This window comes from uncultured Gimesia sp., from assembly GCF_963972345.1.
GTDB lineage: Bacteria > Planctomycetota > Planctomycetia > Planctomycetales > Planctomycetaceae > Gimesia.
Genome location: NZ_CAXAVM010000004.1, coordinates 1 through 57,671, shown reverse-complemented (window position 1 = coordinate 57,671; position 57,671 = coordinate 1). Strand labels below are relative to the sequence as shown.

General features: G+C 50.7%; 44 protein-coding genes (1 of these 44 running past the window's edge). 13 read left to right on the top strand and 31 right to left on the bottom strand.

Annotated elements, in window-relative coordinates; all coding sequences use genetic code 11:
* The 8 genes from AACZ40_RS01160 to AACZ40_RS01125 form a co-directional block, all read right to left on the bottom strand.
* A protein-coding gene (locus tag AACZ40_RS01160) for a DUF1501 domain-containing protein (RefSeq protein ID WP_291175509.1) crosses the window boundary here: on the bottom strand, positions 1-63 show its start. It extends 1,344 nt beyond the left edge of the window; only the first 63 of its 1,407 coding nucleotides appear in the window; it begins with the start codon at positions 61-63; the stop codon falls past the left edge of the window.
* A gap of 17 nt (positions 64-80) precedes the next feature.
* A complete protein-coding gene (locus tag AACZ40_RS01155) occupies positions 81-3,419 on the bottom strand; it encodes a PSD1 and planctomycete cytochrome C domain-containing protein (RefSeq protein WP_291175506.1) in 3,339 nt (1,112 codons plus the stop codon).
* A gap of 41 nt (positions 3,420-3,460) precedes the next feature.
* The gene (locus AACZ40_RS01150; RefSeq protein WP_291175503.1) at positions 3,461-4,081 is read right to left on the bottom strand and encodes a GntR family transcriptional regulator; all 621 of its coding nucleotides are present in this window, start codon (positions 4,079-4,081) and stop codon (positions 3,461-3,463) included.
* A 612-nt stretch (positions 4,082-4,693) separates the two neighbouring features.
* Positions 4,694-6,154, bottom strand: a complete 1,461-nt coding sequence (locus tag AACZ40_RS01145) for a glycosyltransferase family 2 protein (RefSeq protein WP_291175500.1) — start codon at positions 6,152-6,154, stop codon at positions 4,694-4,696.
* A 195-nt stretch (positions 6,155-6,349) separates the two neighbouring features.
* Positions 6,350-8,335, bottom strand: a complete 1,986-nt coding sequence (locus AACZ40_RS01140; protein WP_291175496.1) for a protein kinase — start codon at positions 8,333-8,335, stop codon at positions 6,350-6,352.
* 162 nt (positions 8,336-8,497) lie between these two features.
* Entirely contained in the window at positions 8,498-9,112 is a 615-nt protein-coding gene (locus AACZ40_RS01135; protein ID WP_291175492.1) for a sigma-70 family RNA polymerase sigma factor, read from the bottom strand.
* 569 nt (positions 9,113-9,681) lie between these two features.
* Entirely contained in the window at positions 9,682-10,161 is a 480-nt protein-coding gene (locus tag AACZ40_RS01130) for a MarR family transcriptional regulator (RefSeq protein WP_291175489.1), read from the bottom strand.
* A 234-nt stretch (positions 10,162-10,395) separates the two neighbouring features.
* Positions 10,396-10,725: a helix-turn-helix domain-containing protein gene (locus AACZ40_RS01125; RefSeq protein WP_291175487.1), complete on the bottom strand. Its 330-nt coding sequence runs from the start codon at positions 10,723-10,725 to the stop codon at positions 10,396-10,398.
* Positions 10,726-10,924: 199 nt separating this feature from the next.
* Here AACZ40_RS01125 and AACZ40_RS01120 point away from each other — a divergent pair, with 199 nt between their 5' ends.
* Positions 10,925-16,360 carry a neutral/alkaline non-lysosomal ceramidase N-terminal domain-containing protein gene (locus AACZ40_RS01120; RefSeq protein WP_291175484.1) on the top strand — a complete coding sequence of 1,812 codons (5,436 nt, stop codon included), beginning with the start codon at positions 10,925-10,927 and terminating at the stop codon, positions 16,358-16,360.
* Between the two features lie 4 nt (positions 16,361-16,364).
* On the opposite strand, the gene AACZ40_RS01115 is transcribed toward AACZ40_RS01120, so the two are convergent.
* Both AACZ40_RS01115 and AACZ40_RS01110 read right to left on the bottom strand, forming a co-directional pair.
* Entirely contained in the window at positions 16,365-16,901 is a 537-nt protein-coding gene (locus tag AACZ40_RS01115; RefSeq protein WP_291175482.1) for a type 1 glutamine amidotransferase domain-containing protein, read from the bottom strand.
* A 42-nt stretch (positions 16,902-16,943) separates the two neighbouring features.
* Positions 16,944-17,486, bottom strand: a complete 543-nt coding sequence (locus AACZ40_RS01110; RefSeq protein WP_291175479.1) for a hypothetical protein — start codon at positions 17,484-17,486, stop codon at positions 16,944-16,946.
* Positions 17,487-17,639: 153 nt separating this feature from the next.
* Between AACZ40_RS01110 and AACZ40_RS01105 the strand changes: the two genes are divergently transcribed.
* On the top strand, positions 17,640-18,008 hold the full coding sequence (locus tag AACZ40_RS01105) for a cupin domain-containing protein (protein WP_291175476.1): 369 nt from the start codon (positions 17,640-17,642) through the stop codon (positions 18,006-18,008).
* A gap of 44 nt (positions 18,009-18,052) precedes the next feature.
* Positions 18,053-18,442, top strand: a complete 390-nt coding sequence (locus AACZ40_RS01100) for a VOC family protein (protein ID WP_291175473.1) — start codon at positions 18,053-18,055, stop codon at positions 18,440-18,442.
* 25 nt (positions 18,443-18,467) lie between these two features.
* Here the strand turns inward: AACZ40_RS01100 and AACZ40_RS01095 are convergent, their stop codons facing one another.
* From AACZ40_RS01095 to AACZ40_RS01085, 3 genes are read right to left on the bottom strand one after another with little or no spacing between them, the layout of a single operon-like run.
* Complete coding sequence (locus AACZ40_RS01095; RefSeq protein WP_291175470.1) at positions 18,468-20,228, bottom strand: sugar phosphorylase; 1,761 nt, start codon at positions 20,226-20,228, stop codon at positions 18,468-18,470.
* A 4-nt stretch (positions 20,229-20,232) separates the two neighbouring features.
* Positions 20,233-21,453 carry a glycosyl transferase gene (locus tag AACZ40_RS01090; RefSeq protein ID WP_291175467.1) on the bottom strand — a complete coding sequence of 407 codons (1,221 nt, stop codon included), beginning with the start codon at positions 21,451-21,453 and terminating at the stop codon, positions 20,233-20,235.
* 44 nt (positions 21,454-21,497) lie between these two features.
* Positions 21,498-22,352 (bottom strand): HAD-IIB family hydrolase, encoded by an 855-nt coding sequence (locus tag AACZ40_RS01085; protein WP_291175465.1) that lies wholly within the window; start codon positions 22,350-22,352, stop codon positions 21,498-21,500.
* 286 nt (positions 22,353-22,638) lie between these two features.
* Between AACZ40_RS01085 and AACZ40_RS01080 the strand changes: the two genes are divergently transcribed.
* From AACZ40_RS01080 to AACZ40_RS01070, 3 genes are all read left to right on the top strand, one after another.
* Positions 22,639-25,974 carry a LamG-like jellyroll fold domain-containing protein gene (locus AACZ40_RS01080; RefSeq protein WP_339672813.1) on the top strand — a complete coding sequence of 1,112 codons (3,336 nt, stop codon included), beginning with the start codon at positions 22,639-22,641 and terminating at the stop codon, positions 25,972-25,974.
* 555 nt (positions 25,975-26,529) lie between these two features.
* Complete coding sequence (locus tag AACZ40_RS01075) at positions 26,530-27,564, top strand: hypothetical protein (RefSeq protein ID WP_291175461.1); 1,035 nt, start codon at positions 26,530-26,532, stop codon at positions 27,562-27,564.
* The gene (locus AACZ40_RS01070; protein ID WP_291175459.1) at positions 27,561-28,865 is read left to right on the top strand and encodes a tetratricopeptide repeat protein; all 1,305 of its coding nucleotides are present in this window, start codon (positions 27,561-27,563) and stop codon (positions 28,863-28,865) included. Before AACZ40_RS01075 ends, AACZ40_RS01070 begins: the two co-directional genes overlap by 4 nt.
* A 1,259-nt stretch (positions 28,866-30,124) precedes the next feature.
* Here AACZ40_RS01070 and AACZ40_RS01065 read toward each other — a convergent pair.
* Positions 30,125-31,825 carry a hypothetical protein gene (locus AACZ40_RS01065; protein WP_291175457.1) on the bottom strand — a complete coding sequence of 567 codons (1,701 nt, stop codon included), beginning with the start codon at positions 31,823-31,825 and terminating at the stop codon, positions 30,125-30,127.
* A gap of 53 nt (positions 31,826-31,878) precedes the next feature.
* Positions 31,879-33,285 (bottom strand): magnesium chelatase, encoded by a 1,407-nt coding sequence (locus AACZ40_RS01060; RefSeq protein ID WP_291175455.1) that lies wholly within the window; start codon positions 33,283-33,285, stop codon positions 31,879-31,881.
* Between the two features lie 547 nt (positions 33,286-33,832).
* Between AACZ40_RS01060 and AACZ40_RS01055 the strand changes: the two genes are divergently transcribed.
* Complete coding sequence (locus tag AACZ40_RS01055) at positions 33,833-35,032, top strand: aminotransferase class V-fold PLP-dependent enzyme (RefSeq protein WP_291175453.1); 1,200 nt, start codon at positions 33,833-33,835, stop codon at positions 35,030-35,032.
* 15 nt (positions 35,033-35,047) lie between these two features.
* Here the strand turns inward: AACZ40_RS01055 and AACZ40_RS01050 are convergent, their stop codons facing one another.
* Entirely contained in the window at positions 35,048-35,224 is a 177-nt protein-coding gene (locus AACZ40_RS01050; RefSeq protein ID WP_291175450.1) for a hypothetical protein, read from the bottom strand.
* Between the two features lie 254 nt (positions 35,225-35,478).
* Here AACZ40_RS01050 and AACZ40_RS01045 point away from each other — a divergent pair, with 254 nt between their 5' ends.
* The 4 genes from AACZ40_RS01045 (at position 35,479) to AACZ40_RS01030 (ending at position 40,253) form a co-directional block, all read left to right on the top strand.
* Positions 35,479-35,901 carry a GntR family transcriptional regulator gene (locus AACZ40_RS01045; RefSeq protein ID WP_291175447.1) on the top strand — a complete coding sequence of 141 codons (423 nt, stop codon included), beginning with the start codon at positions 35,479-35,481 and terminating at the stop codon, positions 35,899-35,901.
* 45 nt (positions 35,902-35,946) lie between these two features.
* Positions 35,947-36,861 carry an ABC transporter ATP-binding protein gene (locus tag AACZ40_RS01040; protein WP_291175445.1) on the top strand — a complete coding sequence of 305 codons (915 nt, stop codon included), beginning with the start codon at positions 35,947-35,949 and terminating at the stop codon, positions 36,859-36,861.
* Between the two features lie 43 nt (positions 36,862-36,904).
* Entirely contained in the window at positions 36,905-38,560 is a 1,656-nt protein-coding gene (locus AACZ40_RS01035; RefSeq protein WP_291175443.1) for a hypothetical protein, read from the top strand.
* 79 nt (positions 38,561-38,639) lie between these two features.
* Entirely contained in the window at positions 38,640-40,253 is a 1,614-nt protein-coding gene (locus AACZ40_RS01030; protein ID WP_339672800.1) for a YdiU family protein, read from the top strand.
* Between the two features lie 2 nt (positions 40,254-40,255).
* Here the strand turns inward: AACZ40_RS01030 and AACZ40_RS01025 are convergent, their stop codons facing one another.
* Both AACZ40_RS01025 and AACZ40_RS01020 read right to left on the bottom strand, forming a co-directional pair.
* Positions 40,256-40,675, bottom strand: a complete 420-nt coding sequence (locus AACZ40_RS01025) for a methionine-R-sulfoxide reductase (RefSeq protein WP_291175439.1) — start codon at positions 40,673-40,675, stop codon at positions 40,256-40,258.
* Positions 40,676-40,699: 24 nt separating this feature from the next.
* Positions 40,700-41,785, bottom strand: coding sequence for a cyclopropane-fatty-acyl-phospholipid synthase (locus AACZ40_RS01020; protein WP_291175437.1), 1,086 nt, complete (start codon positions 41,783-41,785; stop codon positions 40,700-40,702).
* Between the two features lie 525 nt (positions 41,786-42,310).
* Here AACZ40_RS01020 and AACZ40_RS01015 point away from each other — a divergent pair.
* Positions 42,311-42,772 carry a hypothetical protein gene (locus AACZ40_RS01015; protein ID WP_291175435.1) on the top strand — a complete coding sequence of 154 codons (462 nt, stop codon included), beginning with the start codon at positions 42,311-42,313 and terminating at the stop codon, positions 42,770-42,772.
* Positions 42,773-42,795: 23 nt separating this feature from the next.
* Here AACZ40_RS01015 and AACZ40_RS01010 read toward each other — a convergent pair whose 3' ends face one another.
* The 12 genes from AACZ40_RS01010 to AACZ40_RS00955 all read right to left on the bottom strand — a co-directional run bounded on the left by AACZ40_RS01010 (position 42,796) and on the right by AACZ40_RS00955 (position 55,558).
* Positions 42,796-43,275, bottom strand: a complete 480-nt coding sequence (locus AACZ40_RS01010; protein ID WP_291175433.1) for a macro domain-containing protein — start codon at positions 43,273-43,275, stop codon at positions 42,796-42,798.
* Entirely contained in the window at positions 43,272-44,132 is an 861-nt protein-coding gene (locus AACZ40_RS01005) for a transporter substrate-binding domain-containing protein (protein WP_339672794.1), read from the bottom strand. The genes AACZ40_RS01010 and AACZ40_RS01005 overlap by 4 nt, the downstream gene beginning before the upstream one ends.
* Before the next feature lie 106 nt (positions 44,133-44,238).
* Complete coding sequence (locus AACZ40_RS01000; RefSeq protein ID WP_291175421.1) at positions 44,239-44,709, bottom strand: hypothetical protein; 471 nt, start codon at positions 44,707-44,709, stop codon at positions 44,239-44,241.
* On the bottom strand, positions 44,709-45,926 hold the full coding sequence (locus tag AACZ40_RS00995; RefSeq protein WP_291175416.1) for a DNA polymerase IV: 1,218 nt from the start codon (positions 45,924-45,926) through the stop codon (positions 44,709-44,711). The genes AACZ40_RS01000 and AACZ40_RS00995 overlap by 1 nt, the downstream gene beginning before the upstream one ends.
* Positions 45,927-46,095: 169 nt before the next feature.
* Positions 46,096-47,688: an FMN-binding glutamate synthase family protein gene (locus tag AACZ40_RS00990; RefSeq protein ID WP_291175413.1), complete on the bottom strand. Its 1,593-nt coding sequence runs from the start codon at positions 47,686-47,688 to the stop codon at positions 46,096-46,098.
* A gap of 70 nt (positions 47,689-47,758) precedes the next feature.
* Positions 47,759-49,195: a cytochrome b N-terminal domain-containing protein gene (locus tag AACZ40_RS00985; RefSeq protein ID WP_291175409.1), complete on the bottom strand. Its 1,437-nt coding sequence runs from the start codon at positions 49,193-49,195 to the stop codon at positions 47,759-47,761.
* Positions 49,196-49,230: 35 nt separating this feature from the next.
* Positions 49,231-49,764: a Rieske (2Fe-2S) protein gene (locus tag AACZ40_RS00980; RefSeq protein ID WP_291175406.1), complete on the bottom strand. Its 534-nt coding sequence runs from the start codon at positions 49,762-49,764 to the stop codon at positions 49,231-49,233.
* A complete protein-coding gene (locus AACZ40_RS00975) occupies positions 49,761-49,979 on the bottom strand; it encodes a hypothetical protein (RefSeq protein ID WP_291175403.1) in 219 nt (72 codons plus the stop codon). The genes AACZ40_RS00980 and AACZ40_RS00975 overlap by 4 nt, the downstream gene beginning before the upstream one ends.
* Entirely contained in the window at positions 49,976-50,815 is an 840-nt protein-coding gene (locus AACZ40_RS00970) for a cytochrome c oxidase assembly protein (protein ID WP_291175396.1), read from the bottom strand. The genes AACZ40_RS00975 and AACZ40_RS00970 overlap by 4 nt, the downstream gene beginning before the upstream one ends.
* On the bottom strand, positions 50,812-53,076 hold the full coding sequence (ctaD, locus tag AACZ40_RS00965) for a cytochrome c oxidase subunit I (protein WP_291175394.1): 2,265 nt from the start codon (positions 53,074-53,076) through the stop codon (positions 50,812-50,814). Before ctaD ends, AACZ40_RS00970 begins: the two co-directional genes overlap by 4 nt.
* Entirely contained in the window at positions 53,073-54,038 is a 966-nt protein-coding gene (gene coxB / locus AACZ40_RS00960; protein WP_291175392.1) for a cytochrome c oxidase subunit II, read from the bottom strand. The genes ctaD and coxB overlap by 4 nt, the downstream gene beginning before the upstream one ends.
* Positions 54,039-54,430: 392 nt before the next feature.
* Positions 54,431-55,558, bottom strand: a complete 1,128-nt coding sequence (locus tag AACZ40_RS00955) for a serine hydrolase domain-containing protein (protein ID WP_291175387.1) — start codon at positions 55,556-55,558, stop codon at positions 54,431-54,433.
* Between the two features lie 145 nt (positions 55,559-55,703).
* Here AACZ40_RS00955 and AACZ40_RS00950 point away from each other — a divergent pair, with 145 nt between their 5' ends.
* On the top strand, positions 55,704-56,771 hold the full coding sequence (locus AACZ40_RS00950) for a DUF2920 family protein (protein WP_291175386.1): 1,068 nt from the start codon (positions 55,704-55,706) through the stop codon (positions 56,769-56,771).
* 31 nt (positions 56,772-56,802) lie between these two features.
* Here AACZ40_RS00950 and AACZ40_RS00945 read toward each other — a convergent pair.
* Positions 56,803-57,671 (bottom strand): HAD-IC family P-type ATPase (locus AACZ40_RS00945; protein ID WP_339672777.1); only part of this gene is annotated, 869 nt, incomplete at its 5' end.

Sequence of the window (57,671 nt, the reverse complement as noted above, 5' to 3'; positions counted from 1 at the left end):
GCGGGTCAGCAATTCACGCCGGGAATACTGCGGTGACAGAGGTGTCGTCTGATGGAGTGACATGATACGTTCCTGCCGATTTAATCTATAAACTGAAATTCGTTCGATAGCAACAGAACTTGAGCCAGACTCTGCCACGGTGTGACAGGCAGTGGTTCTGGTTTGCGAAAATCTTTGGAATAATTCCACTGATGGACCGGATGTTGTTGTGGTTCCTTTAATGTGATTTCCGGCGACCAGACAAATGAATCGAAGCCGAGATGTCCTGCAATGTCGACGACGAAATCAATCGTCTGGTTTTTCTCCAGTGTGATTGTTTCGATATCGGTTTTTTCCGTACTTTGATGCAGAGTCCAGGGGCCGAGTGCCAGCTGGTTGTTGATCAGGACCCGACCGCGAATTCCATTTCCCTGTGGCAGTTCGTGTTTGAGGGTTCCTGTCAGGGAGACGGTCATTTTTTCTGGAGCGCGCCAGCGAATCACGGCGACATGATCCAGATCATTTCCCGGATGCCCGCCGGTCTGATCTAAAAAGACCCAGCCGATTTGGGGATCCGGCAGTTGATTCCCACCCTGATACTGTTTGCCATTCCAGTGGGGCAGTGGCTGGAAACCGCTGAGAGTTTTTGTTTTCAGATCATAGGCTGCGTAGCCATATTCCCATTCAGAACGAGTGGGCTCCGGCTTGAATTGGATCTGATCTGCCTTGAGAAACTCAAGCATGTCACGGATTTCAGTTTGAGTCGGATTCCGCTGCAGTATGTTCCGATAGAGAAGTTGAATTCCCGCAGTTTGAGTTTCAGCCTGTTCCGATTTCTGCCCCAGAACGAGTGCCGCTTTGAGTACCAGCGGGTGATTCATCAGAAACAGTGATTGACCGGGTACTGATGTCGAATTACGGACACCCGTGCTGACATCGGGAGAAGGAAAGTCGAAGATGCGGAGCAGACCGGGAACCTCCTGGCGATCAATGATGGTGTAGAGCGTCCGTCGCTGGTTCGCTTCAGATGCAATTCCCGAGATTGATTTGCCGCCGACTGTTTGATCGAGTTGATGGCTTACCTGGAGCAGGGTATCCCGCATGGATTCGAAGTCCTGTCGCCTGCGATTCATTCTCCATAGCAGTTTGTTGGCGGGATCAATTTTCTCACCTGCCTCGTGTGAAGTACTTGACTGCTGGTAGGTAGCTGACTGCATGATGTAGCCATGGAGTTTTTTGATAGACCAGCCATTTCGCATGAACCAGCTGGCAAGATGTTCCAGCAGTTCCGGGTGGCTAGGGCGGGCTCCCTGGATTCCGAAATCGCTGGGAGTGGAGACGATTCCCTGCCCGAAATGATGTTGCCAGACCCTGTTCACGATCACCCTGGCTGTGAGTGGATTTCGGGGTGAAGTGATGGCGTTGGCCAGTTCCAGCCTGCCGCTTCCCTGTTGAAATGGTTCATCTGAAATCTGATCGAAATAACTCAAAAACTTTCTGGGGACTGGTTGACCCGGTGATCCGGAATTTCCCCGCTTGAAGACGCGCGGTTCGATAATCTGCTCAGCATCACGCAGAGTCATCATTTGCGCCAGTTCCACGGGAGCCTGTGCTCGTGCCTGGTCAAGGGCAGCATTCAGGGCTTTTACCTTTTCCTGGAGCTTCCTGTCTGGAAATAGTTTTAATACCGTATAACCATGCAAAGGAATGACCAGGGGGGAATAAGGGCTGTAAAAGGAATTCAGGAATTGTTGTCTGGCAATCGGAAACGGCTGCTGGTTTTGCTCCTGCTCTGGTTTCCTGGCAGCGACGATTCTGTTATTCCATTCGAGGTCGATCTCGTGGAAGAGGGTAGCATAACCGTGAATAATGTCATTAAATTGCTGTGGTTTCTTTTTCAGCAGATGGGAGGCGAGCAGGGATTCGACTGAGTCAGGATCAGAGTCATCCACGGTGCGTTTTAGTTCGTCTGCTGCCTGAGGAGCAAAATTGATATTGGGAATGTCTTCCAGCTTCTTCCAGATGGAAAACGCCGGGTCCGCGGATTTTTCAGCAATATCGAGAAATTCCTGCCAGAGCAGTAAGACCTCAGGGTTGAGATCATCCCCATCTACGATCACGTCGAATTTGACGGTATCAGGCCCCTGTCGGCGTGAATGAGCGACTGTCAGGTATTCTGCCAGGCGTTCTGAAGTATCCCGTAGTACGTTTTCGTGTTGACCTTGATAGAGGTGTTTCAACTCTCTGGCTGCATTTTGAATTTGTCTTGCTTGATCCTGTAGTGCTGCAGGGATTTGATTCTGTGTGCGAAATGGCAGATCGAGGGGTTCCAGTGAATTGCGAAAGACGCCATATAATGAGTAATAATCTTCGATGGAAACCGGGTCAAATTTGTGATCGTGACAACGGGCACAGCCGACAGTGAGACCCAGGAAGCCACGCGTAACGACGTCGATGCGATCCGAAATGATATCGTGAATATCATTTTTGAATCGCGGACCCAGAGTGATAAAACCGAGGGCAGCCAGTGATTCATGAGGCATGTTTTCTGTCAGGTAATCGGCGGCCAGCTGTTCACGAATAAACTGATCAAAGGCTTTGTCCTGATTGAAACTGTTGATGACATAATCACGGTACGTGTAAGCGAAGTGAAAGGCGGGTTTCTCGAAAAATACATAACCTTTGGTATCAGCATAACGTGCGACGTCCAGCCAGTGTCTGCCCCACCGCTCACCATAATGCGGAGAAGCGAGTTGGTCTGTGACTGCTGAATTGACCATGGATCTCTGTGCGTGGCTCGTGAAGTATTGCACCTGTTCCCGTGTGGGCAGCAATCCTGTCAGGTCCCAGAAAATACGACGCAGGAGCACGGCAGATTCCGCGGCAGGCGCTGGTTGTAATCCTGCCTGTTCCAGTCGATTGAGAATAAAAAAATCGATGTCGTTGTGGGGCCAGTCCTGATTATTGACAGTAGGCAGGATGGGATCCTGAATGGGTTGGAAAGACCAGTGTTTTGAATAATCAATGACAGCAGAGGGTTTAACATTAGCAGACTGAGGCCAGACCACTCCCTGTCTGATCCAGGTTGACAGGGTCTCTATTTCGGCTGGTGTCAGAGTGTTATCGGGGGGCATTTCCAGGGATTCGCGACGGACGGCACTCATCAGCAGGCTGTTTTCGGGATGATTCACTTTAACCGCCGGGCCATTTTCCCCTCCTTTCAGCAGCGCAGCACGGGAATCGAGTCTTAATTCGGCAAATTGCTTTTTCGCACTGTGACATTCCTGACAGTGTTTGACCAACAAGGGGCGCACGTGCTGTTCGAAAAACAGCTCTTTTTCTCTGTGGGTGGGCTGAGAAGTTTCTGCCGAAGCAAGTTCTGCGGGTGAGATCCCGATCAGGCTGATGATCCCGATCAGGCTTTGAAGGAAAATTTTCATCGCATGGTTTTCCGGAGGTTTCCAATCAGAATTCAGCTGACTTATTCAATATGATCCTCGATGATCTGTAGTGCATCTGAGAGGCTGCCTTCACGAAGTGCCTCGATGATCGGCAGATGTTCTTCATAGATCTGGACAGGGTTTTGGTATCGCAGATGCGATTCGCGAAAATGTCTTCGAATGCGTGAAACCATCGCCGACCAGATTGCCAGCAAATCGGGAGAATTGGCCCGTTTGACAAGCGATCGGTGAAAAGCAATATCATGTTCGGAGATCAGGGCGAAATCTTTGCTTTCGCACGCCTGTTTCATCTTACTGAGTATCGTTTCCCACGTGAGGAAATCTTCTTCTGTCAGCTGATCAAAAAACAGTCGAATCGCATATTTCTCAATTGTGCAACGCAGCGGAATGATTAACTCGGATATTTCATTGGGAGCTGAGGTGGAGACCAATGCGCCTTTATTCCGATCGGTTTCGACAACACCTTCCCATGCCAGTTGCTGAAGGGCTTCCCGAATCGGCCCACGACTGACAGAGAATCGTTTTGCCAGATCCACCTCACGCAGTCGTTCCCCTTCGGCAATTCTGCCAGAGAGAATATCCTCGCGAAGTCGTTCTACGATCTGCTCGCCCAGTCCCCGGACCAGCTGTGGTTCATTCATTTCAATTCCTCGAACAGATGAATTTTTCCTTACGTCGACTATTAAATGTTAATTGTTAACAATAATGGTTCAAATAAAAAGAGCGAGCAGGTGGATTAAGTGCAAATATATCCTATTTTCAAAATAAGATACAAACGAATATATGTAATGAGGCTAAGAAAACAATCTCAAAGATTTCTGATCGTGAAGACCAGGTCGGAAGACAGAAATCTTTCTTTTCAGTTGAAACTTTAGTCAGGTTATTGGTGTAAGACTATATATAAAGGGACTTGTGGGCATTCCAGCTGGCAGGATCAGGACTTGTTGTGAATGCGGCAACTGATTAAAATATTATTCTGTAAAAATATACATAAGTGTTCATGGGATTTGTTTTTGGCTGTTTTTTCCAAAAGAGATCAAAAAACTGAAATAATATGGGAAGAAATGCGGTTAATGTCACTATATGCCTATAGAGGGTGTTATTCATTTTTGTGATAAGCATGAATGAACTCATCATGGAAATGCACGAGCTCACACGCTTTAATGAGCACACAACGTTAGGGGACTAGTGCCTGCTTCCTATCATTGTGAAAGTGAGCTCGTGCTTTCTTTTTTCTCCCTGCATCGCATGTCTTAATAGATAATTTCGCTGGGAGACTTCGCGTGCCCGCAATGGACGCTGGGCAACATCCTGATGACGCCGTTAGCTGACTTTAGTCGAGAGCACCATTCCCAGTCATGCGCGGGCGCATTCTTATAGTGGCTGTTCCAGTAACGTGGCGTTCTGTCTTTCCAGTACATCAGGCAGCCCGTTCCGCAATAATCGACGGAGCAGATTTTATCCCCCATATCAGTAAATGCTTTCACAATGTGGTAGTCATCAAAATGGCCGCCGACTAATTGTGATTCATTATGACGATTACGGTAGCAACCGGAGACCGCGTTTGGTGGAATCCGGTCGGCCGTTAATTCGGTCATTAAATTCACTCCTGCTTCCAGCGGAACCAGTATGTCATCTTCAATCAGCCAGTGTATGTCTCCGCGCATTTCATTTCGCAGTCGATTGCAGGCAAGAGCCATAAAACGTGCGGTTTTGTCTCTGCGTTCTTTTTCATTTTTATAGGAAAACGTATCCGGATGTGACACGATTCGTATGGTTTCAAAGGTATTGATGTAGCGACTGGTTTCAGCCCTGATCTTACAAAGAGTATCTACATTGTTCGAGTTGTCAAACAGAACCAGTTCCACGGGTTCCTCACTGTTGATAAGATTTACTGATTGAGAGACTGCAGACAGCCATTGGGGAAAAAAATCTGGCAACCTGCCGCTGATAATGGAACCTATACTGAGACGCGAACAGATCCGACGCATCTGAGGTAATAATATTTCCTGACGTTTCTGGTACTTGGTCTGGATGTTAGCTGACCAGGAATTGGCATGTTGACGGTACTTTAATACTGCAGTACTGCGGACAGGAGTACCAAGGCGTGACCCGCGTAAAGCCAGATCCCAGTCCCACATCGTATTAATCTTATTCCGCCACCGACCTGCAGTTTCAAACGCCTGGCGATTCCAGAGTGCGGACGTATTCACGAAGTTTCGCAGCCAGAGTTGTCCCTCCGTCCATTCAGGTGCGTTCCAGAGCGTGGAATAATCTCCAAATGCTTCAGCAGCACCATACGCGAACGGCGTGTTACAGGTCATTTTATCAAGATGTTGCTGGACATAATCCGGAGGCAGAATATCATCACCATCCAGAAAAAGGAGGTAATCACCTCTCGCTATTTCAGCACCGCGGTTTCGCGTTTCGCAGACGCCTGTATGCCAGGAGGACTCTGTAATAATCAATCCCTGTTTTTTGTACTTTTGTGCGACGCTGACTGAGTTGTCAAAACTGCAGTCATCTGCATAAATCACCTCACAGGAAATGCTCTGATTGAAAGCTGACTCAATGGTCTCAGCCAGATACACAGCGTTATTTCGAGCTGCAATGACAATACTGATTTGTGGAGAACGAGCGGCAGGAGTGCGGGAGTGAGGTCTTTGTGGGATATCTGGCTGAGTGTCGTTTGGCCAGACAGCGTTTCCAACCATGAGTTTAGCCCTTTGTTCATGGATATTGTGGAGAAAGAAATTTAACTTTATGTAGTATTTAGAAGGGCTCGAACGGGTCAAGATGAGAAATCAGGTTTCGCCTGTTTCAGATCATGATTTAAAGGTGACAATGAGCACGAAGAGATTTTATGAAGCAACGATCTGTCAATTTAGAAGGTATGGGATCTTGAGCACTCAATATTTGACAGGATCTCTGCCCGTATAAGCATTTCTGATTTGCTGAATTCCCTGATCTGAAATTTTGGAACCTTCAAGATACAGGTTCTTCATACGGTTCAGTTTTGTCAGGAGTGGAATGGATTTATCACTGATCTGCGTGTCTTTGATGTTCAACCAGTCCAGACGTGGATTGTGTTTGATAAATGTGATGCCTTGATCAGAAATATTCAGCCGATCCAGATTCACCGAACTCAGTTTTTTCAAGGTTGCCAGAGCCTGTAAACCCTCGTCAGTGATCTGGCGATTTTTCTGAAGCGAAAGGTGAGTCAGGTTCAGCAGGCTGCTGACGTGAGAGAGGCCTGCATCTGTCAAACCTGTTTCATGCAGATCCAGATTTTTCAGAGTAAGCTTCCCGTTGAGAGGAGCCAGCGCATCATCCATGACGTGACAGTCTTCCAGGTGCAGAACTTCCAGTTTCGCCAGTCCCTTCAGGGGAGTCATGATTTCATGTGTCACAGTCTGGGGATGAAACTTAATCTCTCTGATATAAAAATCAGTTTCTGGTAAGTCCTGTACCTGGGTTACCGGTTCGTAGCGCCCGTCAATCACGATTTCGCATTCATGGTTCAGAAGCCATTCTGCTGTCTCCCGCTCAATATGAGCCTGTTGTTCTGATGGTTCTTTCACTGGCAGTATCTCCGGTAAAGGCGTCGGTTCCTTACCTGTGAGCGGGGGCTCCGCAGTCGGGTACATCCACGCGCCCCAAGTTCCGAGACTAAACAGCAGAATGAATGTTAAAAACAGAATCCCCCGTTTTTTTCTCACGAAATGGTTTGATTGTTGAATCTGTGTACTGGCGTCGCTGGCGATGACCTCGATCGGCGGGGTCAGAATGGTGTTTCGGCAGAGCTCGATCAGTTCCTGGCTTTCACTCAGATGGGTTTCTGCAGATTCAGTCAGAGGGGTTTCATTCTGCTGGCTCAGAAATCGGTCCAGTATTTCCACAACTTCCGCCATGGACTGGATTCTGTCAGCGGGATTTTTTTTCATCATCGACTGAAACAGATCTTCCAACGTGTCCGGAATCTTCGGAATCACATCTGACAGTCGGGGAGGCGTTTCTTCGCGATGCGCGAGAATCGTGGCAATCTGGGTCTGCTGTTTGAAGGGAACCTGTCCTGTCAACAGTTTATAAAATGTGCAACCCAGGCTGTAAATGTCTGCTCGATGGTCGATTTTTTTTACACTGTAGGCCTGCTCGGGAGCCATATACTGCACACTGCCCATAATACACTGACTGTCTGTCAGATCGCTTAAGTGCGTATTCGTCTCGCTGAGACCAGCCAGGCCGAGATCTAAAATTTTTACTTCCCCTTCCGCAGTGAGAAACAGATTGGAGGGTTTGATATCCCGGTGAATCAGATTATGGTTATGGATATATTGTAACCCGTTGGCGACCTGCCTGACGATATAGCAGGCGGACTTGATGGAGATTTTTTTTTCTGATTTGAGAATCGTTTTTAAATCATGACCGGATAAATATTCCATTACCAGAAAACAGGTTTCATTGGCTTCACCGGCATCGGTAGCTTTGACAATATTGGGATGGTCTAACTGCCCGACCAGTTCCATTTCCCGATAGAATCGTTGCGTCTGAGTGGCATTGTCCCATTGATTATTCAACAGTAATTTGAGGACAACCTGTTTTTTCAGACGAGCGTGGATCGCCTTGTAAACGACTCCCATGCCTCCCTGGCCTATTTTCTCGATGAGGTGATAAATTCCAATGACCTGAATTGTAATCCGGTTCAATTCTTCATCGACAGGGATGTGATTAGAAGAGCCAGCGTGCGGGGTGGGTGAATAAGCCGTTGATGATGGCTGATTAATCGAGGATATTGTGGAGTTGTAGATACGTTCCAGTTGTTGTTCCGAAAAAGGTTGCTGATTGGAAGCCCCGATATCATCTTGCCGTGGCTGGTATTTCTGCCAACTCTTCAACTCTGAATCTTCTGAGAAGAACTCAGTTCGCTTCTGACAACTTGCGCATTGACACAGATGTTCCTTGACGTGCTGATTTTCAGGTTCAACCAGCTCGTTGCGCAGATAATGAATAATCTGGCTGTCGGAAAGACACTTTTGCATAAATGGCCCAAAAAAACTTCACTTTTGAAATATGATACTGTCAAATGAGAGTCGCTGGATCTCCTCTTTCAGTTTTTTCTGTACAACAAATTTTGCCTTATATACCCAGGATATTTCCCTCTTCAGTTTTTCTGCAGCCAGCTGAGCTCCTACATCATCGATCCAGGTCAGTTCAAATGCTTTCCAGGTCTGATCATCAAACAGCGGTTGAATATTATTTAAGGCTGTTGTGAAAATATGACTGCAGAATTCATCAGACCAGACGGCGTCGGATTCGCCTGCCTGCTCATAGATCTCATCCTGAATACCTGGTGTTCCCATCTGATTCTGAAATTTTTTGTTTTTCTTGAAAAAACGACAGATTTCGTGGTAGGTCACCGTTCCCAGCCAGGAGCGAAACCGTCCCAGCTTCCGATTGTATTCAAATGAGGGTAAGGACGTGCTGATCTGTCGAAATACTTCCTGGCATACATCTTCAGCATCGCAGTCTTTGAGATGGAGCTTTCGACAATAATTGTAGATGAGAGGCCCATAGATGCGAACGAATTCTCTCCATGCTTCGGAATCGGTCTGGAATCGGACTCGATTCAGAAGAGTGACATGAGTCGAAGGCCAATCGGGGCTGTACTTCATAAATCACTTCCTCAGGGAGGCTTCTGAGTGGTTGCTTGTCAGTTGTTTAGTGGACTTATGGATCTTGTCTGGTGGCTTATAGACCTTCATAACTAGTTACGGGTCATTTTATGTTTCTAAATTAGAGAACCGTCTAAAATCAATTTACTCAACCTCGTACTCGAATGAAATAAAAATATTCACTAAGTCTGACAAGAGTATCTAATAATCAATTGAAAAACATTACAGTTGGGAAACCAGTTCCAGGCTCTCAAGAGAGATTCTTTGCTGGAAAGGGCTGAAATCAGGATGCGAGCTGTCTCAAGGTAGTGATTAAGTAGATCGCCATCGCCAGACTCTACCCAGTTTTACTGTAGCGTCTCCATGGCCATTTGGACCGAGAATAATAGATTGAGAGACGCTATGGTTAAATGTGACGCGATCCAGATTTCTGTTTTCATTACTTAAATAGATTATGAAAACAAAAGCAGGTTCGCATCAGGGAACCGATATCGTGCTGATTCCCGGGAGAAGATTTCTATCACTTCGAGAATTGATAAAGTTCAGAAAGTTGGTTGATTGAGCAGAGATCAGGGGCTGCTAATCAATGAAGTTCTGGCTTTTTCCAACAAGCGGGACAGTTCTTTGAGTTCAGACGCACTGAGGTGACCAATCAGTTTACGATGCAGATCCAGATCGGGTTTATCAATCTCTTTTAATAACTTCAGGGCTTTGGGGGTGATTTCGATATAAACGACTCGTCGATCTTCAGTACAGCGATTACGTTTTATCAAATCCTGTGCCTGAAGCCGATCGAGTAACCCTGTGATCGCAGGGACCACCTGAACCATACGGTTTGCTATTTCGAGTGAAGGCATCGGTTTGCCTTCTCCCCGCAAGATGCGCAATACGTTGTATTGTGAGGGGGTTAAGCTGTATTCCCTGAAGAGTCTGCCAAACTGATTGTGGAAGACATCGCTGGTCCTCAGAATATTCAGAATGGCCGCCTGCTCCAATGAGTCAAAAGGTTGCTTTTTTTTAATCTCATGCTGCAGATTGCTGTGTGACATTTTGACCCCTGAATAATGGAACAGAATCCGACCATTTTATGTGTAAACAATCAAAGCGTCAATAGGCTGAATGACATCAATTCGAGCCAGGTCATCCTGATTGGAGTAGATTCTCTGTAAAGCGGATTGAGTGGAGCGGGTATTTCCTGTGAAAGCGACAGGGGTGCTGAATGCGGGTCGACTGGTTTAAACGACAAAAATCACGATGGTAAAGTATGTTTCCAGACAGGCACGTTATGGTTTCTGCCGAAACTCGGTAGGGGTACAGTTTTCATGTTCCTTGATCACGACGCTCAAATAAGCAGCACTGGAATAACCCGCCATCTGCGCAATCTGCCCAAGTGTAAAATCGGTATCGATCAGCAATAGCCGGGCAATCACACCGTCTCCCTGCCAGCTGTTGATCTTCTCTGGCAAAACCGTCTGCGGTCCCCATTCGTCAATGTAAATCAACCAGGGGCCAAGAGTACGCGCGCAGGTGGAAATTCTCTGTAGAATTTCACGCCCGAATGTTTTCGACGATTCGATAAAAATCGCGACCTGTGGAGTTGGGGCAGGGTTCATTGCTCAGTCTTCTGTTGTCGTAAAATTGAAATAGATTGTCGCATCACTGGATTGATAAGGCCTGAAGATGACTGGTACACTGAAAATCTGCATGATACTAAAGAAGTCTAATTATTTTGAAAGCGATGCTTGACCCGGCGGATGGCTGGAAGTTTATGCCCTGCTCACAAAATAGTGAATCGGATGAAGAAAGAAGTTAATGCATCATCTTACCCATTTGTTACTGTCGCTCATCGTTCTGTTTTTTTCTTTTTCCAACTGCCATGCTGAATTTGATAAATCGTGTCAGGTTGGTGTGGCAAAAATCAATATTACTCCTGATTATCCCGTGCTCCTGAATGGATATGCATCTAGGGGCACGGATTTAATCAATCAGGTCGAGCAGCCTCTCTGGGCACGAGCGATCGCTGTCCTGGATCATCAGAGACAACCGTACGTCCTGATCTCGGTTGAAAATTGTGGTGTGCCAGCATCTTTGACGAAAGCCGTTGTCGCTCATCTGAAAGAACAACACGAGATCACACCCGCCAACGTGGTTGTCTGTTCGACACACACGCACGCGGCGCCCATGCTCACGGGAGTGCTTCCTAATATTTACACAAAGGATCTTTCCCACTCAGAACAGGCAGTCGTGGATCGGTATACCGGCGACCTGATTCAAAAATTAACAATCGTTGCTCAACAGGCGATCCAAGATGCACAGCCGGCATTACTTGAATGGGGGATCGGAACAGCCACTTTTGCGAAAAACCGTAGAAACATCACCGGCCCCACCGACTATGACCTGCCGATTTTACGCGTGAAAAGTCCGGAAGGTAAATCACGGGCGATTCTGGTTGGATATGCCTGTCATTGTACTACGTTGGGAGGTGTGCCTTTCATGTCCGGCGACTGGGCCGGCTGTGCGGTCGAGGAAATCGAAGCAGATCTACCCGGCTGTATGGCAATGGTCGTGATCGGTTGTGGGGCGGATCAGAATCCCAAGTTTCGAGGTGATGATCAGGGGGCTGCGCGGGTGAACGGACAGGCTGTTGCTGCAGGCGTACAACAACGTCTGAAAACCGGTCTCACAGCCATTTCCGGAAATCTCACAGCGAAAAGCAAAGAAATCAATCTGCCCCTGGCGGATCTACCCAATGAGGAAGAGTGGAAGCAACGTGCCAGCAAATCGGGGATCACCGGATACCATGCAAAAAAAAATCTGGACCGATTGAAACGGGGCGAAGCGTTAACAGATGAGGTTGTGTATCCGATCAAGACCTGGTCCTTTGGTGATGATCTGGCAATGGTCTTTCTCGGCGGTGAAGTGGTCGTCGATTACTCACTGGCAATCAAACAAAAACATGGTGCGAAAGTCTGGGTAACTTCCTATGCGAATGATGTTCCCTGTTACATCCCGTCAGAACGGGTTTTACAGCAAGGCGGCTATGAAGGGAAAAACGCCATGGTGTGGTACGATCTGCCTGGCCCCTTCGCCCCTGGACTGGAGAAAAAAATACGGGATGTTGTTTCCCGGCAGATCCCTGATTCTTTCCAGGCAACTGAGGATATCAGTCGTACCGGAGGCAAACGGCCTTTGACTCCCGCGGAATCCATTTCCCGTATGAATCTGGCAGACGATCTGAAAGTAGAAGTCGTCGCGTCAGAACCTTTGGTAATAGATCCGGTGGCGGTGGAATTTGGTCCGGATGGTAAACTATGGGTTGTGGAAATGCGAGATTATCCAGCGGGCATGGATGGAAATTACAAGCCGGGTGGAGTGGTGAAGTATCTGGAAGATCTGGATCAGGATGGCCGGTATGACAAGGCCACTGTGTTTCTGGAAGGGTTGGCTTTTCCGACAGGATTGATGGTCTGGAAACAGGGCATTCTCGTCTGTACGGCGCCGGATGTGATCTATGCAGAAGATACCACCGGTGATGGGAAAGCCGATCTTCAAAAGACGATTCTGACGGGTTTCGCAACGCATAATTATCAGGCGCGGGTCAATAGTCTGGTGCCCGGACTCGATAACTGGGTCTATGCATCGGGTGGGTTGTTTGGCGGTGTCATTCAATCCTTCAACGGGCAGACTGTTAACGTGACCAACCGGGATTTTCGATTTCAACCTGAGACCGGCGTCCTGGAACCGGTGAGCGGCCGCACTCAACAAGGGCGTGTGCGTGATGACTGGGGCAACTGGTTTGGCTGCCGGAATGGGACATTGTGTGTGCACTACCCGGTCCAGGAATCCTATTTCCAGAAAAATCCTTTTGTGAGTTCGCCGCCCCCGGAAGTTTCGATTCCTCAAGGGGAAAATGCAAACCAGTTGTTTCCGGTGGGAGAACTGGTGCAATTTCACTTGAGTGGACAGCGGGGCCGTCCGACGTCTGCCTGCGGTCTGGGACTGTATCGGGATCATCAACTGGGAAGAACATTTTATGGAAATGCGTTTGTCTGTGAACCCGTCAATCAGCTGGTGCATCGCCTGGTCGTGAAACCAGAAGGAGTCACATTTTCGGGTTTGCGGGCAGATGAAGAACAGGAACGGGATTTTTTGACATCCACAGACAACTGGTTTCGACCCGTCCAGGCGAGAACGGCCCCGGATGGTTCACTGCTGATTGTGGACATGTACCGATATCTGATTGAGCACCCCAAGTTTCTGTCTCCAGAAGCAGTGCAGAAATTAAACGTGCGTGCCGGCGAGACGCGTGGCAGAATTTATCGGATTACTGCGAAAGATCAACCGTATCGGCGCCTTCCCAATTTAAAACAGATGCCTGCGCCAGAGCTGGCTCAATTGCTCAACAGTGAGAATGGAACGCTGCGTGATATGATTCAGCAGGAACTGGTCTTGCGGGCTGATCTCAAAGTCACGCCCTTCCTGGCAGAGATTGCCAGTGAAGGGAAGTCAGCTCAATCCCGGTTACAGGCATTGTGCACCCTGGACGGACTGCAGGCGTTGACTCCTGACATACTGCTGCCTCGAATTGACGATCCACATCCGGGTGTGCGTAGAGAAGCACTACGATTAGCCGAACCCTTTCTCGAGCAATCAAAACCGCTGGCGAAGGCAGTACTCAGACAAGCTGGCCAGGAGCAGGAACTTCCGGTGCAGCTTCAGCTGGCTTACACACTGGGGTATCTGAAAGGCGATGCCACAACCAACGCTCTGCTGCAACTGCTGGAGCGAAATTCGGAGAATGTCTATATCAGGTCAGCCGTATTGACCAGTTTTGATCCAGCGCGTTTGGGGCCGGCCCTGGTCAGTCTGCTTCCCCGAATATCAGAGAAACCGCAATTGTTACCGATGTTTCATTCATTGCTGACAATGGCGGTTGCGACCCGGGATCCTGGATTATTGAAACAGGTTTCCAGCGCTTTTTCAGTGCATGTTATTCAAGATCAAAAAACGGAAGCCTGGGAGTGGTTGGCATTAACAGAACTGGCCGAAGCAATGCAGAGTCGTGACAGTTCGCAGGTTGAGAAACTGGGGGCGCAATTGAAACAACTCGTCAGTCTCGCAGGCGCACAGGTTTCTGATCCGGAACAACCAGAGCCTGTACGGATTGCAGCATTACAGTTTGTGTTGACGGTGGATCAAAGCCAGCACAGCCTTGAGCTGGTTTCCGAGTTGTTAACACCTCAAACAGCCTTAAACATCCAGATGGCTGCCTTGAAAAGTCTGATCAAGTCGCAGAGTCCAGCCGCGACAGAGCTGGTATTCAATAACTGGAAACAATTTACGCCTGTATTACAGGCTGAGGTCATCAGTCAGTTACTGGGGCGTGAATCATTGACTCTGGAGCTGTTAAACAAGATTGAGCAGAAGGTCATTCAACCTGCCCAGATCGATTTAACAAACCGTCAGACTCTGATCGATCATAATAATGAAAAGATTAAACAGCGTGCGCGAAAATTGTTTTCCGTCGCCACCAGTGCCAGTCGAGAAGCGGTCCTGAAGCAGTACACATCGATCGATTTAAAGCAGGGAAATGTCGAGCGAGGCAGCCGGGTATTTGAAAAACAATGTGCCAGCTGCCATCGTCTGAATGGAAAGGGGCATGTCGTCGGACCTGACCTGGCTGCGTTGACCGATCAGTCGAAGTCATTTCTGCTGACTTCCATTCTTGACCCGAACAAAGCAGTCGATGGTCGTTACGCATCGTATCTGGCAGTGACCGACGATGGTCGCATCAATACCGGAATTCTGGTGTCAGAACAGAGTAACAGCATTACCTTGAAAGCGCAGCAGGGTAAGGTGCAGACCATTCTCAGAGCGCAACTGGATGAATTGATTAACAGTGGGAAGTCTCTGATGCCTGAAGGTCTCGAACGAGAAGTTTCACCGGCAGCGATGGCGGATCTGCTGGTATTTCTGCAGGAACACAGCGCACCTTTGAAATACGCTTACACAGGAGCCGTCAAACCGGATGCAAATTACCCGGATGATTCCCAGAAATTAAAACTGGTGAATCATTCTACGGGGTCGACGCGATTTAATGATGGTCAGTGGGTCGGGTTTCGCTTTGCGGGAACAGAGCCTCAGCCGCGCCTCGTGATTGATCTGCAGCGAAAAATGCCTGTCAACGCTTTGAGAGTTGTCTATGGTGTCAATCATGAGCCGGGGGCAATTCACGCCCCTTCCTCAATTCAGTTAGCTTTCAGCAATAACAATCAAGAGTATGGGAATCCTCATCAATTTTCCGCTTTCGATGACAGTGCCGATGGCCTCGGGCTGTATGAAATCGATCGACGGACAATCGTCATCAACATACCGGAACAGCGGGCGCAGTTTGTTCGCCTCGACTTTAAGGGGAAGCAGGGCTGGATCTTTCTTTCAGAAATCTCATTGACCAGTGCCGCTACGGAAAATCAAAATATAGCGGTGCCGGTCCTGCCGGGTGAGAAAACTGCCAAAACAGAAGAGACAGATCCCGTCGTAAAGATCAAAACCCTGGTCGCTGATGTCAAAGTGGGAACGCCGGATGAATATCGCAATATTCCCGAGATCTGGCGTACTGCGATCGCCGTCGGAAAACGAAATCAGTCAGACGAACTGTTGCGTCTGCTGGCTGCGTCTCTGCCGGAGCAGGGTGAACCGCTGCAATGCTGGCAGGCGGTGGTTATCGGCGGTGGAGTGATCAATGGAATTACGATCGCCAGCGACTGGCCTCGCAGCAAACTCGATTCGCTACTCAAAGACAAGCCGGAATTGACGGTCCGATGGGAGCAGGCACTCCAGCGGGCCGTCAAGATGGCCGATGATCCCGATGTGAAAGGGGGAACCCGTTATGATGCGCTGCGGATGATTGCCATGCTGGATTATGCCGCCTGTCAGAAACAGTTAAAGCGGTATCTGCATGATGCCAGTCATCCAGAACTGCAGATGGGAGCCGTCAGTGGGATCGGTGATGTCGATGTGTCAGCAGCAACTGATGATCTGATCGAATCACTGCCTGCATTGACCGCCCGTAATCTGAAGATTGCGTTGCAGGCATTGATCAGAACGGATTCCCGCGCGATGGCCTTGTTGAAGGCCATTCAACAACAGCCGCGCACAGGAAAACTGATCGATGCCGAACTGCAGCAGCAACTGAAGACCCATCCCTCAGCAGAAGTGCAGCAGCTTGCCAGGCAGCTTTTTGAATAACCTGTTAATTTGCCTGCAGAACATCCAGAATAGCCCGGCAGAAATCAGGCAGATCAGAGGGGCGTCGGCTGCAGACAAAATGGCGATCGACGATCACGCTGGCATCTTCCCAGATGGCACCTGCATTCACCAGGTCGTCTTTGATTCCCGGTGAACCCGTCACTTTGACGCCGGAATAGATTCCGGCTGAAATGGGCATCCAGCCTCCATGACAAATGGCGGCAATCAGTTTCCCGCTTTCATGGAATTCCTGGAGAAGTGAGAGGACCTTTGCGGAGCGTCTGAGCTTATCGGGCATCCAACCGCCGGCACAGATGACTCCCTGGTAGTCAGCTGAGTTGATACTATCAATGCTGACTTCCGAGACAGAAGGATATCCATGCTTTCCCAGGTAGGTTTTTTCCGCTTCCAGACCTGCCAGTGTGGTTGTGGCACCTGCTTCTTCCAGGCGAAGTTTGGGATACCAGAGTTCCAGGTCTTCATAGTCTTCACCTGTAAAGAGAAGAAACCTTTGACCTGACAGCGGTAGTGAGACAGTCATTGATATACCTCAGTTTTTAAATTGAAAACAGGAATAGAAAAATTAAGCAGCGGGCCACATCAGACCAAAAATGGTACCAACGATGGCAGCATAAGCGATGGATTCTATGATATGGACTGTGATCCGATTATGAAACCAGATCGCGTGTTGAATCGTAGCCGCTAAAAAGGTCAACAGTCCGGCAGTAGACATAAAGCGGAAAACCGTCATGAATTCTGCGCCGGGCGGAATCGCCAGCGTGGCCAGATAAGCGAGTGAAAAACTGATGACCAGAAAGAATACGAACGTCAGACCCAGGTTTTTGCCCATATTGACTTTGGGATACACTGTCATCACACCGCAGGGGCCTGTGTTCCATTTCTCCTGGTACTCTTTGCTTTTCATCTCATCAGACGATTGGCATCCCGGAAACATGTAGCTGCCAACGGGCACATTGAGATCCTGCATTGCTTTGAGGAACTCATCTTCCTGCTCCATTTTTTTCCAGTCATCCTTATGAAGCTGCACGACCATCCAGGATAGAAAACTGGCGAAAAACAGGGCAATGGCTGACAACAGGACGGGAAGCAGTAAACTGGTCAACATGTTCAGGCTCCGGGAAAAAATGGATTCAGCAGGTCCGAATGGAACAGAGTGACAGGATTGTTTATTAATAGCTTGATTCTCAGATTGTGCTATTATGATAAGCATTCACATATTGCATTCCTAGTGGAGTGTCATTTTTTAAAAGGAGCCAGCATGCCTCGTTATATTGAACTTCCCACCATTGTAAAAGCAGCCGGTAACAAACCCAAACAGATTGAAGAATTTGTGGGCCGCGTGAATACAGGAGATGAAACGATCAGCGTGGCTCGTATGGTTTCTCCTGGTGGCTGGGTTGAGCCTGCGCAATCTCCCGAGTTCCAGGAGATGTCAGTTGTATTGAAAGGCGTACTGCACGTGGAAACAAAGCAGGGGATTTATGAAGTCAAAACGGGCCAGGCGATTATTCTGGATGCCGGTGAATGGGTTCGCTACAGCACGCCGGGTGAAGCAGGAGCGGAGTATATCGCCATCTGTCTGCCCGCATTTTCGCCTGAAACCGTGCATCGTGAAACCGATGATTAAGAGGCCCTGTGGGCAATCCTTTCCCGAAATCATAAGGTGCAGTCATGTCGCTGGAAAATAATACGATCCAGGAACTGGTGCCTCTCCTGTTTGTTGAGGACATTGACGTTTCCGTTGCCTTTTATACTGACAAACTGGGGTTTGAAATCAGTATGAAATGGGAACCTGAAGGAAAAATCATGTGGTGCCGACTGGAACGGGGGGCCGCGGCGCTGATGCTGCAATCGGCCTGTCCCGATGAGGATGGAGTCAGAGCAGAACGTATTAAAGGTGTGGGTTTCTTTTTTCTCTGTCCTGACGCGCAGCTGATGTTTGAGGAATTCTCAGCAAAGGGATTGAACCTGGAGCCTCCCCAGGTGGCCTTTTACGGGATGAATCAACTGTTTCTCAAAGATCCCGATGGATATGAACTCTGTTTTCAGAATCAGGTCTGATCATTCCTGAAATGTCAGCCTGGGATTAATCGTGCGACCACCGATTGGTCAGCCAGATCACCTGGTACGGTTTCAGGACCAGTTCTGCGCGCAGATCGGAGTATAATTCGCCGCTGATCAGATCGGTCCAGTTATCCGTTCCGATCAGGTTGATTTCTGATAAGGGGACGATCTGTTCCTGGTGGGAAACATTATTGAGGGCGAAAATGCTCTGCTGGCGATCCATGCTCTGGCGCCAGAAGGCAAAGACAGAGTCTCCCAGATGCAAGGTGAACTGCGTGGCATTCGGGTGAAACGCCGGTTGCTGACGTCGTACTTTCAGCAGATGGCACATTCCCTGGAAGACCTGCGCATGAAGGGAAGTTTCATCGGCGAGGGCCAGTGCCAGTTTGTGATAATCCCAGCGATGGCGGTTAATCGAACGATTCTGTCCGGTCTCTGCGACGCCCGCATGATCATTGGGTGTTCCCAGGAAACTGTGGATATAGACTGCGGGAATCCCTTCCAATGCAAACATGATGGCGTGCGCACAGAGGAAGCGTTCGACCTGCCATTCATCTTCCCCCTCCAGAGTGCCTTTCATCGCGTCGATCAGCGAGATATTAATTTCATAGGGACGCATGACTCCTCCCGCGAGAGATCGCATCGAGATGCGTGCACCAAACCGTTCCATCATGGCGACCATGTTTCCGATTTCTTCTTCGCTCATCAGACCTTCAGCCGGCCTGAGTCCGATTCCGTCATGTGAGGCAATGAAATTCAAGTACGTTGTGCCATGCAGGGCAGGGGGCATGCTCATCATCCAGGTCTTCAAATGCTGACAGCTGCCACACAGCATGGCGTTCACCAGCAGCGGAGGGAGTGAGAAGTTATAGATCGCATGCGCTTCATTTGAGTTTCCGAAGTAAGCCAGGTTTTCCCTGTTGGGAATGTTGGTCTCAGTAATGATCATCGCAGTTGGTGCCACGAACTGGATCAATGTCCGGATGAGTCGCACGACTTCATGTGTTTCCGGCAGACTCAGACAACTCGTTCCTGCCACCTTCCAGATAAAGGCGATCGCATCGAGCCGAAAAATATTGACCCCCTGGTCCAGGTAAAGCTTGACAATTTTGACGATTTCCCGCAGCAGCCCGGGGTGAGAAAAATTCAAGTCAACCTGATCATGACTGAATGTGCACCAGACATATCGTGGGCCATCGGGAGTTTCAATCAGGCTTAACAGTTCACTGATGCGCGGGCGGACTACTTCAGATAAATCGTCTTCAGGAGAGGCACAGAAAAAATAATCTTTACCCGGCGATTCTCCACGTCGGAACTGCTGGAACCATTCACTCTGGCGGGAGCAGTGATTGATCACCAGATCTGACATCAGCTGATACTTTTCTGCGATGGCATTGATGTGAGTCCAGTCACCCAGTCGCGGATTTACCTGGTGGTAATCAATGATGGAAAAGCCATCGTCTGAGCTAAAAGGGAAAAACGGGAGGATATGGATGCCGCTGATGGTTTCTTTGAGGAATTCTTCCGAGAACTGCAGTAGCGTTTCCAGTGGCTGCTGCTCCTCCGTGAGCAGACTGTCACCATAGGTGATCATCACCACGTTTTTCTGATCCCAGTGGTTCTGGTGCGTCTGAGGCGTCTGGCATTTTCCATCGGGACACATGATCTGTATCAGTTCCCAGGCAAAGGCACTCTGATCGATTCCGGGATAAATGGTCTTTAAATGGTTCTCTACCAGGAACTGATACTCACTGACAGCGGAATGCTCAACTGGATCACTCATGGTTTCAGGCAAACTCCCGATAGTCATCGTCCACTGCAGCACACAGGCTCGCAAAAATATCCGGAACGGCGCTTTGCACACGATTCCAGCTCGGGATAAACGGTGTTTCCATCGGATTATCCAGAAAATGCAGACCCGCTTTTAACACATTTTCTGCGAACAGCTCAACCGCTTTCTCTTCGTTATGGATATCCAGCACCAGCCCATTAATGGTGGCATCGTTTCGATAGGTCTCGATAAAATCGAGAGCAATACGGTAATAAGTGGCTTTAATCGAACGAAAGGTTTCGGTAGAAAAGACGACGCCGTTTGTAGCCAGCTTGCGGAAGATGCCTTTCGAAATATCAATCGACATTTTTGACAACCCCGCCTGGGCATCGTCTACAGACAGGTTCTGATGTTTGTGATCATAGCAGTCAGCGATGTCGACCTGACACAGACGGTTGGTCGAGAAATTCCGCTTCACCTCGGAGAGTACGCCAATCTCCAGCCCCCAGTCGCTGGGGATCCGGATATCGTTGATGACATCAACGCGAAAAGAAAACTCGCCTGCCAGAGGGTAGCGGTAGCTGTCGAGATATTCAAGATAATCCAGTGAGCCGAGTATTTTTTTCAATGCCCTTAACAGCGGTGTGACCAGCAGTCGGGTTACCCGACCATTCATTTTACTGTCAGCCACTCGGGCATAATATCCTTTGCAGAACTGATAGTTGAAACTGGGATTGGCTACGGGATAAATCAATCGTGCCAGGAGATTGCGATCATAAGTGAGAATGTCACAATCGTGCAAAGCGACAGAGGCAGAAGTGCCCTGCGCCAGAATATAACCCAGGCAGTACCAGACATTGCAGCCTTTCCCCAGTTCATTGGGAGCCAGACCCTGGTTTTGCAGGACATTATTGACTTCCTGCAGCCGGGGTCCATCGTTCCAGAGAATCCGATGTTTCTGGGGCAGGCGGCTGAAGAACTGAATGGCGTGTTTGTATTGTGTTTCATCTGCCCGATCCAGGCCAATTACAATTTCGTTCAGATACTGGACTTTCGCCAGCTCTGTGACGATTTTATCGAGAGCGGGTCCTTCCAGTTCGCTGTACAGACAGGGCAGCACCAGGCTCATCGGGCGGATTTGAGAAAACTGAAGCAGTTCTGCTTCCATTTCATCAATGGGTCGTGACGAAAGATTGTGTAACGTCGTAATGATACCGTTTTGGTAAAAGTCTCCCATACCAGATCTCCATGATCGATGTTTGAGCGCCAAAACCGGAATGATCAGGTCAGTGTTTCATCCAGTATCTGGGTTAACGCATCAGCCCATCCCTGTGGGCCTGTCTCTTCAGTAATGATGACCGAAGATTGCTTCTCAAGATCGGGAGGTTCGTGATGGGAAGAGCGCACAATGACCGCGATGTCTGCCGCGTTCAGCATGGCGACATCATTCTGACTGTCACCAAGTGCCACGAATCGAGGAATGGGATTACCGGAACGGCGATAACACTCCCTGAACCACTGCAGACATTTTCCTTTGTCACACGCGCCAATCACATGCACAAACCGGCCACCTCGCAGCAGCCGCAGACCATGATTGGCAATCAGTGCTTCAAACTTACGCAATTGATGTGCCGAGTCTTGCCAAATTAAAGGCTCTGAAAATTCCCGGGTCATCGCCTGCTCTGCTTCGGATTCCGATAATCCCGTATATGCAATGACTTCAGAGACTTTCATGTCAGAGAATCCGGTAAACAGGAAATTTTCCTGGCGTCGTTGATTTTGAATGATCGCCAGAATTTCCGTTCTGCGTGCGCCTAAAACATGCACGTCATTTCCTGATAATTGTGCAGGGGAGCACATTGTTGTCATCGAGGATGAATCCCGCAAATAGATGGCAGAACCATTTTCTACCACGTAGGGATCGGTATTATTCAGTGCTTCTCGCAGCGAAGCCAGTTCAGCAGCTGTTTTGCTGGTATTCAGAATCAGAGGAATTCCCGCTGTATGTAATCGTGTCATGACGGGGACTGCGGGCGCATACGAATACGAATCATGATCCAGCAATGTGCCGTCCAGATCGCTCATTACGATTAAAGGGGGAATTCTTTCTGGAGCCTGTTGAGTTTCAGTGGACATAACCTGTCAGTGCAGCGAAAGGAGAGACTGTAAATGAGCGGCTTGCGAGAAACGCTGACTGCATCCTAACAGGTATCATTCCAGCGAACAAATCCGTCTCGGGATTCGATAAGAATCATCGTGCCAATCATTGTAGACAAATGTCAGAAGCGAGACAGTTTTCTTCGGTGCCGCTGATTGTTAAACTGTGTTAAATAATTGCTGCCTGCACCATTGTTAAACTGTGTTAAATAATTGCTGCCTGCACCACAGACTCCTACAACATGGAATTCGAAAGTTTGCGTTCATGCGAAAATTGATTCAATCTGCTGCTCTGTTATTAGTATCACTCGGCGCTGTTGCCAGCCTTCCTGCTGCTGATACCGGTTCAATCGCGTTACAGGAACCTTGGCAGTCACAATATACAAAAGAAAATGCCACGGGTCCGCATGTTTTGGGGTTATGGACGTTTGACGGAGCCAATCCTGGTGCTGATCTTTCCGGGAATGGTCATCAGGCAACATTTCATGGCACTGAAATTGAAGTCCAGGGAAAATTTGGCGCAGCGATGCGTTCTTTCCCTGGTTTTCCCGTGGAAGACAAACGTCATGGTGCATCCGTCAAAAATTCTGCGAAACTCTCACCACGTGGTGCATTCACTCTGGAAACGTGGATCAAGCCTGAAGCAGACATTGAGAAAGCAAACACAGCTTATCTGCTCGATAAGAAATACGTGAGCCATACTGATTATCAACTCCTGTTTAATCCGGCAGGACGGACCGGTACCCGAACGCTGAGGGCCGTTCTTGGCTTTGGTGATTTTTCAGAAACCTGGTATTCCGATCCGCTGCAACTGGAACCAGAAACCTGGTATCACATCGTCTTTATGTATGATGGGGCCGGTCGTGGCCGTTTCCTGGTCAATGGATTACCACATGGCGAAAAGACCGTTGCCGGCGTGGGAGCGATCACAGCCGGGACGAGACCGTTAACGATCGGGGATCGTAACGGAAGTAACTACGGTGGCTTTCCGGGGTTGGTCGATCAGGTCCGCATCAGCAGTGGTGAACTGGAATTTCGTCCGGTTCGCTTTGATCGACTTACACAGCGATCCTGTTATATTCGCATGGAGCAGAATCCGTCACTCGCCTTTCAGGTCACGATCCTGCAAGCCGACGTTCTTCCAGAAGCGACGGTCACCTGGTTACTGAATGGCGATGTCCAGGGAACTTCCACTCTGAAAAATCTGAATTCGGGAAAACCACAACAGGTTCTGTTTCCATTAAATACCGCCCTACGCCCGGATCAATATCAATTGACGGCTCGGTTGAAAACCGCGGGGCCTGCCGGGACAACTGCGGAGGCGGCATTTCCGATTCAGATTGTGAGCCGAAAATTACCGGACCAGTTTCCTGTCATCATGTGGGGAGCCGGGATTGGCGAAATTGATCGCTTGAAGAAAATCGGGTTTACCCATGCCGTGGGAACCAGGGCCAATTATTCGAAAATTCTGGAAGCAGGAAAACCCACCCTGGCCGATAGTGAAGAGAATGTGGCTGAAATGCGTGCGGGTCTGGATCGGGGACTGGCCAACGGTATTTCTTTTTATGCATCTCTGTCCCCCGGTTCCTATCTGAGATCGCGTGAATCACTACAACGTGTGAATCGGGATGGAACCACGCATTCCTCACGCGAAGATATCTGTCCGCTGATACCGGAAATCAAAGAGTTTACCTATAACGTGGGTGCTTCCCTGGCACAGACGTATCAGGATTATCCCGCGCTGGATGCAGCTCTATTGCATACTGAAGTCCGGGGGCATTCACGTCCCTGTTTTCATGAGCATGACCGGGAAGCATTTAAAAAATTCGCCGGAATTGACATCCCAGCAGAAGCGGGACCACCGCGGGGAGTGGACTATAAGAAGTTGAAAGATTTTCCTGCTGACCGCGTCGTCCCGGATGACGATCCACTGTATGTCTACTACAAGTGGCATTGGAAAACAGGGGATGGCTGGAATGAATTAAACAGTGATCTGGAACGCGGTCTGAATTCGACTGCGAAGAAATTCTGGACCTGGTATGACCCGGCGATGCGGGTAGCCAGTGTATTTGGCTCCGGTGGCAATGTGGATGTGCTTTCACACTGGACTTACAGTTATCCGGATCCCATCCGTATTAATGTTGTCGGGGACGAACTCTTTGCCATGGCGAAAGGTTCCGGGAAGCATCAGGACGTGATGAATATGACACAGATCATCTGGTATCGATCGCAGACCGCGCCGATTTCAAAGAAACCAGGCGATGGACCGGAGACGCTGGCGCACTGGGAAGAGGAGCAACCCGATGCCGCCTTCATTACGATCTCTCCCATCCATTTACGCGAAGCGTTCTGGGCTAAAATCTCCCGTCCCATCAAAGGGATCATGTATCATGGCTGGCAGTCGCTGGTACCAACTGACGGGTCCGGCGGTTATCGCTATACCAATTCACAGACCCAGAATGAACTGGAGCGTCTGATTCACGACGTCATTCAGCCTCTGGGACCCGCGTTGAAAACGATGCCTGCTGCAAAAAATGACATTGCCTTTTATGAAAGCTTTGCTTCTCAGGTTTTCGCCAGACGGGGAACTTATGGCTGGAACGGTTACTGGCTGGGAGATGCCCACCAGGTACTGCAGTGGGCCGGCTTACAGACAGACGTCGTATTCGATGAGTCGATCAAGCAGTCAGGCCTGGATCAGTACAAAGTACTGGTGATGATGGACTGTGATGTCATTACCGAATCGATCCTGCAGGCGATCAAAGACTTCCAGCAGCGGGGTGGAATTGTAATTGCTGACGAACGGGTTTCACCGGCAGTCAAGCCAGATATACGCATTTCCTCCTATAACCGGACTGGCAAAGCGGATCTTGATAAACATGAGTTGCAAAAGAAGGCGGAAGAACTGCGGCAGGCACTTACCGGTAAATATACACGCGCTATCGATTCTTCCAATCCGAATGTAATTCCTTATATCCGATCATCCTCTCACGCGGATTATATTTTTGTGGTGAATGACAATCGTGAATTCGGGGATTATGTGGGGCATCATGGCCGCGTCATGGAAAACGGTCTGCCTGCGGAAACCACATTGTCTGTGAATCGCAAGGCTGGTCATTTTTATGATCTGGTTCAGCATCAGCAGATCCATACCACATCCTCTCATCAACAGCAGACAGCTAATGTGAAGCTGGGACCGGGGGCAGGCAGGATTTATCTGCGTACTGATCAACCCATTGATCAGGTAGGCGTTCAAGTTCCGGACTCCTTGAAGAGAGGGGAAACGGGAACGGTTTCGATTAAGGTGACTGATGAGCAGGGACAGCCGGTTGCCGCTGTGATTCCCGTGGATGTATCGATTGAGGATGCGGAAGGGCGTGTGGCAGAGATGTCCGGATACCGTGCGCTCCAGGATGGCGAACTGAGTTTTCAACTGCAGATTGCCCCCAACGATAAAGCAGGGGTCTGGACTGTACGGGTGAAAGAACTGGCTTCAGGAAAGAGCAGCACCGCTTTTATTCGCATTGCGGATGACAACTCGCTCATCAAACCGCATGGCCAGAAAATTCAAGGATTCAATCCCGAACAGCCAGCCGGCTAACGAGTGCTTTGTCAAGCTGGAAATTGAGGGTTGTGGATGTTGTTGACGTGCTCCGCTGTCGCACTCTCGTGATTTCTATCAACCCAAAATTTAAAAATGACACTCCACAAGTTTGGTAATCTCTGGCGTCGGCAGTCGTATTTCAGTATCTCTGATCGGCCAGAAATTCCCTGCTGCGCGACATCTGGAAGAATCTCCCTGTCCACTCCTTCTACTCAATTACTGAGTAAAGAAACTGATTTTGACAGGATATTTCGTCCTGAAATTGCGCTTCGCGAAAAATAAATCAGGAAACATTCCGTTCGAATCAGGCCGTCACAGGACGATTTCACTCGTCAGTCCCTGCGCTCCATTCAAATTCTTCATTTGCACACAGATTCTTAATAATTCACGCTTAAGATGTGTGACACACGAGATGGCAGATTCTGAAATCTCGGTGCGATTTCTCGATCGATGACTCAACTGGTATGTCTGGTCCGAGAGGGGTGAGTCGGACTAAATACGGGCTCAAATGGCTCTGGAGACGCTGGAGTAAAACGGGACACAGTCTAAAGTATGTCGCAAATCACTCAAACCACACTTCTGCCTCAGGTGGTGGCAACACAGCCAGAATCCTCTGTAGCCAGCTTTCGCCAGTCCCTACAGTCAGGCTGGCTGGTGGATCCCCGCTACGATCTGTTCTTCTTTGCGAACCTGGGGTGGCCTGTACTCGTCTTCCTCCAGTGGTGGGGAGGACTGGAGATCCAGAGCGGCATCAGTTTCTGGCAGGTTTATTTTATCACGACCCCTCATCGCTGGATTACGCCGGCGTTACTGTTTTTAGAACGGGATCGCCTGCAGGCCAACAAGACAAAATACATTCTGATTACGGTCTGTCTGTTGACCATTCCAGTGGCGGTCAAGATTTCCACCGGCGCACTTACGTGTCTGCTTACGATTGATTATATCTGGAATGCCTGGCATTTTGCCGCCCAGCACCATGGCATCTACAGTATCTACGGCCGTAAAGCAGGGGGGCTTTCCCCCGGGCGGTTGCGGATTGATAAATGGCTGATGCGGGGCTTTCTGTTGTATGTGACGTTCCGAATCGCTAGCTGGGCATCTGCTGGAACCACTGCAAGTCAGGGGTGGGGAATACTGGACTATGCCTTTGCTGTGATTCCCGTCTCGATGATTCTGAGGGAACTCTGGCAACTCAAAGCACAAACAGTCGGCCGCTGTCTGTATTTTACCAGTGTGATGACTTTGTACCTGGCGATGCTGGGAGCCGTGGTTGCTCAAAACCCGATGATGCTGCTGGTTCTGACGACGGTTTCTGCGTTGTTTCATTCCATTGAATACCTGGCGATCGTGAACTGGTCCGTTGATCGAACCCGGAAGTCTGGCCAATCCACCACCCCGCTGTTTCGTCGTCTGATGCCTCGCTGGGGACTGATTCTGGCGGTGTTTGTGGTGATTCTGGGGATGGGTGCCTGGTTGATGGAATCCCAGCTGCTCGAACTCTGGCTCACGGCCAATCTGATTATGGCGTTTCTGCATTATGCCTATGATGGCTTACTCTGGAAGTCGAGGAGGCCCGCGCGCGCATGAAACGACAGAAACTGCAAGGGCACTCTACGGATCCTTCTATGACCGAAGTCGATCGTGAGTGCGAAACAACAAAGGCGTCTCCGGGTCGCAGCCTGATAATTATACTGGCGATCATTGTTTCCTGTCTGATGGGCGGATGGGTATCAACGGTCCGTAATACGGGAAGTCTCAGCCTGCCTTATCTGCGAGTTGATATCGCCATTGTCTGTTTTATCTGCATGTTGCCTCTGGCAATTCTGATCTCTGACTGGTTGTATCGTATATTCAGCCATCAGAGTCCTCCCCTGTTTAAACTGGTTCAGATCATTTTCTATATCGGGGCGGCAGTGATTCTGATTCTGGCGTTGAGCAGCAGTCCTCCCAGTGGCACCTTAAGCAGCTACGATGCCTGGGAGTCTATTATTTTACGACCAGTCCTGGCCTTCTGGCTGATGCTGACTTTATGTCTGCTCGAAGGACAGGTCTCGGGAAGAGGGACATGCACTGATTTGTCCTGGAAACAGGGGCCTCTGATCTGGGGGCTGGCCTTGATCACAGCGGTCGTGGTGCCAGCGATCTATATTCAATCGCGGGTGGATGAGATCGTAACAACCATTGATGAATCGCTGAGCAGTGGTCGTCTGGGAGAGGCGCGGCGTTTGACGCGCGAAGTCTGTGTACTGGCTCCCTGGCAGAAAATCGGCGGACTGCCCGCTGGGGATCTGGCCCGTGACCTGGATCGCAGCTGTTATGAAATCGAACGTAACCTCGCTTATATGCAATTGGAGCCTGCAGATAGTGAAGAATCGGCCTACCAGCGGGCCAGGCTCCTGACCATCCTGGGAAAAGGCGAAGCAGCGATCCGCGTGCTGGCTCCCTGGAAAGATCAACAGACCGTCAGTCCCCTCAGCTGTCAGTTGCTGGGAAATATCTATCAACAGCAGGAGCAATGGGGAGAAAGTGAAGACTGGTACCAAAAGTCCCTGAATGCCTGGAAACGATTGCCGCATTCAGAACAGCAACAGGCGGGGATCGTCTCTGCCTGGAAAGGGATTGCATTTGCTGAAAGGAAACGAGGGAACTATGAAGAAGCAGAAAGTGCGTATTTATCGGCGTTGTCACTGGCACCTCAAGCCGACCAGCATTTCTTACTCGCCCAGTTTTATGAAGATACTCAACAGACGGCCAAGGCACGGAAACACGCCACACAGGCGATGGCATTGAATGCTGACCGCTATGGCAAGTCCGGTCAGCAGCTGATCACTTCACTGCAACAGCAGCACTTCGGCTGTCTGACTGTCTGGCGTCAGGGGAGTCCCTGATTCTGGGAAGTATTGCTGATTCCTGACCACAAAACGTGAGCTATTTTCCGGCTCGTTCGGCCGTGAAAACAGAGCAGGGGAAGCTTGGTTCTGGAACGAACGTCGGAGCTGCGACCACCTGCTCGCTGCGCTCGGCCCGGATTACATCCAGGCTCACCCGTTGTTTCTTTCGTGCCGTTTTGTGTTGTTCGTGGTGTCTCATCTGTTCCCATGGGTCGCAATGCCGGGTTGATAGATTAAAAAGGTGTCAGGAACCTTAAATATAAGGTTCCTGACACCTTTTTAATCCTATGGTGAATATCGATGACACCTTTTTGAACCTTCTTTTGATTGATCAGTGGTTCGGGATTTTCATCTGCACGGGTTGGGGGAACTTCTTTTATAATGCTTTATGAAACAGGTAAGGGACGTTCGCACCAGCACTGTTGGGCAAGCCGACAGATGGCACACGCACATTTGATCTGGCAGGGAAGATTACAATTACTTAAGAGGTTTCTGGGTGCCATGGCCGGCTTGTCCGGCCGTGCCGAATGGGTGCGGAAAGTCTGGTGCTGGATGGTACGTGGGAGCTGCGACCTCCTGCTCGCTGCGCTCGGCCCGAATTTTATTCGGGCTCACCCTGTTTTATTAGATGGCGGGCTGGTTGTTCGCATACGGTCGGGCAAGCCGACAGTGGCACGCGCTCGGGGGAGGGGACATTGAAAACTTGTTGTCTTTGTGGGTTCATTCTGGTGTTCGATCTGTTTTTTGTGGTCTGTGGTTTCGTTGCATGTGGGGTTATTCATGGTGGATTATTTTGTGGAAAGACTTGGGGAGGTCAAGGGGGATGAACAATAAAATGTGGCGATACGGGTTGACAGGGAACCGAGCTGCTGCGACGTCGGGGCGGTTTCGGGGCGAAGCTTTGCGATGTGTGTCGACCCGCAGGGTTACATCACGAACGGGTGTTAAAATGCGAACTGCAAATCTGGAAAAAACCGGCTCATTTGTAGTGAAGAGTCAGAACAGGTGGCCCGTGTTTCGGTGCACTGTAAACTGGTCACGCGCGCGACTCAGTTAGGTGCTTATCGCTGGTGGCGCGCAGCGGTCAAGTTCAGTTTATGCAGCGGGAGTGTGGAAATGTGTCGCAGCAGATGTGGGATGTTCAGTCCTGCAGGCGAATGGTGCCGCTGACGGGGTGGGTGGTGAGGTGCGTCCTTACCTGGAATAAAGGAATCTGGCTTCAGATTTGTTGATTCGATCACCCGGGCCTGATTTCGTTACCCGATGATATCCCGGCGATGGGAGACGTAATCCCAGACGACGTAGCGGTCGAGATCGCGGCCGGCGGTGAAGAAGACGCGGCCCTGGGTCGCTTCGGCCAGGCGGTGCGCGAACTGGATGTCTTCGCTGGACTGTGACCAGCTGGGGATCAGGAAGATGTTAATGGTGATGCCTTCGCGTTTGCATAGATGGGCTTCCCGCATTGTGGCGGCTTCGGTCTGGGGATCCGGAGGGTAGAGCAGGTAAAGTTGCTCGCCTTCGAAGTGCGCGGTGGGCAGTCCGTCAGTGATCAGAATAATCTGGCGGTTGGGTGTGTCCTGCAGCGCGAGGAAATGTCGTGAGAGCTGCAGGGCATCTTGAATGTTCGTGAAGTGTGGTGGAACGATCTGTTCGCTGATTTTTGCGTCACTCATATCGACCTTCAGACGCACAACAGGATCAAAAATGGTGACCGGCTTGGGCATCAGCTCGACAATTTCTGCTGCTGTTCGCGGCTTGGCGAAGGTATACATCTCGATGAATTGCAGGTAGTCGCCGGGATATTCGCCGCGAATTAATGCTTCCAGTGCCAGGCCCATCTGCTTGACGTTGACGTATTGACCTTCGTAGCGCATGGAACCGCTCATGTCCATTAGTACGGTCGTAGCACACTTGGGAGTGTTGCGAGTTTTGTGAATGACCAGGTCATCTGATTTCAGACGAATGGGTAAGCCGGGACCATCGCGGAGAATCGCATTCGTGAAGGACTGCGTGATGTCCATATTCGAAACGGAGTCGCCGAACTCGTAGGGTTTGGTGGTAGGCAGTTCCACGGCTCCTTCGCCGACCACGGGACCTGTGTGGCGTCCGGTGCGTGATGCCTGCAGGTCGCTGAAGATCTTTTCCAGAATGCGACTCTGGAACAGACGGTAGGCTTTGGGGGTCAGCCGAAACTGGCCTTTGGAAAACTCGAGTCCCTGCTGATCGGCCATCTCCCGCATCAGGTCGCGGACCTGTTTCTGCAGGGCATTCAGCGTTTCCATGTCGCCCGGTTGTGTGAATTCGGACAGGGCTTCCATATCGATGATGGCGATCTGTGCGGTCTCGCGGGCTTCTTCCAGCTGCTTGAGCAGTTCGTCGATTTTCTCAAGCTCGGCTTTGATTTCGAGGGCCTGCGGAATCGTCATCGACGTTTGTCCGGTGAAGTAATACTTGGATGCCAGCTCATCGATTTCGTATTTGTCACCCAGACGATCCACCAGTTGAACCAGCCCGCGGGCAAAGGGACTGCTGTCATCTTCTGTTTTATACCAGATTCGTTCCAGGTCGTAGATCTGCTCTTCGCGGACCGCCTGTTTAAAGTAATCTTTCAGGCGACGGGGGGGCTGCATCTGTCTGGCGAAATCACGATAAGTGCGGCGGGCTTTTTTGCGGACGCTGTCCGTTTCGTACGTTTCCAGAATCTTACGTTTCCGTTCTTCCAGCATGGCGACGAGTGCATCCAGGCTGGGCCCCAGTCCGGCGATCTGGCTGGGATCCAGTTTAATCGCCCGTGCCAGTTCTTCCTCCGTCAGTTCCCGCATGGAACCATAATACATCATGTGATTCAAAGCGGGGGAGACCAGGTCGGGAGGGGGTTGCATCGGATCGGGGATACGTTTCGGGTCGTACTTCTGGTACGTATGAATAATCCCGCCGGTCAGTCGTTTATCAGACATAGTCGTATCTCAATCTCTCTTGGGAGAGTTGTCGTAGAAGTTGTGTGTGACGTTCATATTTCATAGACAATGCGGCCATGATCCTGAGAACGCGAAATCTTGCTGTTGGCATACAGACCCGCTAACACAAATTCGATGCAGGATGCCCGGATGGCTTCATCGCCCGATGCATTGACTTCAAAGGCTTTGTCCCAGACAGGGGGGACCCGTTTCAGTCGTTCGGCATATTCAGAGGAAGGCAGCATGTCACCGACTTCGATTTTGATACCCTGCGCAAAGATTTCGCCAATTTCTGCCAGACCGTGTTCTACGATGTATTCCTGGAAGACATCTTGAATTGCCTGTGCGACGATGGCGTCCAGGACCTGTCGTTCGGACATCTGATTGGCGCCCATCAGATCCAGTTCCAGTTTTCCCAGAGAAGAAGAGTAGAGATGCCCCAGATCGCTGATGCGGGGGACTGCCGGTTTTTCATTGAGGACGGCACCCCGTCTGCGAGCCGCGGCAACCATCATCCGATAATTGGCAATACTGAAGCGGGCACTCACGCCTGAGTCGTGGTCGACATATTTCGATGCCCGGGCGGCAACCGTGATCTGTTCGATAATTTCCCGCATGAAATAGGGAATGACGACAGGGACTTCACCTTCCAGTTCCACGCTGGCTTCCTGCTCCATAATCTCGATCCCCAGGGCGCGGTCACGGGGATAATGGGTGTGAATGACCGAGCCAATCCGGTCTTTCAACTGCGGGATGACTTTTCCGCTGCGATTGAAAGTGGACGGGTTGGAGGAAAACAGAATCAGCATATCCAGATCGAAGCGGATGGGGTAACCGCGAATCTGCACGTCTCGTTCTTCCAGAATATTAAACAGGCCGACCTGCACGAGTTCATCCAGCTCGGGAAGTTCATTCATGGCAAAGATGCCACGATGCATGCGGGGAATCAGCCCGAAGTGCAGGGCACTTTCCGCGGACATGCTTTCCCCGTGCGCGAGTTTGGCGGGGTCGATTTCACCGATCACATCGGCGAATTTCGTACCGGGGGCCAGACGTTCTGCATAGCGGTCTTCACGAGGCCACCAGGCGATGGGGACTTCGTGTTCCGGAGTATTCGCGAGAAACTTTTTTCCGATACTGGTAATCGGCTGGTAGGGATCATCGTGTACGGGGGACTCCGGAATATCCAGATAGGGGATCTCGGGATCAAGAAACCGGACCAGTAATCGCATGATGCGGCTTTTGGCCTGGCCTTTCTCTCCCAGGAACAGCATGTCATGCTCTGAGAGAAGTGCCAGAACGATATCGGGGATCACTGTGTCGTCGTAGCCGACAATTCCGGGAAAGAGTTCATCCCCCCCCTGCAGGGCCTGCATGAGATTGTCATAAATTTCGCGTTTTACTGTTTTGCTCTTCCAGTCGCTTTCGCGGAGTTCCGCCAGGTTGGTGGGACGATTCATAAAGCTATCTCATTCCAGTTTGGATTAGTATTTTAAGTCGATATTGTGCTGGGCAGGCGATTATCAGAACCTGCAGTCTACACTCAATCATAGACAAAACGAGAGTCTCGGCTATAGTGCAGTTGTTCATGATTGCCCGGATTCAGGAAAAAAGCCCGTACCATAATGTAACACAGAGAATTAATTCATCTGATTGATAATAACGATACACTCTGTTTCTGGTCTGCCAGCTTTACCTTGATCATGCCTGTTCGGTAAGATGAGTGCCGTGAAAGATGAACTCTAACAGTTGAAGGACACGTATGAGTTTTCGGATTCGACTCCTGACAATTCTCATTCTGGCATCGAATGGAGTTCTGGCAAGTATCGCCTCTGCAGAAACACCGGAATCAGCAGTTTCCGTATTGCAACCGTATGTAGATCGTTGCGAGCTGTCGGGGGCTGTTGCACTAGAGAAGGCAACATTGTGGATTTCCCGGGAAAGGGATATACACACAGGATGTCTTCAAAAACCAGGCACTCCAGAAATAGGGAAAGTGAGTCGCGGGTGAGTATCTATCATCGCTTCGGCGTGGAGCCAATCATCAATGCCTGTGGAAGTGTGACCCGTTTGGGTGGTGCGCCAATGCCTGAAGAAGTGCTGGAAGCTTTTCGACAGGCGTCTGAGGTTTCAGTTTCATTAGAGCAGTTGCAGGCGGCAGCTTCACGCAAGATTTCCGAGCATACCGGTACAGAAGCCGGCCTGGTGACCTCCGGTGCTGCAGGAGCGTTGACACTGGGAGCGGCTGCGATACTGGCCCGGCATGATTTGAGGCGGATGGAACAACTGCCTCACTGTGACGGTTTTTCGCATGAATTCATCATCGCGCGAGAACAGCGGAGCGGATACGATCATGCCGTACGTGCTTCCGGGGCGCGGCTGGTAGAAGTCGGTTTTAATGAAATTGTTTCGAATGCCGGTGTACGACGAACGGAGCCCTGGGAGTATGCTGCTGCGATCAATGAGCAAACTGCGGGCATTGTCTATGTGCATGCGTCGGATTCTCAACCGGCGTTGAGTGAAGTTGTTAAAGTTGCTCAACAGCGGGGGATTCCGGTTCTCGTTGATGCGGCGGGAGAAGTGCCGCCGCGATCCAATCTGAAAACGATTGCCGCTACGGGAGCTGACCTGGTCGCCTTCAGCGGAGGAAAAGCAATACGCGGTCCGCAGTCAACTGGTCTGTTGTGTGGAAAACGAGAACTGATTTCTTCGGCCGCGCTACAGATGCTGGACATGGACGATCATGGTCAGTTGTGGGATCCTCCGGCCGATCTGATTGACCTGACTCTGTTCGATGGCATTCCCCGCCACGGAATAGGTCGCGCCTTGAAAGTTTCGAAAGAAGAGATCATTGCGTTGCTGACCGCATTAGAACTGTTTTCTTTCGGGGCCTATGATGCGCAGAATCAGGAGTTCCGCCGTTGGCTGGAGCAGATCGCAGGGGAACTGGAACAGGCGAATGTGAATGCCGTCTGTTCTCTGGTGATACCGGAATGCAGTGAACGCTGGCCGCTGCTGGAGATTCAGGTTAAAGAAGACAAAGTCGGAACAGCCTTTGATGTCTGCCGGAAATTGAGGCAGGGTACACCTGCGGTGTATGTCGGTCATGCCCGGCTGCATTCTGGTCTGCTGACGGTCAACCCACTGTGTCTGAGAGCAGATCAGGTCAGCGTTCTGGCACAACGTTTGAGCGATGTCTTGAAATAGCGTTCACATTGAATGTCAGGATTTGTCAGGCTGATTCGCATACGGCCAGTTGGTGGGTGTGTAATCGATGGCCAGTTGCGGCGTTTCAATGCGTTTACCGTCTTCTGCCAGACTGTGCATGATCGCGTCCAGGGTACCGGTGGTCAGCAGGGTACGCTCGACCGGATAGGCGGGTTCTCCAGTGTGAAACATGTGTTCGATGGCCTGAAGCAGGTAGGCGAAATGACCGAATGGAGGATCGAGTTCCAGTTTGAACCAGGTGGCCCGCGGTTTGTCTTCCCCTTTCAGTTTGACAGCGACAGCATAGTGCCGACTTCAAGTCTTTCGCTGAAACAAAAACTTGTGTGAGCACATTAAGTATGAGTGATTATTGAATCTCCAGGAATTAATGTTGACACCCCAATTTGTACTGTTATGGTACTGTGTACTCTTTGGGGTGGGTTTTTATGCATATCCGAATCGAACGTGGTTCTTCAACGCCGATCTCTCGGCAGATTATGGAGCAGATCCGGGCGCACTGTCTTTCCGGGACTTTGCAGCCGGGTGACAGTCTTCCTTCCGTACGTAAGCTGGCAACGCGGCTGGGTGTGAACGTTAATACTGTGGTTCGAGTGTATGAGCGACTGGCAGCTGAATCGCTGGTGGAAATGCGACATGGGGAGGGCACGTTTGTGTTACCCCAAGCTGCCATTTCCGAAAATCGTCAGCAACTGGCGGAGCAGCGGGAGCAACTGGAACGGGAATTTTCAGCGGTGGTTCACCAGGGATTGCTGCTGGGGCTCACAGCGGCTGAACTGAGGAAGCTGTTGACAACCTCAATTGCGGATGCAAAACGGGAGTTGAAAACAGAAGCAGCAACGCGTCAATAACACAAGACAGAATTGGAAACGTCATCTATTTCACAGGAGTCGAACGTGTCAGCAGCAGCCATCAAAATTGATCAGGTCCAAAAACAGTTTGGTAAGAATGTTGTACTGGAAAATGTTTCACTGGAGATTCCCCGGGGACAGACACTGGCGTTGCTGGGCAGAAATGGAGCCGGAAAGACCACACTGATTCGCATGTTGCTGGGGTTGCTGAAACCAGATGCCGGTTCAATACAAGTGGATGGCTGCGATCCCACTAAGGAAGCGATTGAGCTACGCCGTCGCGTCGGTTATCTGGCGGAAGATCAGACGATGTATGGCTGGATGACGGCGGTGGAATTGTGCCATTTTCTGAATCCTTTTTATCCGGCCTGGAATCAGTCACTGGCGGACGACTATCTGGAACGGTTCCATATTCCCCGTCATCAGAGGATTGAGCGGCTTTCCAAAGGGCAGAACGTCAAACTGGGACTGACGCTGGCCCTGGCGCATGAGCCGAATGTGGTTATTCTCGACGATCCGGCTCTGGGGCTGGATACGATTGCCCGTAAAGAATTCAATCGTGATCTGATTGAACATCTGCAGGCAGCGGGTCGGACGGTGCTGTTCAGTTCGCATCTGCTGGATGAAGTCGAAGCAGTCGCCGATGCCGTGGCGATTCTGGATGGAGGAAAGATCATTCGACAGTCTGCGACGGAAACACTGCGATCCGAGGTCAAACGCTTTGTGCTGAATTCAGTGGAAATAGCAGGAGTCACGCCCCCTCCCGGATTATTAGATATTCGAGTTTGGGAATCGCAGTTTGTTGTGACCGTCGACGGGGCGGAACCATTCATGGAACAGCTGACTGCACTGGGGGTCGAACACCAAATTGTCGAGTTGAGCCTGGATGATATATTTGAATCGTTTGTGATTGGTCGTACGCAAGCCTGGCCTCAGGCGGGAATGCCCATCGTTGTGTGAGCAACAGTGTCGAAAAAACGGGCTCGTTTCAGGGAACTATCAGATGGATTTAGTATTACAGTCACTGTTTTATAAAGAATGGCGGGAACGCAGGCGGACATTTTTTGTCTGTCTGTCCTGGATTCTGTGTGGTGTGGTTTATGTGACTATCTATGAGCTGGCCTCAGGATATCGCACACCGGTTGCCCGTTTCGGTTCGATCTGTATGGTCTACAGTATGTTCATGACCGTGTTTCTGGCGATGCGGGTTTGTTTGAGCGAAGTCACGCAAGGCACTCTTCCGTTTACTTCGTCCTTACCGGTATCTCTTTCGTGGGTGGCGGTTATAAAGTTGGTTGGGGGAATCATTTCTCTCGTGGGCCCCATCTTTCTGGGATCAATGATACTCGCTTTACTTCTGGCTTTGGGGATACTGGAGCAGGTTCCTCAGCGTCGAGATGGGTACCCTTCCGGTTTCTCCATTGGGGAACTTACGAGTCTGACACCCGCGGCAGGCTTGATCCTGTTGGCAAAAGTTACCAGTGTCGCTTCCGTATCGGCGACTGCTTTATTTATGGTTCTAGTGCTGGCTGGTGCGCGACGACGACAAGAATCACACATCGGTTTTCTGGGAGCAGCGATTTCGTTTGCCTGGATTCTACCAACGGAAGCCCGCATGATGTTAACCAGAGCGGGGTTGTTTTATCTGGAAGACTGGATTGGTGTGCTGTTTCCCCAGTCGATGGTTATATATTATGGCTATGGAGATGGAGATGGAGTCGGCAGTTTCAGTGATCTTGATATTTCAAATCGTATCTGGTTGCCTTTGTGTTTGAATGTACTGATGCTCTGCGGGTTGGGGTACTGGTTCACGCAGCGTTATGGAACGCGGAGTTTGGATCTCACAGGAAGAAAGAATCGTCGCTGGAGTTGGCCATCACTATTCTCGTGGATCTCGTTCCCACATCGGGGACAATATTTTTCTCTAACCTGGATTAATTTGAGACAGTCAGTTCCATTAGCTTTGGCTGGACTCGCCTTAGCCTGTCTGATGTCGTTTGCGAATATTCTTACGAGTAGTTATACGGAAGGCGGAGCGATACAGTTAACAGTTTATAGTCTATCATCGGCAATGTGGATTATTGGAATACTCTGGGCGACGGTTGTCGGGTCGGGAATATTTGCCGCGGAGCTTACACCAGGACTGGGGCATTTCTGGATGTCTCGACCTCTCAAAATGAACCACTGGTTCTGGTTAAAATATCTGGTAGGGTTGTTCGCTGTGCTGACCGTCTTAGATGGCACTACCATTCTTCTCGGTTGGAACATGCTCTCCCGATCCCCATTGGATCCTTATATTAATAATCAGTATATCCATGACAGAAATCTGTTAAGCTGGTCGTATATCGCCTGTTTTCCTGTTTTACATGCCATGATGTATTCTCTCGCTGTGTTGGGGGTCTGCTGGTGGAAAAAGCCTGTACGAGGAGCCGTGATGGCGCTAGCGATCTTTTTTATCAGTACCATGATTATGGCATCTATTCATGGAATCTCGGAATTTGACCCGCTCCATGTCTATAACAATCTGTTTACGGCTGAGAGTCAGGGCCAGTTTGATCTCTCAGGAAATCATTTTCCCCCGGTATTTGGTACGATTTCTGCAATCACGGTCTTAACCGCGTATCTCGCTTCACGGAAGGTAAAACAGCTGGAATTCTGAATGTTGTTTTAGAGTTCGGTAAGCGGTTGCTGAAAGTACGTATCTTTTCTTCAGGCTGTTCAACTGATAGAATTCAGGTATGAACAGTCAACAAACAATCAAAAATCTGCATGATCTTGAATTTGATAACCAGTTTACCCGGGAAATGCCCGCTGATCCGGAGACCGAGAATTTTCGCAGACAGGTGAGTCAGGCCTGTTACTCTCGAGTGTCTCCTACCAAAGTGAGACAGCCACAACTGGTGGCATACTCGAAAGAGGTGGCTGAACTTTTAGATCTGTCCACTGCTGCGGTCGAATCAGATGAATTTGCCGAGGTCTTCGCCGGGAACCAGGTTCTGGAAGGGATGGACCCGTTTGCCATGTGTTATGGCGGGCATCAGTTTGGAAACTGGGCCGGTCAACTGGGAGATGGGCGGGCGATCAACCTGGGGGAAGTTCTCAATCAAAAAGGGGAACACTGGACACTGCAGTTGAAGGGAGCAGGGCCGACGCCTTATTCCCGCACCGCTGACGGACTGGCCGTGTTACGTTCTTCCGTGCGCGAATTTTTATGCAGCGAAGCCATGTATCATCTGGGAGTACCGACAACGCGGGCGCTGAGCCTGGTACTCACCGGGGAGCAGGTTTTGCGCGATATGTTTTATGATGGGAATCCCCAGCGTGAGCCGGGGGCTGTGGTATGTCGCGTCGCGCCATCGTTTCTGCGATTCGGAAATTATCAGATCTTCGCGTCACGCGGTGAAATTGAACCATTACGGAAACTGGTCGACTATACAATTCGCACCGATTTTCCCGAGCTGGGGGAACCGAGCCGCGAAGTCTATCTGCGCTGGTTCGAAGAAGTCTGTCGTCGAACGGCGGACATGATTATCCACTGGATGCGTGTAGGCTTTGTGCATGGAGTGATGAATACGGACAACATGTCGATCCTGGGACTGACGATTGACTATGGCCCTTATGGCTGGCTGGAAGATTATGATCCCAACTGGACGCCGAACACCACCGATGCCGCAGGGCGACGCTATCGCTTTGGGAATCAGCCGCAGATCGCGTTATGGAATCTCGTGCAGCTCGCAAATGCGATCTTTCCCCTGATTGAAGATGCCGAACCGCTACAGCAGTCACTGGATGAGTATGCAGACGGTTTCGAACAGGGTTTTCAGCAGATGATGGCAGATAAGCTGGGATTCAGTACTTTGCAGAGAGAAACCGATTTACCACTGATCGAAGAACTGCAGCAGGTACTGCAACTGGTGGAAACGGACATGACCATTTTCTTCCGCCGACTGGCATTCTTGAAAGCCGAAGGGGAACCAACGTCCGACGTAGCTGAGTTGATGGCTCCCCTGATGGATGCCTATTACGATCCCGCAAAAGTGACGGAGGATGTACGTGCAAAAATTGTGGACTGGCTGCAGCGATATTTAAAACGTCTGCGTGAAGAACAGTCTTCAGACGTGGAACGGCGGGAACGGATGAATCTCTTGAATCCCAAATATGTGCTGCGAAACTATCTGGCGCAACTGGCGATTGATAAAGCAGCAGCGGGCGATTTCTCTCTCGTAAATGAATTGCTGGAACTGTTGCGGCATCCTTATGACGAGCAGCCCGGGCAGGAAGAATACGCCGGGAAGCGACCGGAGTGGGCTCGCAATCGTCCCGGCTGTTCGATGCTGTCCTGCAGTTCGTAAGGTCAGGAATGGTCTGCGGAAATCACGGCGGGCAGTTCTTCGCCGGCGGGGATGAATTTCATTGAAATTGAATTCACACAATGCCTGGTATTTTTGTCGGTCATGCGTTCCCCCAGAAAGACGTGCCCCAGATGACCGCCGCAGTTGTGGCAGACGATCTCGGTGCGAGAACCATCCGGATCGGGAAACCGATCTACGGCGCCGTCGAGTTCATCATCGAAACTGGGCCAGCCACAGTGGCTTTCGAATTTATCTTCACTGCGATACAACGGAGCGTTGCACTGGCGACAGATGAATGTTCCCTCTGACTTGAGGTTGGTATATTCACCGATAAAAGGACGCTCGGTTCCCTTGTGCAGGATCACGTGGGCTTCTTCTGGTGTGAGTGGGTTATAGTTTGATTCGGATGATTCTGATCCCATAGGTCTATTCCTCAATCTCAATATTTAAAGTCGTGTCAGTAAAGTGGCGATCGAAATGAAATGAAATTCGTATCGATCAGGATGGTCCTGCAGCAGGCGTTCGATTCGTTGATAGATTTTCTCGACGGTGTTTTCCTGTGGTAACTTGTCTGGCAGAGCAGCAGCGAGGACGGGTTCGGTAAAGGCTCGCAAAAAGCCGGTATAGCTTCTTGCCCAGGCGGCCCGGTCCCCGTTTGCAGTAAACGCTTCATTAAAAGGGACTGGTACATCGCGTGCATCGACCTGGTCAATGCGAAAAGCAGCTTTCAATTCGGGGACATTTTCAAGGGGCTCAATCAGTTCCGCCGTGTTTCGATAGGAAGCGGGGAAGAGAAATTCTTCATAGAAAGCACGCGATAACATGTCTGCTTCCACAAAATCAAGCAAGGCGTCGCTGAGTACATCACTGATACCATGGCCGGTGGAATGGATTTCATTTCTACCAAAAATTTGAACCAGTAGCTTTCCGCCGGGAACCAGTTCTGCCGCTCGTGCGCGATAAAAATGACAGAGATCCTGATGGGCCTGTTTTTGAAAGGGAATCAATTCTTCTTCAGTGACCTGCACACCCTCTCGTGGCGCCTGGGGATTGGGCATCATTGGCAGGATAAATCCTGGCAGTGATGCAACGGGCCTCGTTTCAAAAAAGCCGATGGCATTAAACGTGGTCGCCAGATGCAGGCTGGCAGGGGGGACCAGTCTGCCAAAGGCGGAGCCACCGATAGCAGCGGCATAAACATTGTTATCCGTAATGACAGGTTTGCCGGCTGGAAACAGATTCAGGAACATCTGGTTGAAGTCATTCGTCGGCAGATCATCGAAGAAAGCCCAGACTGGCAAATCGTTTTTTTTGCGTAATGCGGTAATGAGCCGTTCGGTGGTGAAGATGGCATTCGCACCTTCGGACGAGCCGATGTCGAGCAGATTCCATGACTGCTGATGCGGCGGCGGTTCAGGTAACTCCGCGATGGCAGTTTCCAGCCAGGGAAGAAAAGACTGCGAAGCAGAACGTTGTTCCCGGGAGTTGGCATCGTAATAACCGCCCCCTTTCATACCGGTTGTGGTAGGCATGCTTTTTCATCCTGCTTCAAATGGAAAATGATTCGGTTATCTGACCTGAGGGGGCAACTAACAGGGACTCTCCATTCAGTTTAGCGGAATGCAGAACGCGAATCTATTGATCGTGGGGCAGGAATGAATGCCACAGAGGAAAGTTAAAAATCATCTTCGATGAATGTCAAACTCAGGTAAGTCAGAATGTCAGTGAGAGGCGGTACAGGTAGTTGTTGCGAAATGAAAGGGTGTTTTCTGGCCACTCTAACTATAAAGCCTGCATGAGGTTGCACGCTGATGTTTCTCTAGCATGCACTTTGGAACTCTGTTCGGGAACCAACACAAACCGGATTCCGGGAAAAGTTTTTTTGACGAGCTCACGGAAGGTTGGTAAATTGATATCAGCAAATCTGTGTATTCTTATTTCATTTCCGATTGATCCAGCAAATTTCAAACAGGAGTTGCCTGCGTCACATCAATCTATCCCGTAACAGAGAGTGCGCTTTACGCAGAGTGGTCTCTTTGTGAATAAAGGAGTTTAGAATGGCCAGAAAATCTTCATGTCTTGTCGATGGTGCGTTGGAAGAGATTTCAGCGCTGGAATATATCCTGTTAGGCGACTTACTGGATTTACTGGAAGAAGCCGACGGCGACGCGGGGGCCTGGAACTGGATTTCGAAAGTGCTTGATACACTCTTGAAGGCAATGCCACGTGAATTCGAATTGCAGGATGAGGGTGGTTATCTTGAAGAGGTACTCGCAGAGCATCCCAACTGGCAGGGTCAGGTACGAAACCTGTACCAGGAACGCTGCGAGTTATTGAAAAAACTGGACGAACTGCGCACCCGGATGCGGGATTCTCAACCACTGCAGCAGATGAAGCTGTTGGCAAGCGAATTACGGGATGAACTTCGCGACTGGATTACCAGCTACATTGCCCATCAACGCCACGAACGCCGGATTCTGCAGGACGCGTTCAATAATGACATTGGTGCCGCCGACTGAGGTAACGGAGAGAACTGTCCGGGTTATTTGTCAAAGTCATATACATAGACTTCGATCTCTGCGGTGCAGAGCGTTTGTTTAATCAGTGGCTCAATTTTATCCCATCTTCCACCAGCCAGTCCGCAGCCGATACGGGGCATGTGAACTGATGCCGAAAGTTCCCGGGCTTTTTCAGCGACTGATTTCAGGCTTTGTTCGATGGCCGGATAGCGGACAGGTGAGCCTTTACTGCCGGTTTTCATGCCGCGCTGACCAATCATATTAGCCACCCAGATATATTTTTCGACATTGATCAACTGGATTTCACCCAGAGCGAAATTGTTTTGCGCCCGGTGGCGATGCCAATGACGGTATTCTGCTTCCGGTTCAGGCCAGCGTTTACTGATTGCCAGCACAAAACCTTTGCCCCAGCCACCCAGGTCGTTACAGACATGGGCGATGATTTTATTTCCCCTGGCTTGCGGGGTGGTGGCATCACCTTTCAAATAAGTGATTTCTGTCATGGTTGAGCTTTAGAATCGCAGATGGTGCTGGGCAGATCGATTTTGTGTTTTTTGAGCAGCTTTGCATAGTCGCCGCTGCTGCAGAGTTTTTTCAGGCCGGCGTTGAAGGCGTCGCGGACGTCGGCTTCTTCGAAATTGGCTTTGAAATATGTGGCTTCGGGGAAAATGGATGCATATTCGACTTCACTTAGTTTGTGTCCCATCGCCTGGCTGATGGCATTGAAGATACTGCGGTCAATTACAATCACAGCGTCTTTGGCGTCCCAGAACTGTTGGACCTGCTCACTCTGATCGGCGACTTCCACGTAGTTCTTACGCTGCGGGCTGTCGGGAGCGAACAGTTTTTCGAATTCGGGGCCGACTTCGAGGTACGCATCCTGCCAGGTGAGCACTTTGTGATCGGCGAGGTCAGCGACTTTTTCGATTTTGAGGTTCGCTGATTTTTTGGTAATGGCAGCGTTCACAAAGTCGATGAAATTGTCTGAGTAGAAAATCCCTTCGACGTCTTTGAATTTCTGTACTCCCAGGGCCATGTCGGCCCGATCTTCGGCGACCGCTGACTGCAGTTTCTCATAAGGCATCTGAACGAAATTGAGCTGGTAACCGGGAAGTGCCTGGGTGGCGATATCAACTTCGATGCCCGTGGTCGCGTTTTTCATGACATAAGGAGCAATGTCAACGCTGATAGCAACCGTCAGCTGAGGTTTTTCGGAGCCGGCATTGGGTTCGGGAATGATTTCGGTTTCAGCATTCACACCAGATTCTTCCTGGGGAGCAGGCGCTGACTTCTGGCAGGCGGTGAACAAGGCAGTGAGCATCAGCAGGCTGGTAGCAGTGTAGAAGCGATATCCGTTCATAATCTTCTCTCCTGAGTGACGGGAATTTTGCTGAAGTATATCGCGTGATGAGCGTGTGCTCAATAGCTTAGTCTGGATTGGATGGTTTGAATTGACTCCAGCGTTCTCAAATCTGCTCACCCAGAAACACCGGTTCGCGGTGATAGCCGGTCATCACCTGGTAGTAGTGGGACGCGGGTTGCAGGAGCATGTAGATGCAGGGTTGTTCGTGCTGATCGTGAATGATTGCGCCTTGAATGCCTTCTCTGATCTGAAACCAGACACCGCGTTCCAGGCCGAAGTTCGCGAGGATTTCCACCGGTTCGGGGTGATACATGGACCAGGCGCCTGATTCGAGTGTGGCGACTTCACACCACCAGGCGAGAGGAGCGTTGCTGTGACGCTGTCGGTTACCCCAGGGAAGGATCCGCAGTTCTCCCTGGTAAAAGACGGGGAGCAGGGGCTGGCGATGCCTCTGCATGAACAGGATTTCTTTGTCTGCTGTTGCCGAGCGCTGGATGATGCGTTCGTCGAGCTGGTGTTTTTGGATGAGTCTGGTGGGGATGTCCCGCCAGGCAATGGTGATCCCGGTGCACATCAGAAGCACATCTTTCCAGAAATATCACAGATGTCGTAGTTGTGTGTTGCGTCATGGTAGATTTCATGCAGCGGCAGTGTCTCGGCGCTGCGAATGGCAAACCGGCCCAGTTTTTGATTGATGTCCCGTTTGATCTGGTCGAGGGGGCTTTGCGCGTCTTCGAAGAATAACGATTTCTGGATCCGGTCCCGCCAGGTCAGATTTTCGGCAATGATGTGCATGTGGCTGACGGGGTACGTGGTCGGGGCCGTCGCCAGCATGGGCATGACGGCATCGTAGATCGTGCGAAAGGAAGCGGAAGGGACTGCCAGTGGCGTACGTCCCAGCCAGAGTGCGGTTTTATTGGCGTCGATCTGCAGGCTGATGTGCCGGGCGTAGACGCGGTGATGATCGAGGGCTTCGATCAGGCGTTCGATATTTCGTACTGCCCAGGCACGAATGCGGTCGGCGTCCATGGTCTTTCCGCCACACGATCCGCCACGGGCAATCGCTTTGTGAGGGGGGCGGGTGGTCTGAATCGGATTGACCGCATCACCCCGCAGTTCCCACCACAGGGCTTCCCCTTTAATGGTGAGCAGATTACGAATCAGCAGGCGATCCGCCTGGCGATAGTCCCAGCAGGTATGAATATTTCTGTCACGCAGTTTGCGTTCGCTGCGGCTGCCGATGCCACACAGTTCCCCCACAGGCTGTGAACGGAGAAACGGTTCACAGTCTCGTTCAATGATCTGGACCCCGAACGGTTTGGCGGCATCACTGCCCAGCTTGGCGAGGGTGCGGGAGGGAGCAATTCCGATGGAGACCGGGACGCCGACCTGCTCCTGAACCAGCGTTTGCAAAGCCCGGGTAGCTGCTTTCAGGGGGAGTCGAAAATACCGCTGAAGCTCGGAGGCATCAAAAAACATCTCATCAATGCTGTAATATTCGACGAGGGGGCTGACGGTTTTGAGCAGATCGAGCAGTCGCCGGGAAATGACCTCGTACCAGCGAAAATCCCGTTTCACAAAGACGGCGTGCGGGCAGAGCTTCTTGGCTTCCCAGATGGGGTGCCCGGTTTTGACGCCATAAGCTTTGAGTTCGTAGCTCTTGGCGATGACACAGGCTCCCTGGTTGCCCAGCACGCCACAGGGAACTCCACGCAGGCTGTAAGATCGGATTCTTTCGCAGCTTACGTAGAAGCAATCTGAGTCAATATGTCCAATGAGTGTTGTAACCATGCGGGGATGGTATCAAAGAATTTATGGAATACCACTGAACAGTGTTCGGATTGTTAGCGGAAGGATCTGTGCCAGGGATCTGATTTTATGCGGGGGCGGAGCGGCATACTTTCGCTATGAAAGAGCAACTGAATTTGCAGAAAGATGAAGTTGTGGGCGGAAGTACTGTTTAGCCGTGGTGCGTTTCAAAAGTGTCAGCGGAGGCCAGGTCCCAGACTTTTTTGTAGACGGGATAAGGGCAGTCGTTGAGCAGTTCACCCGGTTTCAGGAAATCGAAGGCTTCGTGGTAGGAAAGGACTTCGGTGCGTTTCGTTCTGAGGTAGATGTGCCACGGGCGAAGTTCATTGGGATGGTCGAGGCCTGCCGCAGCGATGACTTCCGCCAGCGCTTCCATAGTATTGTGATGGAAATTAAAAGTACGTTCGCTTTTATCGGCAACATTCAGAGCACGTTGGCGTCCGGGGTCCTGAGTAGCGACTCCCACGGGGCATTCATTGGTGTGACAGGTCTGGGCCTGAATGCAGCCGACTGCCATCATGAAACCGCGGGCCGAGTTACACCAGTCGGCGCCAATAGCCAGGGCGCGGGACAGTGTGAAGGCAGAACTGATTTTCCCTGCGGCGGCGACTTTGATTTTGTCCCTGAGGTTACAGCCGACAAGGGCATTGTGTACGAAAATCAGACCTGTTTTCAAAGGCATTCCCATGTTGTCGGAAAATTCGAGCGGCGCTGCCCCGGTTCCTCCTTCGCCTCCATCGACGGTAATGAAGTCTGGAAGAATACCGGTTTTCAGCATGGCTTTGCAGACCCCGAGGAATTCAGAGGGATGGCCGATACAGAGTTTGAAACCAATCGGTTTGCCTCCAGAGAGTTCACGGAGTTGTGCCACGTATTCACAAAGACCGGTGGGGTTATTGAAGGTATTATGGCCGGGGGGAGAGATACAGTCCTGCCCCATCAGAATCTTGCGGGTCGAGGCAATTTCCGGAGTGATCTTGGCGGCCGGCAAAACTCCTCCATGTCCAGGTTTGGCGCCCTGTGAGATTTTGATCTCGATCATCTTGACCGATTCATGAGCCGCCTGTTCCTGAAACAGATCGGGATTAAAAGTTCCATCATTATTACGGCAGCCAAAATAACCGGTGCCGATTTGCCAGACCAGGTCGCCCCCATTTTTGAGATGATAAGGGCTGACGCCCCCTTCTCCCGTACAATGATAGAAGTTGCCTTTTTTGGCGCCGGCATTCAATGCCAGCAGTGCGTTTGGGCTGAGTGCACCGAAGCTCATGGCTGAGATGTTGAGAACGGAGCAGGAGTAAGGCTGCTTGCATTCAGGGCCGCCCACTGTGGTGCGGAAGTGTTCTTTTGCTTTCGGGCGGGGAGCCATGGAATGGTTAAGCCATTCGTATTCTTCGCCGTAGACATCCAGCTCGGTTCCAAAGGGTTTTAAACCATCAATGTTTTTCGCACGTTCATAAATCAGGGAGCGGGCATCGTGATTGAAGGGACGACCATCAATATTGCTTTCGATGAAGTACTGATGAATTTCGGGGCGGATCATTTCCAGCAGGAATCGCATGTGAGCGATGATCGGGTAATTGCGGGTGATACTGTGCCGCGTCTGGATCAGATCCCAAGTTCCCAGTAGCGCCAGGGGAATCAGAATCAGCAGCGCCCAGAGGAAATCGCTTTCGACAGTCAGCCCGATGACCAGGCAGAACAAAGCGAGTACGATTGTCAGAATGTACGCTGAATATCTCATGGAACTTACCTGTCAGAAGTGACGAGTTAATTGATCTGAATTCGGTGGAATTGCGTGTAATAAGACGATGTCAGGGTGTGGCAGTCGCTGGGGAATTATCCTCATGCATCACGCCCCGCGTCAGCAGGAAATCAACAATCAACTGTAATTCCTGATCACTGATTGAGCTGGCAAACGCGGGCATATTATGGCCGCCATTGTTGATCCGGATGACTAAATCATCGCGAGTCAGCAATTTTCCAATTTCTGTCAGTTCAGGACCTCGATGTCCGCCGTAACCGCCGATATCGTGACAATACAGGCAGCCTTTGATATGCATCAGTTTGGCACCTTCTGCCAGCGGTCCCTGGTCTGTTCCTACGATAGAAGCCGGTAGTTCTTTCACGCCAAAGTCGGGTGACCACGGTTTTTTATATCCATAAATTGTGAGCACCAGGAAGGCGACGAATCCGAAGATCACCGTGAAGCCGGCCCAGGGGCGTTTGGACGGGGCACGATGTCCTTTATTGGAAATCATAGGCAGGAAGAAGAGCCCCAGAAATCCAAGGATGGGTACGCCCAGGATAACCCAGGTTTCAAGTTGGGGAGGCAGCAGTGACAATACCGCGAAGTACCAGAGGAAGTACCAGTCGGGCAGGGGATTGGCATTAATACTGCTGGGGTTGGGAGGCGGATCGAGAGCGGGCGGTCCCAGAAACAGGGAACAGCCGAGTATGACAACAACAATGATCGTGGAGAAAATCATGTCCCGCCACATCGCATCGGGCCAGAAAGGAACGCCGGTTTTGTGGATTCGCTTTTCGTACTCTTCTTTATAGGTGTCCGGATCCACCGGTTCGTTGACATCGGGCATTTCAGAGATCCCGTGCCGCATGATCAGCAGCATGTGCAATCCGATGCCGGCAAAAATCAGCGCAGGCATGATGAAAACATGCATGGCAAAAAAGCGGGTGATGGTGGAACCGCCGACCGTTTCGCCACCCAGAATGAAATGTGCCAGCGTGGGTCCGATAATGGGGGTTCGGCCTGCCATTTCCGCAGCAACGGTAACCGACCAGACGCCGTTCGCATCCCAGCGTAACAACTGGCCGGTAAAGGCCATGCCGAGTACGACGAATAACAGTACCACGCCACTCATCCAGTTCATTTCTCGCGGGTACTTGTATGTCGCGTGCATATAGACCTGCACCATATGAATGACAGCGAGCATGACCATGGCGGAGGCACCGTAATAATGCATGCCTCGAACCAGGCTGCCCAGCGGTGCTGTATTGGTAATATAAACGAGGCTTTCGTAAGTATTCTCGCCGCCCGGTACATAAGCCATGGCCAGGCTGATACCGGTCAGAACCTGAACCACAAATGCACACAGTGTGGCGCTCCCGAAGATATACCACCAGCGGGCATTATCGGGCACGAGATGGACCATCAGCGGAACAATGTAATCGGAAAAACCAATTCGATTGTCAATCCAGTTCCAGGTTCGAGTCAGGAAGTTGTTACTCATTCAGCCGGATACTCGCTTCTCATCAAAAGTGGTTTTCAGGTTAACTTTGTCAGCGTCAAAGGTGTTGGAGCTGTTTCAATTTCCACCTGACCATTGCGCACACGGACCTTGAGTCGATCCAGTGGTTCGGGGGGCGGCCCAGCAGCCACGGTTCCATCTTCGTAGTAAACTCCACCGTGACAGGGGCACATGAACAGACGCGGGTCTTCAACCCAGCGGACCGGGCAGCCCAGGTGCCGACAGTTGATTGAAAAGGCGATGAATTCAGATTCGTTGGCGCGCCGGATCCAGGCACCCGCTTTGGCCGTCACGCCAGACCAGACTACAGGAGAGGGATCTTCGTATTGCACCAGAACAAACCCGCCCACCTTGAAGTCTTCGAGTTTGCCGACGTTTCGCCATTTCTGTTTGGGTTTACGGAAGACAGGTGCCAGCACAAATCCGATCCCCGGTAGAGCTATGATGAGTCCGATCAGCGCTGATAACCCGATGGACAGGCGGGTCAGAAATGTACGGCGCTGCTGTTGCTGGCAACAGGGGTGATCTGACTGAGGTTGTTCGGTATTCAAGGCGTTTCACTCCATGAGCTGTTGATCTCTTTCATCCAGGACCAGATGCCACCCACCATAACGATGATCCCGATCAGTGACATGCTCCAGTGTGTGAGGATTCCCCAGAACATAAACATGATCCCCAGCGCCAGTGTCGCCGGGGCGTAGGTTGGTTTCAGTTCCGGTTCGGCATTTTCTTCAGAATGTGTTTCCGATAAGTCAGACTGGTTCACTGATGCGCCTCCCTGAGAGAGCCTGGGTTTGCCGTCGTTTGAGAGGTCGGGACAGTTTCAATGTCAGCGTACCAGCGTTTCAGTACGACCATAATCGCCGTCACATACAGTGAGCAGGGGGGGACCCACATCAACAGGCCGCCCAGTCGCTGGTCCGTGGCAGGATTCAGTCCCTGATCGTAGAGCAGGTTCAGAATTCCAATTCGATCGACGGGGCTGGCAAAAGCGGGACAGACTGAAATAACCGTGAACGTGATATAGATTCCCAGCAGGGTACAAGCCAGGCAGGCGGAGAACAGGTAAGCGACTGCCACCGATGGATTCAAATGATACCGTTTCACAGGTGAAAAGACGGGCCACCAGAATGCCAGACCGGCCAGCAGGAAGGTGGCATCCCGGAAAATTCCGAGTGAGTAGTTAACCGTCGAAGCATTACAGAAGGATGGAATGTGCCAGAACCACATGACCCCCAGACCACTGAGCCAGCCCAGAAACGGGACAGCCATCACCGAGCCCAGGCGGTTCATGAAGGGACGGCTGAAGAGTGATTCCATTGCCGATTCAGATAGACTGAGCAGTAGAAATAATGGGATAATTAATAAGAGCAGCAGGTGCTGTACGACGTGCGCGCTGAACAGATAGCCGTCCGAAAGAACGCCAATTGGAGAAATGTAGGCGAGTGTCAGAGCCAGCATGGCAACAGAAAATGCCGCCCCCCGTTTTCCGCTGGTGCTTCGTTGAAGCAGGAAATACATCCCGGTCAGGGTGAGCACCAGTAGCCAGATGGGGGAATCCCATTTCCATAAGCTGCTTGTCAGGTCGAAATACGAACTCATTGCAGAAGCCCCAGATAGATAATTCCAAAGACGGCAATCCAGACGACATCGACAAAGTGCCAATAAACGCCGACGGCTCCGAATACGTGTGTTTTTTCAGATGAGAGATTTCCTTTGAGTCCCATCAGCAGCATCACAAATAAGGCGATTACGCCGGCGGTCACGTGAATTCCGTGGAACCCGGTCACTGTGAAAAATGTCGCTGAGAACAGATCGGAATTGATGCTGATACCATTCGACAGCAGCCCCGTGTATTCCCACACCTGACCGCCGAGGAAGATGATGCCCAGCAGAATGGTGAGCCCCAGAGAAAAGACAAACGCAGATTTTTTACCAGCTTTCAAAAATCGTTCCGCGACCCAGAAGGTGAGACTGCTGGTGATCAGAAACAGGCTGAAGATGCCGGTTCGTTTGACATCCAGCACGGAAGAAGTCACATCAGACAGTGTTTCGGGGGAACTGGCTTCGCCCACCGGTGCCATCAGTTTTGTATTGAAGACCACGTATGCGACCAGGAGCAGCAGAAAGAAGACCGCCTCGGAAGCGATAAACGACCAGGCGGCGATTTTGGCCAGGTTGCCGCGTCTGCCTTTATCTTCCGGAGTCTTTTCTTTTTTCCAGTCAGCATACTCTGGATGATTAATATCCCACACGGGACGTCGGCTTTTGACTTCGGGAATCACCGGGAAGTTTTCCGGGGGAGGCGGTGATGTGGTAGCCCATTCGAGTGTGAAGGCATCCCAGGGATTGTCGCCGGCAATTTTTCCGCTATGTAAACTTTTGAAGATATTCCAGAGAAAGACCAGGGTGCCAACCGCCATGAAGACAGCGCCCAGGGTCGCGATTCCATTCAGCAAGGCCCAGCCGGGATTGTCAGCATAGGTGTAGACACGACGGGGCATGCCCATCATTCCGAGGAAATGCTGTACCATGAAGGTCATGTTAAAGCCAAGTACCCAGAGCCAGAACTGCAGGATTCCAATGCGTTCATTCAACATACGTCCGGTCATTTTAGGGAACCAGTAGTAGGCTGCTGAGAATAATGCGAAGACCAGTCCCCCGATCAACACGTAGTGAAAGTGTGCGACTACAAAGTAGGTGTCGGTCAACTGCCAGTCGATCGGAACAGCGGCGAACATGATGCCCGTTAATCCGCCAATGACGAACTGCAGCAGAAACGCGATCGCGAAGTGCAGCGAGGTGTTAAACTTAATTTCTCCCCCCCACAGAGTGGCGGTCCAGTTAAAGACTTTGATTCCGGTAGGGATGGCAATCAGCAGCGAACCAACGGCAAAAAATATGTCGGCATACATGCCCAGCCCGACTGCGAACATATGATGTGCCCAGACACCGTAGCCCAGGAGCACAATTGCAACCGACGAAGCTGCAATGAAGGTATATCCGTAAATCGGTTTTCGCGAAAAGACGGGAATGACTTCAGAGATCATGCCAAAGCCGGGCAGGATCAGGATGTAAACTTCGGGGTGTCCGAAGATCCAGAAATAATGCTGCCAGAGGACTGCAGAACCGCCTCGGGTCGGATCAAAAAATGCGGAGCCCAGCCAGCGGTCGATCAGTAACATGGCCAGTGCCGAGTTCAGAGCCGGCAGAGCGAGGATGATCAGGATCGCCTGCATCAGCATCATCCAAACAAAGAGGGGCACGCGTTGCAGGCTCATGCCGGGAGCCCGCAGATTGATAATCGTGGCAAAAATATTGATCGCCCCTGAAACGGAGCCGATGCCCATAATGAGCAGACCGATGATCCAGTAATCGACACCCTGCAGGGAACTGTAGGCTTTAGATGAGAGGGGGACGTAGCTGAACCAGCCGGCATTAGGGGCTGAACCCGTCAGAAAGCTGAAGTGCAACAGGGCTGCTCCGAAAAAGAACATCCAGAATCCGAAGGAGTTCAGGCGGGGAAAGGCAACGTCACGGGCACCAATCATTAAGGGAACAAAATAATTGGCAAAGCCCGTCAGTACCGGCATCCCGACCAGGAAGACCATCGTGGTGCCATGCATGGTGAAAAGCTGGTTGAACATTTCCGGTGAAAGAAACGTATTGTTGGGGAATGCCAGCTGGATGCGCATCAGCAGCGCTTCAAAGCCTCCTACCGCCAGATAAAAGACGGCGGTCAGGATATACATAATGCCGATACGTTTATGGTCGAGCGTACTGACCCAGTCCAGCATCCGCGTTGAAGTCGGCTGGGGTTCAAGCATCGTGAGTTGTGATTCTTCGACGGATCCTGTCGTCACTTGAGTGTCTCCAGGTAGGCTACGAGTTGTTTTAAGTTTGTTTCACTCAGCTTGAAGTCTGGCATTTTACATCCCGGCTTGAGTGCCTGGGGGTTCTTGAGCCACAAAGCCAGATTTGCGGGTGTATTTTCAATGACGCCTGCACCAATTTCTTTGCGACGGGCGAAGTGAGTTAAATCCGGCCCGATTGTGGCATCCGCAGCAGTTCCCTGAACAGTATGGCAGCGGGGACAGGTGGCCTGGAAAAAGTATTTCTTGCCGGCTGCAGCCAGGGGGGAGAGTAATCGGGGCTGTTCGGTCGCCTGCTTCTCGCTGGCTTCCCATTGTTGAAACTCTTCTTTCGTGACGGCATAGACTTTGAAGTTCATCCAGGCGTGCTGGGCTCCACAGTACTCCGAACAGCGTCCCTGGTACGAACCGGGTTTACTCGCCTGCAGCCAGATGAAATTGTCCCGACCCGGGATGGCATCGATTTTGGGTCCCAGTTGGGCAACCCAGAAGCTATGGATCACATCAGCCGAAGTGACCAGAACGCGAAATTTTTTGTCTTTATCTGCGGGTAAATAAATTTCATTGGCGGTAATTACCCCTGATTTAGGATATTTCACTTCCCACCACCACTGGTGTCCGGTCACGATCAGATCGACATCGTCGAAATTAATTTTGCCGTCTGGGGCGACCTCGGGTATCGCGTTGAGGGTGATGATCAGATGGGCGCTGATCGCGACCAGCCAGATAACAATGACCACCGGACCGATCATCCAGAAGATTTCTGATCTTTCGCTGCCAAAATTCTGATCCGGTTGTGTATCACGGCGTCGACCACGCGAAATGGCAATCAGGATTAATCCCGATACAATCGCGAAAACGACAGCACTGATGAGCAATACCTGAAGAAACAAATCGTTAATGGCCTCTGCCTGCGGAGACGCGGGGTCAAGAACAGGAATCACAGAGTTCATAGTCAATGCCTGGCATCCGGTATTCAAAGGTGTCGGTTTCGCGCTGATGTGTTACTGGATCGGTGAGATGATCGCAGCAAAGATCCTGTTTCAATCAGTGACTGTTCGCTCATTCTAATCTGGAACGATTGCATTCAAGCCACCACTTTAATTTGAATCTGACCCAGTATAGTGCATTAGTCTGATTAATGTATGTGAATTCATCAATTTCTAATATGAAAAAATCTGATCCACACACAAAATAGTTCAGGACCCAGATGGACTATCTTACCTATGTGAATAAGAATTCAAACAAATTCGGGCAACGGCCTTCATTTCCATCGTAATGTGGAAGAGTCAGACTTTAATTTATCGTAAAAGTGGTGATCGCATTTCCGGACCGGGCTTTCTGATTAATTAAACGCTGACGCAATGATATTGGAGAGTTTTACCAGACGCCAGGGAACCTGGGAACGAATGGCTGTCGTCAGCAGCACTGCGAAACCATCACGGCGGCGGTCCATCCAGACCATGGTTCCGGTGGCTCCTGTGTGACCAAACACGCTACGGTCGAGCAGGTTTCCCCAGCTTCCGGTCTGGCCGGGATGATTCAAACGCCAGCCCAGCCCCCAGGGTTGAGAGCGGCGAATCGGTTCTGGCAGATCGGGATAGTCGTTCAAGCGATTGGTGGTCGCCATCTCCAGCATTGAGCGGGAGAGCAGACGTCTGTCTGCGACTTCGCCATAATTCAGCATGCACTGACAGATGACTGCCAGATCCGCAGGAGAGCTGAACATGCCACCCCAGGGGACTCCCAGATCCTGCCAGTAAGGGCTGTTCCAGCCAAAACTGGAACCAACCTGATATTCCGGTGTTTCGACGCGGACCAGCCGCTCACGTGGAAAGTCTCCCCGTCCCAGCCAGGTATTCTGAAGATCCAAGGGTTTGATGATTTCATCACGGACATGCTGCGCAATGGTTTTGCGGGTCAGCCTTTGCACGATTTCCGCGACAATCAGCGTACCCATACTCTGGTAGCTGAGTCCTGTTCCTGCCGGCTGGAACAGGGGAACGGTATCGTATATGGCTCCATGGATGAACTGTTTAAGCGGTGCCAGCGACTGGCGAAGTTCCACATTATTCGCCAACATGTCAGGCATCCCCGAAGTATGCGTAAACAGGTGATGGACCAGAATGGATTCTTTATGGTGTGCGGCGAAATCGGGGATATAATGTGTAACCGGCAGAGACAGGACCAGGTCGCCTCGCTCCACCAGTCGCAGTGCACTCATATAGACAATGGGCTTCGTAATGGAGGCGAGCAGAAACATGCCATCAGGGCGAATCGCTTCTGCATTTTTTTCAGGCCCCTGTTTCCCAAAGAATTGAGGCTCGACCATTTTGCCATGCCGCCCGACGACAATGGCGGCCCCGGGGACACTGCCCTCCGCAGTCCACTCTTCCAGCAATCTTCCCGCCTGTTTCAGCCGCTCATGATCGAGATTGATTTCCTGAGGTTTGACGATCGGCAGTGAAGTCATCGGCTTATTCCTGATAGGGGGGAGTCTGTGTTGACTCTGCGAGATTCATTTACCATGATCGATCTCAGGGAAATCGTCAAGCGAGTGGTTGACGATTTTCCGTCAAACTGTTTCGGGGTTATCTCATCCAGCGAAGGGGCGGTTCATGGTTCGGATTTTGTTATCGATCACAGTTTTCTTAATAATCGGGGATATATGCTCTGCGGTACAGGCGGCAGAATTACCAGAGCGCGACAGCAGTTTTTCCATCGCGACACAGGAATGGCCGTTTCAGCCGGGCCCCCGATCGGTCAAAGTGTATCTGTATTATCCGGGAAATGAACTCAAAAATGTGAATGCCGACACCGGGCTGATGCTTAATCTGCACAACTGGGGAGGCACGAATTCTTCCGGCGCCGGGAATCCGGCGGTGCTTACCAGGGAATTGAACGTGATTGCCATCTCGGTGGATTATGTGCAAAGTGGTTCCTGGAATGATCAGTCGGGGGCTCCTTATGATTTTGGATACCTGCAGGCCATTGATGCCTTGCGGGCTCTCTCGCATGTGTATCATGCACTGCGCGAGCAGAAAATTCCTTTTAATTCGCGCCGGATTTATTCTGCCGGTGGTTCGGGAGGGGGAAATGTGACACTGATGTGTAATAAATTTGCGCCGCATACCTTCACATGTGTGGTTGATATCTGTGGGATGCCTCGACTGTCGGATGATATCGCATTTAATCTGCCAGGAGGCAGCAGCCTGGATGCCCGCTACAGTCGGGATCAAAATTCGGCTGATTATCTTTCACCCGGAGCTCAGGAAATCCGTTTCATCGGGAACCCCGATCATCTGAAAGCCATGAAAGCAATGGGGTATGCCGGGAAAATTGTGATCATTCATGGAACAGGGGATACGACCTGTCCTTATGAAGACGCAAAACAGATGGTTCAGAATATGCAGGCGGCTGATTTGGATGTCAAAGCCAAATTTGTGACGCAGGCTGATCTGGATGGCGTCGTTTTTAAAAATACGGGTCATTCGCTGGGTGACCGGACAAAGATGATTGTCGAATTTGGTGGTCCCTATATCATTCCCGGTAATCAGAAGTTTCGACTGCGTGAGTCACCGACTGATTTTGAATTGAAACAGGATGTGATCTATCCGACTTCCGATGGTCGTTATGTGATTTCCTATTCTAATGGAGTTCCTGAAGTACGCTTTGAAGCGAAGTAAGAAGCGGCCCAGGTTGACTATGCAGCTCCCATCAGGGGCGGTGATCAGGATTGAAATCAGTGAGTGCTTTGGGAGGCATGGCGACACGTAGCGCATTGAGTACCGCGAGTACGTCGATGACTTCCTGGGAAATCGCGCCGGCTACGGGAGGGAGATAACCGGCAGCAGCCAGCAGCATGCCGAACATGCTCAATATCATGCCTCCGATGGCGCTTTGCAACGCGATGCGGCGCATGCGGCGGCTGATATGCAGGAATTCGTCGATCTTCTGCAGAGAACTGTCCATCACAATCACATCGGCAGCTTCAGTGGTGACATCACTGTTTTGCCCAAAGGCCATGCCGACGGTCGCTGCGACGAGAGCCGGCGCGTCATTGATACCATCACCGACAAAGATGGTATTCGCCTGGCTCGTTTCCGCATTGACGATTTCCAGTTTTTGTTCGGGACTCTGGCTGAAGTAGACGTTTTCTATGCCAACCTGCTCGGCGAGGTAACGTACCTCTGATTCCCGGTCGCCGGAAACCAGCATTGTTTTCTGAATCTGATGTCGAGGCGAAAGGTGCGATATAAAAGATTGTCCGTCTGTCCGGGGAGTATCACGAAATCGATAAATGCCGGCGTACTGATCATCAATCAGAATGACGCATTCCAGGCCTCCCGCCTGCGGAGGGAGTTGCGTTTCCAGGTCGGGTTGCTGTTTGATCAGTTTTTTGCGGCTGGTGATCTGCACCGAATGTCCTGTGACTGTTCCCTGCATTCCCTGTCCCGGCGGTTCACTGATTTTCGAAGCATCATGACTGACTGCTTTTTCTGCCTGAATCGCCTTCAGGATTGCCCCGGCGAGGGGATGTTTGGAAAACCGTTCCAGGCTGCCGACGAGTGAGAGGACTTCCAGTG

Coding starts and splice junctions, on each gene's coding strand:
- AACZ40_RS01125 (WP_291175487.1), bottom strand. CDS start 10,725: ATGAACCCTGCCCCAACTCCACAGGTCGCGATTTTTATCGAATCGTCG.
- AACZ40_RS01155 (WP_291175506.1), bottom strand. CDS start 3,419: ATGAAAATTTTCCTTCAAAGCCTGATCGGGATCATCAGCCTGATCGGG.
- AACZ40_RS01025 (WP_291175439.1), bottom strand. CDS start 40,675: ATGGGATCAGAATCATCCGAATCAAACTATAACCCACTCACACCAGAA.
- AACZ40_RS01045 (WP_291175447.1), top strand. CDS start 35,479: ATGCATATCCGAATCGAACGTGGTTCTTCAACGCCGATCTCTCGGCAG.
- AACZ40_RS01120 (WP_291175484.1), top strand. CDS start 10,925: ATGCATCATCTTACCCATTTGTTACTGTCGCTCATCGTTCTGTTTTTT.
- AACZ40_RS00955 (WP_291175387.1), bottom strand. CDS start 55,558: ATGACTTCACTGCCGATCGTCAAACCTCAGGAAATCAATCTCGATCAT.
- AACZ40_RS01005 (WP_339672794.1), bottom strand. CDS start 44,132: ATGAACGGATATCGCTTCTACACTGCTACCAGCCTGCTGATGCTCACT.
- AACZ40_RS01015 (WP_291175435.1), top strand. CDS start 42,311: ATGGCCAGAAAATCTTCATGTCTTGTCGATGGTGCGTTGGAAGAGATT.
- AACZ40_RS01150 (WP_291175503.1), bottom strand. CDS start 4,081: ATGAATGAACCACAGCTGGTCCGGGGACTGGGCGAGCAGATCGTAGAA.
- AACZ40_RS01090 (WP_291175467.1), bottom strand. CDS start 21,453: ATGGGAGACTTTTACCAAAACGGTATCATTACGACGTTACACAATCTT.
- AACZ40_RS01100 (WP_291175473.1), top strand. CDS start 18,053: ATGTCGCTGGAAAATAATACGATCCAGGAACTGGTGCCTCTCCTGTTT.
- AACZ40_RS01070 (WP_291175459.1), top strand. CDS start 27,561: ATGAAACGACAGAAACTGCAAGGGCACTCTACGGATCCTTCTATGACC.
- AACZ40_RS01000 (WP_291175421.1), bottom strand. CDS start 44,709: ATGTGCACCGGGATCACCATTGCCTGGCGGGACATCCCCACCAGACTC.
- AACZ40_RS01130 (WP_291175489.1), bottom strand. CDS start 10,161: ATGTCACACAGCAATCTGCAGCATGAGATTAAAAAAAAGCAACCTTTT.
- AACZ40_RS01060 (WP_291175455.1), bottom strand. CDS start 33,285: ATGAATCGTCCCACCAACCTGGCGGAACTCCGCGAAAGCGACTGGAAG.
- AACZ40_RS01095 (WP_291175470.1), bottom strand. CDS start 20,228: ATGAGTGATCCAGTTGAGCATTCCGCTGTCAGTGAGTATCAGTTCCTG.
- AACZ40_RS00970 (WP_291175396.1), bottom strand. CDS start 50,815: ATGAGTTCGTATTTCGACCTGACAAGCAGCTTATGGAAATGGGATTCC.
- AACZ40_RS01075 (WP_291175461.1), top strand. CDS start 26,530: ATGTCGCAAATCACTCAAACCACACTTCTGCCTCAGGTGGTGGCAACA.
- AACZ40_RS01050 (WP_291175450.1), bottom strand. CDS start 35,224: ATGTTTCACACTGGAGAACCCGCCTATCCGGTCGAGCGTACCCTGCTG.
- AACZ40_RS01145 (WP_291175500.1), bottom strand. CDS start 6,154: ATGGTTGGAAACGCTGTCTGGCCAAACGACACTCAGCCAGATATCCCA.
- AACZ40_RS00950 (WP_291175386.1), top strand. CDS start 55,704: ATGGTTCGGATTTTGTTATCGATCACAGTTTTCTTAATAATCGGGGAT.
- AACZ40_RS01115 (WP_291175482.1), bottom strand. CDS start 16,901: ATGACTGTCTCACTACCGCTGTCAGGTCAAAGGTTTCTTCTCTTTACA.
- AACZ40_RS01080 (WP_339672813.1), top strand. CDS start 22,639: ATGCGAAAATTGATTCAATCTGCTGCTCTGTTATTAGTATCACTCGGC.
- AACZ40_RS01065 (WP_291175457.1), bottom strand. CDS start 31,825: ATGTCTGATAAACGACTGACCGGCGGGATTATTCATACGTACCAGAAG.
- AACZ40_RS01010 (WP_291175433.1), bottom strand. CDS start 43,275: ATGACAGAAATCACTTATTTGAAAGGTGATGCCACCACCCCGCAAGCC.
- AACZ40_RS01085 (WP_291175465.1), bottom strand. CDS start 22,352: ATGTCCACTGAAACTCAACAGGCTCCAGAAAGAATTCCCCCTTTAATC.
- AACZ40_RS01035 (WP_291175443.1), top strand. CDS start 36,905: ATGGATTTAGTATTACAGTCACTGTTTTATAAAGAATGGCGGGAACGC.
- AACZ40_RS01135 (WP_291175492.1), bottom strand. CDS start 9,112: ATGAAGTACAGCCCCGATTGGCCTTCGACTCATGTCACTCTTCTGAAT.
- AACZ40_RS00990 (WP_291175413.1), bottom strand. CDS start 47,688: ATGAGATATTCAGCGTACATTCTGACAATCGTACTCGCTTTGTTCTGC.
- AACZ40_RS01110 (WP_291175479.1), bottom strand. CDS start 17,486: ATGTTGACCAGTTTACTGCTTCCCGTCCTGTTGTCAGCCATTGCCCTG.
- AACZ40_RS00985 (WP_291175409.1), bottom strand. CDS start 49,195: ATGAGTAACAACTTCCTGACTCGAACCTGGAACTGGATTGACAATCGA.
- AACZ40_RS00995 (WP_291175416.1), bottom strand. CDS start 45,926: ATGGTTACAACACTCATTGGACATATTGACTCAGATTGCTTCTACGTA.
- AACZ40_RS01020 (WP_291175437.1), bottom strand. CDS start 41,785: ATGCCTACCACAACCGGTATGAAAGGGGGCGGTTATTACGATGCCAAC.
- AACZ40_RS01030 (WP_339672800.1), top strand. CDS start 38,640: ATGAACAGTCAACAAACAATCAAAAATCTGCATGATCTTGAATTTGAT.
- coxB (WP_291175392.1), bottom strand. CDS start 54,038: ATGAACTCTGTGATTCCTGTTCTTGACCCCGCGTCTCCGCAGGCAGAG.
- AACZ40_RS01105 (WP_291175476.1), top strand. CDS start 17,640: ATGCCTCGTTATATTGAACTTCCCACCATTGTAAAAGCAGCCGGTAAC.